Source organism: Actinoplanes sp. NPDC049802 (assembly GCF_040656595.1).
In the GTDB taxonomy this organism is placed as follows: Bacteria; Actinomycetota; Actinomycetes; order Mycobacteriales; family Micromonosporaceae; genus Actinoplanes.
In genome coordinates, this window is sequence record NZ_JBFAMR010000061.1 from 1 (window position 1) to 53,596 (window position 53,596).

The window sequence follows — 53,596 nt, forward strand, 5'->3', positions numbered from 1 at the left end:
GCGTAGGAACCTTGATGATCTTCTGAACCGGTCATGCCCGTCTTGCTGCCGCCAACCGAGGCGCTTCTACCTTGATCCACTCAAGTCGGACACCGCCATGACTTTGCCGGGGCCCTGCGTCTGCACCCGCGTGAGGTCGCCTGCCGTCCGTTTGCCGAGCACGCGGACCGTCGTACTCAACTTTGACGGGCAAGCCTTCCTCGCCCCTTCTCCGCACCACGAAGATCATCACTGCGGTACGGGTTTGCCGAGGCGCCCGACCACCAAAGTCGTGCCGGAAGCGCTCGTCCGATAGGGCCGGCGCGCGACAGAATGGCGCCGACATGATCGTTAGCGATCCGCATAGATCGGCGAAGCCGATGGCCGGAGGGTGGTGTGGTGCGCCCCCGTCTGGCTGAGGCGCCGCGGGAGGTCCGTGCCGTCGTGGAGAAAGCACTGGGCGAGTCGGTGCAGTTCGAACGGCCGGCTGCTGCGGGGTTCACTCCGTCGATCGCGTCCGCCGTGACCGGCGGATCCGGCCAGTCAGTGTTCGTCAAGGCTGCGCCGACTGGCGGTGATCTTGGTGAGGCCGTGCGCACCGGCGTGCAGTTGGCGCCGCTCATCGGGGACTTGTCGCCACGGTTGCTCACGGCGGAAGAAGCCGAGGGCTGGGTCGTAGCCGTCTATGAGCACGTGCCGGGATCCACTGTCGCGCAGTGGGACGAGTCAGCGGTCGCCGCGATGCTGGACGTCCTCGCCGTAATCCAGAAACGGCTGGCAGGCCCGCCTCTGCCGGGGGCGATCCGATATGCGGACGCGTTCGCTCCGATGCTGGGCGCTTGGCGGTCCCTGGCGCGCCGTCCGGGAGGTGACGCCTCCACGGTGACGCATCTGCGCGACATCGAACTGCCGGTGCCGATCGCGGTGGATCTGCTGGCCGAACTGGAGGGGCAGTGGTTTCCCGCGTTAGGTCCGGGCGACGCGATGCAGCACGGGGACCTCCGGCGGGACAACGTCATCAGGTATGCCGCTGACGGCGGGCTGCGGCTGTGGGTGGTGGACTGGACACATGTGTGGACCGGGCCGGGGTGGCTGGACCTGGTGCGCCTGGCTCCGGACATGGCCGTGAGCGGTCGTGATCCCGAGGATGTATTGCGCCGCTCGTGCTGGGTGGACGCCGACCCGGATGCGGTCAATGTGGCACTGGCAGGTCTGGCTGGGCGCGCCTGGCGGGACGGCCATCTGCCGGGCCCTCCCGCCTTGAGGAAGATGCAGCTCCGGCAAGCGGTCCCTACCCTCGTCTGGTTGGGTCGGCGCCTGGGTGTTCGCCGGTAGGCGACGGCCGCCCGGCACCGATTCCGACAAGTCACCAGGCCAGAGCGCCCTCGACCGCGAGAAGACCGTCAGCCGAGGCCGGCGGGTCCGGATTCGGCTTGTCTGCGGAGCCGATCGGCTTGCTCCTTCTTTCCCTCGATGTGCCGCAGGCTCTCCTCGATCGCGGCGACTTCGCCAAGCCATTGCAATCGATACGCCTCGTCGAGTCGCTCCCGGGTGCTGGTTTCGATCTGCAGCAGACACGGCACCTGAGCAAGATCCAATCGAAGGACCGGGCACCGTATGCGGGGCGTGCTCGTGCTGGCAGGGTGTTCCGTAGGGTCGTTCGCAGGTGCCGAGGGCGACCTTGCGAACCTGGAAGTGGTCGCGGAACTCGGTCCATTCGGCGTCGGCGGGTTCGCGGTCTTCATCGGGGGACGGCGGGCGCGTCCATGGTCAGATGTGCTGCGGCCGGTTCCCCCACTCCGGGGTGTACCGGGTCCAGCTCGTCTGCCTGAGCGCGTTCTCGGTGTCGATCCGGGTGATGAGGCCGTTCGTCACCGTGCAGGTGGTCCGCGCCGTGCCGCCCCCGGCATCGGTAGCCGTCTTGGCACGACCGAACTCGTCGTAGGTCGCGAGGGTCGCGGTGACGAAGGCGTCACCCTTGGCCGTCGCCTCGTTGGGCGGTGGCCCAAGGCCGGGCGATCTACCGGATCGCGACCCACGCCCCAACCGGCCGCCGATCATGAGGTAGGCGCTTACCGGCTCATCCTCGTCAGGACCACGGTCCTGGCGGGGATGACGCATTTCCGGACCGATCAGAGCATGCTGACGACCGGCATGACCGTGTCGCAGTCCGGGCATCGCGCCGGACAGAGCATCGCCGACATCGTCCTCGCGAGACCGGCCCGGCCCTTGATCGCGGCCATGGCCGCCACCAGGCACCAGATCGCGCCCGTGTCGGTGCCCACCGGCACGCCGGCCTCGGCCACCCGCTCCGCGGTGCCCAACAGCGTGTCCCACCCGGGGTCGTCGCCGAGGACCCGCTCGGCACGGGCCCGTCCGATGAGCTCGCGGACCCCGCGCCACTCGACGGGGTTGCCCGCTGCCGTGACGCCGGCCACGACACCGGGTTCCGGGAAGGAGCAGGGTGGCTCGACCGGGTCGCCGATGCCGTCGACGGTGAACTCCTCCTCACAGGAGGGACACGTCACGTCGAGATCGTCGCCCCACTCGTACGCGTTGCCGAAGATGTAGCCGACCCGGTGCCCGGACAGCGAGATGCAGCGCTCCACCTCGCTCTCGTCCCAGCCCGGTTCGAGAAACTCGGCGATCACCTCCGTCAGCACCCACCGTACCGCCGCGGCGAGGCCTTCCTGCAGCCCCGGAGCGGGCGGATCGGGGAACCGGCCGGCGCCGGCCAGCACCATCCGCCCGACGGCGAACCGTACCCCGGCCTGTTCCCGGCCGGACAACGCGGACCCGATCTCGACCAGGTGCGGGATCGCCGCCGACGTGACCGGATAGACGGTGTCGAGATTGACCAGAGACTCGGACAGGTCGTGCCACGAGTCACCGAGCACCCCGGCGCCGGCGATCTCACGGAGCCGGACGGCCACCGCGGGCCCACCGTCGAACCGCGACCATAGCGGGCTGTCCAGCGGCAAACTGTCAGGCACCGCACCACCCTATCGAAGATCGATCCCCAGTCGGGGTGTACGAGCACGAGAGGCCGGCGATCGCCCGTTCTGTGAGATGTCCGCCCGAAGTTCCGCCTGACGTAAGAATGATCGCCCCGGCGCTTGCCTGAGCCGTGTGCCGCGACGAGTTGCACGCACGGTTCTGAGGGGACCGGCGCAGCAATGCGTCGGGGCTACCCGACTGCGACCTGAAGAAGACTGTCGCCAAGCCTCACTATTCGTGTAGCGCTGAGCGACAAACGATCGGAGGCGACGCCCGTTGGCCTTGCGGAAGCACTTGGTCTTTATACTTGATCCATGCGCGAGGGATCAGTTCCGATGGGCTGGATTGGCGCCCCAAAGGGCCCACATAAAGACCCTACGAGCATTTACTTCAAATGCACTGGGGAAGTCTATACCTACGCGTATCGGCTATACCCTCCAGAGGATAGAAGCTATGAGCGGTGCATCAGCATGTCCTGGTGCTCGACATGCCACGAGTTCGCCGACAGCCTCGTTCACATCGGACGGGACACGGTGCTCTGGGATGCACTTGCAGGCCTGTCGGAGTACGAACGTGAACAAGTCGAACGGAGTACGAGGAAAATCCGCGACTATCTGGATGATCTCGTGCGACGCGGCCTTTGGCAGTCATCGGGCGCTGCGGTGCCGTCCACGAAATTGACACAGCGAACCCGACCCAAGCGCGCACCGCGCCGTCGTCGACCAGACCCGCCGATGCCTAGTGAAAGCGATTTTTGACCTCGCTCGTAGGACACATGGCCGATCTCTCAGGAGTTTTAGCACAGTACGTCACGCGACGACTCGTGCGCTCATCTGCCGCGGTTCGGGCACAGGTGCCCTTGCCGCCTGCCGGCCCGACCTGCACGAGGCGTTGCAGCACGGATTCCTCTGCGCGGCCTATATCCAGCCGGCACAGGTGGATCGCCGAGCCTATTGCCACCTGCACGCCGAGTTCCTCGTGCACCCCGCTAGTGTCCAGCGCCAGGAATTCAGCTACAAAATCGGGCACGTGATTCGAGGGCCTCCTCGACTGTCCTGGTCCAGATGAACGGGCGTGGGTTGGATTCCAGTCGGCGATCCATGCTCGGATGTCGGCCTCCAGAGCTTGGACGCTTCTGTGTGCACCGCGGCGGATCTTCTGGTCGGTGCGGAACCCGAACCAGCGCTCGACCTGGCTGATCAGGATGAGCCGGTCGGGGTGAAGTGCATGTGGAACCGGGGTGCCGGTCCAGCCGGGCCCGCACCGCCGGGGTCTTGTGGGTGCCGTAGTTGTCGCAGACCAGACGTACGTCCAGTTCAACCGGAACGGACGCGTCGATTGTGATCAGGAACTTCTTGAACTCGATCGCGCGGCGCTGGCGATGCAGTTCATTGATCACCGTACCGTCGGCGATGTCGAACGCGGCGAACAGGCTGGTGATGCCCTTGCGGTGATGGTCATGGGTACGCCGTTCGGGCATGCCGGGCAGCACCGGCTGGGACCGGTCGAGGGCCTGGATCTGCGACTTCTCGTCCACGCACAGCACCACCGCCCGTTGCGGCGGGTTGTGGTAGAGGCCGACCACGTCGACGGCCTTCTCGATGAACAACGGATTCCTGGACAGTTTGAACGTGTCTGCCCGGTGCGGCCGCAGACCGAAGTCACGCCAGATCCGCCCGATCGTGGACTTTGAGGGCGCGGAGGAGCGAGCGGATGCCATCGGGGTCGGCGAGGGCGTGGCGGGGAGCCCGCTGGCTCCCGCCAGCGCGATAGAACGGCCTGGTCTTGTCAGTTGCCGCGCTGCGGCGAGGCCGGCGGGGCCCGAGCAGAGTGGTCGCCGTTCGCGGTCCTTGTCCGGACCGGCGAGCATGTCACCTCACCGGCCACCGTCGCTTCGACGCGATTCTCAACGGCCGGGGCGGTGTTCGGCGATCCAGGCCTCGACGTCGTCGGCCAGCCAGATCTTTCCCGCTTCGAGAACGGCGACGGGCTTCGGAAAGTTGGCCCTGTTGGTGATCTGGTAAACGCGCTGACGGGAGAGGTTGCCGAGCCGAACTCGGATGTCGTGTGCATCCATCAATCGCAAGGTTCGACTTGTCATGAGACGAGTATAGGCATAAGGCACCGTGTCGCATGCTTGCGGCGAAGCGAATCAGCCTGATGTGTGACCCCCCGTTCCCTGCATGCGCCGATCTGGGACTTGCGCGAAGAAGGCGCTCCAGGGCTTACCTGATTGAGCCATTTTCATCCTGCGCAGGTGGGGTTCTCGATGTGGTGCAGGGCGAGGATGGCCTGCACGGTCGCGGTCGCTCGTCGCGGACAGGGTGTTGATCCCGGACGGCGCGGCGACGGCGCCGCGGGTCTGCGACTGGGCTTGGACCCCGGTCCGCATGAGGCTCAGGCATGACCGGCCGGCTGGGCTCTGGCCCGTTGCACAATCAGCACCGGCGAGATCGCCTACAGCCGAAGATCACTTCGCGAGCCCGGCGGCGATGACGTCCATCGAAGCTTTGAATGTCTCGATTGCCTGCGCCCGGTACTGCGGCTTCTTGTCGCCCTTGACGTCCGTGGTGATGTAGTCGATCTTCGCGTTCACTGAGATGTTGCCCATAACAGCCTCGAACCGGAAGTTGTACTGGTATCCGTGGATGCCGTTTTTGCAGGGTTTGGCCGCGCACGGCACCTCGTCGCCCAACGGATCTGCTTGATCGAGGGTAAGTAGATCCTCTGCTGTCTCGGGCGTGTACCTCGGATAGCTGACCTTCCGGATATCTGCGTCGGTGTATCTGCCGTAGTTGAACGCGGCTCGGCCGAAGACGGGTGTCTTGGTTGCCACCTCGTAGTACTCGCCGCCGTCCGGTTCGATATCGCACATCGGCACATTGGTCGCAACATTCGTGTAGTTGAACTCGGCAGCGTATTGGACGGTCTCGCCGCCTGGCAGCGTTACCGTCCTTTCCAGCGCATCGCAGACCGCATTGAGGTCGGCCTCCGTGGCTTGCTGGGCAGTGGACGCTGCCGGGTATGCCGACGGGGGCGGCGACTGGACTGGCGGCTCTGAGTCGCCAATGACAGGGTCGGCTGACGAGTCGCAGCCCGCCAGCAGAAGCATGACGACGCCGGTCACCACTCGTCTCATCACCGGGTCTCCTCTGTCTCGTAGTCCGGCCCGCTCGACTGGTTGTCGCCGGGGATCGTGTCGTTGACGTAAGAGGGCGCACCTGGAATGGGCACCTGCCAGCCGCTGCGGTCGGTGTCTCCCGCCCAGTCACGAGCCTGGCTCGGAGCGGGGGGCTCGTCCCAGTCTTCCATCACGGATCTGAAGGCGGTGCCGGCGTCCGTATCCATCGCCGCGTAGGACTGCGCCGCCGCCTTGATCTGCTCGCCCGCGGTGTAGAGGCGTCCGCAGGTCGTCATCAGATACTCACCGTACTCCACGACCATGGCCTTGACCTTCGGGTCGGCGGCCCCTTCGGATCCGTCCGCAGTGGCCAGCGAAGCATCGGCCGCTTGGACTGCGGCGATTCTCGGAATGAGCTGATTCTCGTAGATCGCCGCGCATTCGAAGCAGGTGTCGGCGAGTTCCAGGACGCCGTCGATGTCGATGTGGAAATCCTCCCTCTTGCCGATATTGCCGGTGGCGGTGTTCTCGGCCAGGTCGTACAACTCCAGGTTGAAACTGTGGATCCCGAAGACGGTGTCGCGGAGGCTGTGGATGCCGTTGTTGTAGTCGTTCTCCCGGGCTAACAGGTCGTTGGCCTGCTCGTCGAGATGGCTCCACAGAGCGGTCATCACCGCCTCGACATCGTGGGCGTACACGGTGTTCTTGATCTTCGGTGCGAAATTCTGCCCGAGGATGCCGATGAGCTGGACACTCGCGCCGACAGCCCCCAAAGCTGGGTTCCAGCCCCCGGCGATGCTGAGCGCCGTGCCCATCCCCTGGAAGGTCTGCCACACCGGGTTGAGATCGGTGGTGACCTCTTTGGTCGCATCAAGTGCCTTGCCCGCGTCGCTGAGAATCTTCAGCGAGCCCGCACGCATCTCCTGGATGATGGTGCCCCGGGCGCTGTAGAGGTTGTGGATGCTCGCGGCGATCCCGGCCTGGTTGTGCAGAGTCGGAGCGATCGAGGCGAAGAACCCGCCTTTGAGCCTGTTGGCGGCCAGCCCGGTCCAGCCTACGTACCAGCCCCCGTTCTCGCCGTCTTCGCCGACGAGCTTGACGATCTTGTTTTTCAGGTCGGCGTTGCTCGCGGGTGTGAAGCCGGCATCAGAGCCGGCGGCGGACTCCAGACCCACGGCAGCGCCGATCGCGAGGAGCGCCTGCTGCGCGCTCTCGATCGCGCGCTGGTCATGTCTGTCGAACTGCGGCAGCTTGCCGAGAACCGCGCTGCCTTCGGAGTGTGCCCAGTACTCGACGTGCTGCATGATCGAATTCATGCCGCAAGGGATCTCGTTCGGTGTGGCCACTTCGGTGCCGTTGCGATCGAACACCGTCGGCGGCGGGTAGCCCATCTCCGGGCTGAAGGTGCGTCCCGGGCAGGAGGGCCGGAACCTGTCAAGTCAAATGAGACAGTTTGTTGATTTTGTTTAGCTTTGTGCTGCCGGAAGGCTGGTCGCTGCTGGGTCGGGGGCCGTCTGGAGGCCGTTGTCGTCGGGTTTGTTGATCCATGCCCGGTCCGGTAGCCGGGGCGGCTGCGGACGGCGGCGGCCGAACCGTTGTGGGTGGGCTGCCCAGGCCGTGTCGAGGGTGCGTTGTCGCTGTTCACGGATCTGGCCGGCGGTGCCGTGATGGACCGACGCCGGGGTGTGCAAGCCGATCCCGGAGTGCCGGTGCTCGTGGTTGTAGTAGGCGTAGAACGCCTCGCAGTGCTGCCGGGCGTGCTGGATCGACCCGAACGAGTCCGGGAAGCTCGGGTCGTACTTGAGTGTTTTGAAGCTGGCCTCGATGAACGGGTTGTCGTTGGACGTCTTCGGCCGGCTGTGACTACGGCCGATCTTCAGATCGGTCAGCAGCTGGGTGACGGTCTTGCTGGTCATCGCCGCACCCCGGTCGGCGTGCACGATCAACTGATCCGGGTTCACGCGTTCCCGGGCGGCCGCGTCAGCGATCAGCGCTTCGGCGAGCTGGCCGTCCTCGTAGGCGGCGACCAGGTGCCCGACGACGTAGCGGGACCAGATGTCGATCACCGTGTAGAGGTGGAACCAGACGCCCTTGACCGGGCCGCGCAGCTTCGTGATGTCCCACGACCACACCTGATTCGCCGCGTCGGCGACCAGTTCAGGCTTGACCCGGGCCGGATGCGTGGCCTGGGCCCGGCGTTCACCCGACTGGCCGGCGGCCCGCAGGATCCGGTACATCGTGGACTCCGAACACCACCAGCGGCCCTCGTCGAGCTCCCGGGCCCACACCTGCGCCGGCGCCAGATCCTGATATTCGGGCCGGTTCAGCAGCTGCAGCACCTGCTCGCGCTCGGCTTCGGTCAGCGCGGACGGCGGCGGCTTACGCGGCGCTCTCGGCCGGGAGACCAGCGGCGGAGTCTGGCGGCGATACAGCGTGGCCCTCGACAGGCCGGTCAGCCGGCACGCCGGCGCGATGCCCCACAACGGCGTCAGCGTCTCCTGCGCCTCGGCGAGGACGGGTTCGGCATCGGCGCGGAATCCGCGCTCTCGGAGAGCAACTCCAAGAGCGCGTGCGCTTTTCCCATGATCGAAAGCGCGGTCTGCGTCTTCGACAACTCGGTCTGCAGCCGGGCGTTTTCCCGCTGAAGACGGGAAAGTTCGGCGTTCTCGGCCTTCTTCGCCGCCCGCACAGCCGATTGCCGACGGTCCGTCAGGCCGGCCGCGGCTCCGGCATCGCGGGCCTTGCGCCAATCCAAAATGTGTGACCCGTACAGCCGTTCCCGGCGCAGAATCGCCCCGCGAGCCGCCGCGTCGGGCGCCGACTCGTACTCGTCCAGGATCCGCGCTTTGAACTCTGCGGTGAATGTCCGCCGCTGGGGCCGGGCGTCCGGATCCGGGTTCTCGTGGGGCTTCGACGTCATGCTGATGTGCTCTCCTCAGGGCCGTCCAGGAAGAGTATCCCCTGGTAGACGGGCTGTCTCACATCAGCGTGACAGGGAGGGGACGCTGGAGGAGGTGTCGATCGGTTCGGTCACCGACCGCAGCCCGACGCCCGCGACGGACAAGGAGTCGAGGACGGCTGTCAGTACGGTGAGGGAGCGGGCGAGACGGTCGACGCGGTAGACGAGCAGGATGTCGAAACCGTCTTCTTGCGCGGCGGTGAGCGCTTGCTGTAGGCCGGGCCGGTCGGTTCTGGCACCGGAGGACTCGTCGCAGTACTCAGGTCCGGCTACCCAGCCCGGTTGACTGCGGATATAGGCCGCCAGACGCTCACGCTGAGCGTCGAGGCTGTACGGCTGATGCGCTTCATCGGTGGAGATCCGAATGTATGTCGCCACCCGCACCGCGCCCGCTGGCGTGGGCCGCTCTGCCTCATCCCTCGGCTCGCCCACCGGTGCTGGCAGATCCGTACAGCGTGCTCCGGAACGTCCTCCGCCGCCACGAGCGGTCTCCGATGGCGAAGAAGACCTCATCGGACTACCCCTGATCTGCGGCATCGGTATCGCCGGCGACAGCACGCCGACTCCACCAGACAGCCATGATCTCCGAAAGCACCCGCTCGGCCTCCTCGCTGCGCTCGGCGGTCACTGGCACGTCGACAGGTGTGCTCAAACACATGCGTTCCCTGAGCAGCGATCCATGCCCGTGCATGGAATTCCTCTGCTTCTTCATGTTGTGACAACGACTCGCATTCGCTTGGGGCGTGGCCCGGCCACAAGATGGCACAGCATGCCTTCAGCCGGCGAAGCACTCCACCAGCGGCCTGCCCGCCGATTGCCGGACTACACCACCCTCGAAGGGCCGACCTGGGCCACGGTGCCGCCACTATCGCCCTCGAAGGAAGCGCCGACATCGAGGTCGCCTCCGAAAAGCGCGGCCACGCCATCATTACTCTGACCGGGTATGCTGACAGAGCGTAACCAGTGGCCTGCACCACGGAGCCGCCGAATGCATCCGCGTCAAGGCCAACGCGCTTCCTGAACCGGCAGCAGTCACAGTGCCACCCGTCCGGTGGTTCCGGAAGCCGACCCCGCCTCTCACACTGATGAGCCGGGAGGCCACACGATGTCGGGGAAATACCATCCGCTGACCGCTGCCCTGAGTGCGGCATCAGCACGAGGCCAGCAGGACGTCGAACTCGACTTCGACGCGATCGCGAACCTGGTTGCAGGCCTGCCATCCTCGGCCGACCTACGACAGTGGTGGGCGAACACCGACCACCCGCAGGCCCGCGCCTGGCATGCCGCGGGCTACCGGGTGCAGCAGGTGTCGGGGTACGCGTGAATGTGCCCAGCCACGTACGGATGAACGTGCCCAGGTCCGGGCGTTCAGGGGCTGCGAGCGGGTGAGACTTCGTCCTGTTTGAGGTGATTCAGGGATGGGGGCTGCGGTGTGGTGCTGGACGCGGAGCGGTGGCTGGAGCTGCGCCGGTTCCGGGCGCTGCGGGATGCGGGGTTGAGCATCTCGGAGATCGCCCGGGAGACCGGGCTGCATCGGCGGACCGTGCGCAAGTACCTGAACGCCGAGCTGGGGCAGGCCCCGCAGCGGGCCTCGCGACCGCGGCGGCCTCTGGCGGTGGATGCGTTCGCGCACGTGATCGACGCGTGGCTGCGGGCGGAGTTACTGCTCAAAGGCACTGTGATCCACGAACGCCTGGTCGAGCAGTACGGGTTCGCCGGCAACTACCAGCGGGTCAAGCTGTATCTGCAGGAGGCCCGTCCGCGGATCGCCGCCGAGCTCGGTATCGGTCCCGATCAACTGGCCGGGCTGCACCGCCGGTTCGAGGTCGTCCCGGGCGCGCAGGCTCAGGTGGACTGGGGCGACGAGGGCGGCATCCTGGCCCATGTCGGGATCGCGAAGGTCTACTCGTTCCACATGGTGCTGTCATACTCGCGGGATCCGTTCTGCTGCTTCACCACCAGCCAGGACCTGGTCGCGTTCTGGGACTGCCACCGGCGGGCGTTCGCGCACTTCGGTGGGGTGCCGGCCGCGATCGTCTACGACCGGACCAAGACCGTGGTCCGCCGGCACGTCGCTCCGGGTCTGGCGGTGCCGTTGCATCCGGAGGCGGTCGGGTTCGCCGGGCACTACGACTTCGACATCGACGTCCTGGCGGCTTACCGGCCGACCGGGAAAGGCCGCGTCGAGCGGCAGGTCACCATCGTGCGTGATCACGTGCTGGCCGGGCGTGGGTTCGCCTCGATCGAGGAGCTGGACGCCGCGTTCCTGGCGTGGGTACCGGACCGGCGTTCCCGCACGCACCGCACCCACGGCGAGGTCATCGGGGTCCGCGCGGCCCGCGACCACGCCGCGCTACGGCCGATCCCGAACCGGCCGTATATGGTCACCGACAGGCACCTGCGGCACGTCGGCAAGGACTGCCTGGTCGCCTACGCCGGCAACCTCTACTCGGTGCCGGCCCGCCGGGTCCGGCACCGGCAGCTGGTCGAGATCCGCGCGAGCGCCGCCACGATCACCATCCACGCCACCACACCCGAGCCGAGCGGGGACACGCTACTGGCCAGCCACCCCCGCGCGGTCGGCCGCGGCGCCCGCATCGTTGACGAAACGCACTGGGACGGCCTGCCCGACGGACACACCCGCGCGGTCACCACCGGCGACACCCCGCCACAACCACGCCGCCGGGACCGATCCGCAGCCAGCCCACTGCAGGCTCTACTTACCCGGGCCGCCGCCGCGCAGGTCACCGTCGCCGCCCGCCCGCTGTCGGTCTATGACCAGATCGCCGGCACCAGCCCGTTCACCCTGCCCGCACCCACCTGAAGGACGTCTCGCAGTGACTGAGCTGGTCACCAGCCGGATCCAGGCCAGCGCCACCAAGCTCGGCCTGCCGCACCTGTCGATCACCCTGCACGAGCTGGCCAAACGCGCCGACGCCGACGCGATGAGCTACCTCGACTTCCTCGATCTGGTCCTGCAGGAAGAACTCGCCGTCCGTGACGACCGTCGCTTCCGCGCCGGGCTGCGCCTGTCGAAGCTGCCGCACCACAAGACCCTCGACGACTACGACTTCAGCTTCCAACCCGAGCTGGACCCCCGCAAGATCCGCGAGTTGGCCACCCTCGCGTTCGTGCAGGCCCACGCGAACGTCGCCCTGCTCGGCCCACCCGTTATCAACGGTTTGATCTTGGAGGGCATCTGTTTGTGCAGGTGGGGTCGTCGTTGCGATAGCAACGACGACCCCACCTGTGCTGGTTACTGAACGCGGTGCTGCTCGAGCCAGTCTGTTTCGAGGATCAGGTAGCGCCAGCCCTCGGCGTCGGGGTTGTCCGGGTCGAGTTGGTCGTTGAACTCGCTGACTTCGACCTCGAAGATCTGTGCTCCCCTGGTCGTGGCGTTGATGGTCACGGCGCCGTCGTCGTCGGTCACGGTGAAACCCATGTCGTCGGGAAGCGCGACGAGGGCGATGTGCGTGGTCGTGAGCGGGTTGAACAGGACGTGACGGTCGCGGGCGACTTTCCAGTCGCAGCCGGGCCAGGTGCGACGTTCCGATGCTGAGAGCGGAACGAGGACCTTCGCATCGATAAGCCGGTCAGCGTCGCTGATGTCATGACCGCGGCGACGTCCGCCGAGCAGAAGCGGGCTTCCGCCGTGGGCTTCTCGCCATGCCGCGACGACGTACTCGGCGAGAAATGCGCGTACTGGGCCGAATGCCGAGCTGTCGATGTCCATGAATCCTCCCGTGGTTGGCTGTGAGGATTATGGAGTCGGGCACCGACAAAACCGGGTGGGTCAGGACGGCGCTGCGCCGCGCCGAGCGAGCTCTCGCCGCAGGTCGAGGTTCTCGCCGTGGGCTTGTTCGAGAGCGGCGCGGAGGGCCTGCATTTCCTGCCGATGCCGCGTCTTGAGTTGCTCGATCTGGGCGGTGAGTGCCAGCACAACGGTGTCGCTGCCGTTTGTGTCCGGCCTGGCGGCGGGCGTGGGCCGCGCCTGGCTGCGCAGGTACTCGATGCGGCGGCGTAGCTCCGGACTCTGGTATAGGAAGGCGTGCGAGACGCCGGCCTCGCGGCCGACCGCCTGGAACGTGATCGCTTCACCGCGTTTGACCAGGGCGCGGATGGCGCGTTCCGCGGCGGTGGTCTTGGCCTGTGACTTGGCCTTCGCCGCGGTGGCCAGGATGGCGGTGCGTCGGGTGCGGTCGTCGGTCATGGCTGGCCCCGTCGGCGGGTGTCGAGGGAGACCGGGACCGGTCCGGTCGGGGCAGTGCCGCAGCCGGCGCCTTGGACCGCGCCGCACTGGGGGTCGCCGAGCGTGGCGAGTAGCCGGGTCAGCGCGGCCTGTTCGGCGCGGCGCTGGACCAGCCAGACGTTGTCGTCGGGCATGGGCCGGCCGTGACGCTGCTGGAAGGCGGCGGTGCTGCGGGCGATGAGCTGTTCGGTGTCGGCGAGCTGGCGTTGCAGCGTGCTCTGGTGAGTGGCATCGGTGACGAACATCGAGCAGGTCAAGCAGGCGTTGCCTTTGTCGCAGGTCTGCAGCGGAGGCAGCAGGCACCAGCCGTGCGGCAGGAACCGGTCGGCGCGGTCGAGCAGGTGCAGGCTGTCGTGGTCGTCACGGGAGAACCGCACTTGGGTGCCGTCGGCCTTGATCTTGACGGTGGCGAGAAACGCCTGCTCGGCGTGTTCTTGCCGGTGGGCGATGTAGTGCATGGACATGGTCGGGGTGGCGTGGCCGGCGTAGCGCTGCAGGACGTGGATCGGGAGCCCGAGCTCGGCCAGCCGGGTCAGCCGGGTGTGGCGGAAGCGGTGGGTGTGGCTGAGCCGCACCGGCCGGCCTTGACTGTCGATGATCTGGACGATGTTGCTGAACTCGCGCAGGATCCAGGTGTAGGTGCCGGACGGGTAGGGCTTGTCGCCGCTGCGGTTGCCGGTGCGCTGCTGGAACAGGAAGCGTGGGGTGCGGCCCGGGAAGTGCTGGCGGATCCAGTCCTGCTGTTCGGCGATGACCTGGGTGACGTCGGTGCCGACGAGGATCGTGTCCGGAGCGACGTCGATCTTGCTTTGAGCGTAGCGGAACCGGGCGAGTTGCTCGCCCTCGGCGGCGTCGACGAGGCGGTCCGGGACGCTGGCGAGGCAGTCGAAGTCGCAGGTGCGGATCTCGCTGGCGCGTCGGCCGGTGAGGATCTGCAGCAGGATCATCCGTTGGACCTGCGGATCGCCGAGACCGGCGGCGCTCACCTGCTGGCCGTCGCCGCGACGCACCGGGATCTGCTGCTCGCGGTCAGTGCCGATGAGCGGCAGCGCAGCGGTGATCTGGGCCAAGGCAGAGTCATCGACGTAGTGTTCGTCGTTGATGTCGCGTCCGTGCGGGATGCGTTTGACCTGCCGGAACCAGCTGGCCGCGTGGGCTTGGGTGACGTGCTGCCAAGGGCTGTGGCCGAGCACGGTCCGGGCCTCGGCGGGGTTGTCTGCGATGAAGGCGAGCAGTTCGGCCACCGCCCGCAGGTCGTCGTTGATGAGCCGTTGGTGCACGGGCTTGCCGAGATGCCGGTCGTCTTCTTCGCGTAGTCGGCGGTTGCGCCCATCAGCGGTCCAGCGGGCGAACGCGGCGGCCTGGCCAGCGGCCGCCGCCGGATCGCCGAGCACCAGCAGTGGGTCACCGAGAGTGTCCAGCCAGACGTCGAAACGCCGTAGGCATTTGAGTCGTTCCTGGCTGACCGTGGTCCACCGCAGCGTCCCGGACGCCAGCATGGTCCCGAGATACCACTTGGCTGCCGCCCGTAGCCAGAGGCGGGTGATCGTGCTCAGCGAGCAGCCGTGGTTGGCCAGCGGCTCCCGCGCCGACAGCGGAATCCGGGGATCACAGCGGGGATGCCAGTCGTCCAGCTCCCACCACGCGCCGTCGTGGCAGGCGGCCAGCAGGGCGAGCCGGGCGAAGCGGAACACCACCCGCAGCCGGGCCCGGGCGCCGCTCGGCGGCAGCCGCTTCCAACGGGTGGCGTAGAACCAGCCTTGCAGCGCCTCGGCGACCGTCCAGTCCATCTGCCGGATCGAGCCAGGGAACGGATGCCCCTGAGCGATCGCCCGGCGCAGGATGTTGGCCAGCTGGTTGAAGGCCAGGATCGATGAGCGGGTGCCGTCGACGGCCTGCCAGTGCGCCATCCACGCGATCTCCGCCGCGATCACCTCGGGCAGCCCGACGAGATTCAACCGGCGTTCGTTGTTCTCGCTGATCGCCAGCCAGTTCTCGATGCCCTCGCCGATGACCGGGCCCCGCCATGGCTCGGGCAGCGCCCGCCAGAGCGGCCAGATCGGGTCCTCCGCCGCGGCCAGCCGCGGCCTGGTGTGCTCACCGCTCATCGCTGACCTGCCAGGAGTTCGCGTAGGACGTCCAGTTCGCCGCGGCCCGCAGCGCCTCGTCCTCCCGGACCCAGCCGTAAAGGTCGAGCGTGGTCTGCACGTGGGCGTGTCCCAACCGGCGGGCCACCACCCACTCGGCGGTGCCGGCCAGCAGCAGCGCGGTGGCGTGGCTGTGCCGGAACCAGTGCGGAGTCCACCCGGGCGGGCCGATTCCCTTGCGGCGCAACGCTTCGGTCTTGTCCCGCACGGTTCCCTCCCGCAGCGCGGCCAGCAGCGGCGGCCGGTCCAGGTTCACCCACAACGGATGCTCGGCGGTGACCGCGACACCAGCTTCGGCGGCCCGGCAGGCCAGGTGCGTCAGGTAGTCGCCGAACAGCTGTTCCAGGTCCACGCCGACATAGACCCGGCGCGGGCGCATCATCTTCACCCGGGCGCCGTTCGGGTTGTCCTCGCGCGGCACGACCTCGACAAAGGGGGTGCCGCCACGACCCATCACGAAGTCGCAGATCCGCATCCCGAGCAGCTCGCCCAGGCGCATCCCGGTCTCGGCCAGCACCGCGAACAGCAACCGATCACGCAGATTGCCCACCCAGCGTCCGGCCGTGGCGTCGTAAACCGCGCAGCCGTCCAGGACCGCCTGGATCTCGCCGGGCAGCAGCACCGGCGGCCGGTCACGGCTGCGTTGGCGCCGGACCCGCACCAACGACGACGGTGCTGGCGACGTCCGGGCGTCCAGGTGAGCCAGCAGCCCCCGCGCGGGTCGGCGTCGTGGCACTCCGCGCAGGAGCCGGCGGGCGACCGGCACGTCGCAGACCGCTTCCTGCCACCGATAGAACGAGATCAACGCGGCCAGCCGTGCCTCCAGCGTCTGCGCCGACGGCACGTCGTCGGCCGGGGCGATCGAGTGTTCGACTGTGCGGCCGTTGCGTAGCCAGGACAAGAACCCCGTCACCGCGGGGACACCGACGTCGCGCCACTGGTCGGCTTCGCCGCGCTGTTCCAGGAACGTCCACCACTGCGCCAACGCCGTCGCATAACCGCGGACCGTGTTCGGCGACCACAGATGCCGGTGCGCCTCCAGCCAGTCCTCCACCGGCAGCACCGTGCGGTAACCGCCGTCGACCACGGTCCACGTGCGCGCCCCGCCCGCCGGCGAAACCGCAAGACTGTATGCCACCGCTGACGTTCCATCCGTTGAAGACCACCCGCTGATAACGCGGAAACAACGAGTCGTCACGGCAGAAGGTCACCCTCGTTGTTGACGTAGAAGCGAGCTGCTCAAGCCCCGTGGATAACGCCCGGGGTCGGCAAGACCCACATCGCCGTCGCTCTCGCGGTCGCGGCCTGCCGAGCCGGGTTCACCGTCTACTTCACCACCCTCGACGACATGGTCCGCCACCTCAAAGCCGCCGACGCGATCGGGCGCCTGGCTCGCAAGCTGCAGACCTTGCGGGTGCCGAGAATGTCATCCGTGCTGGTCAGGCCGCATGTTCGTATTCGTGGAGCAGTCCGCCGAGTCGATCATGTCGGTGGATGCGCAGACGCGCGAGGGCTGCTGGTTCGGTGGTGGGGTCGGGTAGTGCTCGCAGGGGTCGGGCGTTCGCGATGCCTCGATGCGGTCGGTGCTGATTGTGGTGGCGTTCGTACTCGCGCAGGGCGTGCAGCAGATGCGCCTGATTCCAGATCAGGGTTTGGTTGAGTAGCTCGTGGCGGCAGGATTGGATCCATCGTTCCATGATCGAGTTCATCCGGGGCGTCCGTACCCCGGTGAGCACGACCCCGATACCAGCAGCCGCGAGGATGGCGTCGAACAGGGCCGGGTACTTGCCGTCGCGATCACGGATCAGATACTTGACCTGGCAGCCGGCGTCTTCGAGGTCCATGATCAGGTTCCGGGCGGCCTGCGTGACCCAGGCGGCGGTCGGATGGGGCGTGACGCCGAGGACCCGGACGCGGCGGGTGGCGTGTTCGATCACCGCGAGGACGTACAGGCGGGCGCCGGTCAGTGTCACGGTCTCGAAGAAGTCCGCGGCGATCAGGCCTCGTGCTTGGGAGCGCAGGAAGGTTGCCCAGGTGCTGTTCGTGCGTTCGGGTGCCGGGTCGATGCCGGCGTCGTGGAGGATGTCCCACACGGTGGACGCGGCGACCTTGACTCCGAGGACGAGTAGTTCGCCGTGGATGCGCCGGTATCCCCAGCCGCTGTTCTCTCGGGCCAGACGTAGTACCAGGGTGCGGATCGACCGGAGGGTTCGTGGCCGTCCGGCCCGGCGAGGCCGGGATCGTCGGGCGTGCCGTCGGGCGATCAGGTCACGGTGCCAGCGCAGCACGGTGTCCGGGCGCACGAGCAGCCGCAGCTGGTTCAGCACCGTTCGAGGTAGCGGGTGCAGCAGAGCCGCCAGCCACGCCCTGTCCGCGGGAGCGAACCGGACCCGTTCGCCACCGAGTTGCCGTTCGAGCACCATGATCTGGTGCCGCAAGGCCAGGATCTCAGCGTCCTTGTCACGGTCGCTCATCGGCAACAGCCGCAGTAGGGCCAGAGCGTTGGTCACACCGAGATACGCCAGTCGCAGCAACACAACCAGATCATCCTCGCGGAGCACTCTGCATCGAGCATCGCCGAGGTCTGGTCTCTGAATCCAGCCCGCGGGTCAGGCCCACGCGTCGGTGATCGAGATGGCTTTGCCCAGGGTGGATGAGGTTTTCGGCATCCGCAGCGTCGCATGCTCGACGCTCCAGGCTTGGCTGACGACGTCAGCCAAGAGGTGTGGGCGGCCGCGCTGCGTGGATTGCCGCGGCTGCTGCATCCCGAGCGGTTCGCGCCGTGGCTGTTGACTATCGCTCGGCGGGCGGTTCTTAACCGCCTGCGCGAGAAATACGACGCCCCTGAATCGGCAGAGCTCGACACCGACACGGTCAGCGCCGACGAATCCGCCGACGTTGTGGATCGTGTCGAGGTGGCGGCGGGCCTGGCGGCGCTACCGGTCCGCGAACGTGAGGTCCTGGTGCTGTTCTACCTACAAGACCTGGCCCTGCAGGAGTGCGGGGAGATTTTGGAGGTCCCGCCGGGCACCGTCAAGTCCCGGTTGTTCCGGGCTCGCCGGATGTTGCGTGAGCAGATGACAAGACAGGGGTACCGGTCATGACAGACCATCCCGGATTCACCGTGCGAGACCTCACTCGCGGGCTGTCGCTGGCCCGGCGGATCGGATACGCCGTCGCCGGCCTCGGTGGCTCCGCCGTCGCGATCCTCGTGACGCTGTTGTGGATCACCGAAGACGGGTCGCTGCCAGCGAGAACCCGGCTCGCCTTCACCGCGATCATCGCGGCCGGACTGCTCTGGGCCGGATGCGCCAGCTGGGCGCTGATGCGGCATCCACTGTTCGCCATCGACCGTGTCGTGACCGCCTGGCTGGCCATCGCCTTCAGCGCAGCAACATCAGCCGGCATGCTGGCCATCGCCGCCGCCCGTGAGGGCGTCACTGGAGTGGTGGCCGCGGCCGCGGCCGCGGCAGCGTTGCTCAGTGCCTCGGGCCTCGCCCTGCACCGGGCACGGAAGTACCGGGCGGTGCTGCTCGCCCGACACCGACAACTCGACGCGGCTCAGGGCTGAAACAGTTCATCGGCGTCAGCCGAAACTCACCACCGATCCAAGGAGTTCCCATGGCCGCACGCAAACCGCTACCCATCGGCCCACTCGCCCGGGTGCTGCGGCACCTACCGGATGGCTCAGCCCACCGCACCATCGTCGTGCTTGCATTGATCCTCGGCATGACTCTGCTGGCCGGCATCGGATTGCTACTGCACTGACAGTGCTCCTGGCCGCCACGTCCCGCAGGCGGCCCCGGTTGTGGACAGCGGCGCGGCTACGTTGCGCCGGCCGTGCCGACTTCGTCCGAGCCGTCGAGGGTCTTCATCCCCAAGGGCCCGGGCCACCTACGCGTTCTGCTTGCTGGCCTCCCGGACCAGCCGCACTCCCGTCCATGACGGCTGGCCGTCCTTTCTGCGTGTCTCCGTCAATCGCGGTCACATCCCTGAAGGTGATGTCTCCTCCACGCCACAGGGGAAGCGCAGTGTGCTCGATGAGGCTCCGGCCCGACTCGAATAGGTGGCTATTCAAGTTTTTCCGTCGAGAAGAACTTCGAGCTGCGCAACATCTCACTTGTCGATACGGTCGAGGCGCAGCGCGGATGGGACGGAAGGCCGAGGACTTGTCTGATCAGGTGTGGGTGAAGGGCTCCGGGCGGGCGGAGCTGAACCTTTCCAAGGGCTGGGTGCAGGGTGTCGCCCTGGTCATGGTCTTCGGGTTCTTCGTGATGGGCATGCTGGCCTTGCGGACCTATACCGACTCGATGCCGTTGCCCCAGCGGGTGACCGGTCCCGACGGCCAGATGGTCTACAGCGGGGCGGACGTGACCGCCGGGCAGCAAACGTTCCTACGCCGTGGGCTGCAGCAGTACGGCTCGGTGATGGGCCACGGCGGTTACCTCGGTCCTGACTACACCGCCGAGTATCTGCGTATCTCGGCTGAGGACATCAAGGGCGAGCTCGCCGGCACCGGGCAGCAGGAGCCTGCCGAGGCCGCCAAGCAGATGCTGCGGGAGAACCGGTACGACGAGGCGAGCGGCGAGCTGGTGTTCACCGCGGAGCAGGTCTCGGCGTTCGAGGCCGCCACCCGGCACTACGCCGACTTCTTCGGCACCGACAGCACGAAGTTCGGCCTCATCCCTCAGGTGATCACTGATCCTCGCGAGATCCACGAGCTGACCGCGTTCTTCTCGTGGACGGCGTGGGCGAGCGCTGCGGAACGGCCTGGCCACAGCTACTCCTACACCAATAACTGGCCGCCGGAACCGCGCGTCGACAACACCCCGACCGCTGACATCGTGGTCTGGTCCGGATTGTCGTTGACGGCCCTGCTGGTCGGCTTGGGTGCTCTGTTCGCGCTCTACGGGCGGTGGAGCCGCAACATCGGCTGGCATGCCGCGGAGCAGCCGTCGCTGGCGTTCCGCCAGCCGGGCGAGGTGCAGATCACCAAGGCGCAGAAGGTTACTTCGTGGTTCTTCTTCGTCGTGGCCGCGCTGTTCCTGGTGCAGGCGCTGCTGGGCGGCGCGATCGAGCACTACCGCGCCGACCTGAGCACGTTCTTCGGCATCGACCTCGCGCAGGTGCTGCCGTTCAATCTAGCCCGGACCTGGCACGTGCAGCTGTCGCTGTTCTGGACCGCGGCGGCATTCCTCGCGGCCGGTATCTTCCTCACGCCGATCATCGCGGGCCGCGAGCCCCGGCGGCAGCACTGGCTGGCCTGGGGTCTGCTCGGCGCGCTGGTGATCGTGGTCGTCGGCTCGCTGGCCGGCGAGGCGATCAGCATCTTCGGCGCCGACTGGGCGAAGGGGTCGATCTTCTTCGACCAGCAGTGGGAGTACCTGGACCTGCCGAGGTTCTGGCAGGCCCTGCTGATCGTGGGCTTGTTCCTGTGGATCGCGATCGTCTATCGCGGGATCCGGTCGCGACTGAAGACCGAGCACAAGCTCAACATGCCGTGGCTGTTCCTCTACGCAGGTCTGGCGATCCCGGCCTTCTACGCGGTCGGCATGCTCGCGTCAACCGGAAGCCATCTGACCGTCGCCGAGTTCTGGCGCTTCTGGGTCGTACACCTCTGGGTCGAGGACTTCCTGGAGCTGTTCACCACGGTGATGGTGGCCTACATCTTCGTGATGCTGGGCGTGGTCCGCCGCCGTATCGCCATCCACATCATCTTCCTTGACGTCATCCTGTACTCCGCCGGTGGTGTGATCGGGACGATGCACCACCTGTACTTCTCCGGCACGCCGGTGGAGCACATGGCGCTCGGGGCGTTCTTCTCGGCGCTCGAGGTGATCCCGCTGACGTTCCTGACCGTCGAGGCGTGGACGTTCCTGCAACTGGGATCGCGGCAGCAGACCCGCAGCAGCGCGCCGTTCCCGCACCGCTGGTCGGTGATGTTCCTAGTGGCCGTCGGTTTCTGGAACTTCGTCGGCGCCGGCGTCTTCGGCTTCCTGATCAACCTGCCGATCGTCTCCTACTATCAGATCGGCACCGCGCTGACCGCGAACCACGCACACGGCGCGATGATGGGCGTGTACGGCATGCTCGCCGTCGGTCTGGCGCTGTTCGCGCTGCGCTACATCGTCCCGGCAGCGAAATGGCCCGACAAACTCGCGAAGATCTCCTTCTGGTCACTGAACATCGGCCTGGCCTGGATGGTGTTCGTGACACTGCTGCCGCTGGGCATCCTGCAGCTGTGGCACTCCGTCAACGACGGATACTTCGAGGCACGCACGCTCAACTACATCACCGAACCAGGCAACGCCCTGCTGGAATGGATGCGGATGCCCGGTGACCTCATCCTGATCATCGGCGGTGTGCTGCCGTTCCTGTGGATCACCTACCTCGGTATCCGTCACGGCATCAAGCCGACAGCGACGCAGATGCCACCGGAGACGCTCTACGTCGAGGAAACCCCCGAGGCGGCGCACGACCGCACCGGCATCCCGGTCCGGGCCGGCGCTGCAGGCACGGCCGAGGAGCTGCCCCGGTCGCGCAGCCGCTACGCCTCCGACCGCCGCGACGAGGCAGACGAGCCGTGACCGGGTTCTCCACCTCCGCTGTCGCCGTGGAGACCTGGCTGGCAGCCGGCTACTGCCTGGCTCTGGTGGGGCTCGCGTACATCATCGACGCGCTGGCGCGCCGCGCGGCGTCGGTCTCTGAAGGCGGCCTATCCGGCGGCTTCGTCTACCACCAAGACCATGACGCATGGCAGTGCCCGCAGGACCAATGGCTGTGGCCGCAGTCCTTCGACGCACAGAACCGCGTCATGCGCTACCGCGGTACCCCGTCGGTCTGCAACGCCTGCCCGGTCAAGGCCACCTGCACGACGTCCGCCTCCGGGCGCGAGGTCCAGCGAGCGGTCGACTCATGGCCGGCCTCCGAAGCAGCACGGTTCCACCGCGGCATCGCCTGCGTGGTGGTCGTGCTGGGCCTGGTGTGGCCGATCGGCACCGCGCTCACCGGCCCGAGCCACGACTCGCTGCTCGTCCTGATCGTCGCCGTGGTGATGGCACTGCTGCTGAGCCTGCCGCTCTGGTCTCATCTGCGCCGGAACCCGGTGTTCATCCCCGAAGGGATGGCCCACCAATCGCTCGACGACGCGGTTGCCGAGCGGGAGGCTGCCGCGGCCGCGCTGTTCCGACGGCGCTCCGGCTACGCATCCGAGCGACGCGAACCCGGATCGGAGACAGCCCGATGATCATCGCGATCGTCGTCATCCTCATGCTGCTGGTGGTCGTGATGCTGTCTTCGCTGCGGGTGCTGAAAGAGTACGAACGCGGTGTGGCGTTCCGGCTGGGACGGCTGCGGGAGCCACTCGGTCCGGGCGTCCGGCTGCTGCTGCCCGGTTTCGACAAGCTGGTCAGGGTGGATCTGCGCGTCGTCACGCTCACCATCCCACCGCAGGAGGTGATCACCCGCGACAACGTCCCGGCCCGGGTCAACGCCGTCGTGCTGTTCCGCGTGGTCGACCCGGTGAAGTCCGTGATGTCGGTGGAAAACCACGCGGTCGCCACCTCACAGATCGCCCAGACCACCCTGCGGTCGGTCGTCGGCCGGGCCGATCTCGACACACTGCTCGCTCACCGGGCAGATCTCAACGAGGACCTCGCGAAGTCGATCGCGTCCATGACCGAGCCCTGGGGTGTCAAGGTCGACGTCGTGGAGATCAAGGACGTCGAGATCCCCGAGGCCATGCAGCGCGCCATGGCACGCGAAGCCGAAGCCGAGCGGGAGCGACGCGCCAAGGTGATCAACGCCCGGGGCGAGCTCCAGGCGTCGGCGGAACTGCGCGACGCCGCAAGAACCTTGAGCGAGAGCCCGGCCAGCCTGCAATTGCGCTACCTGCAGACCCTGCTCGAACTCGGTGCCGACCACAACTCCACCGTCGTCTTCCCTCTGCCGATGGACATCATCGGTCCGTTCCTCGACGCCATGCGTGGCAGGGTCGCGCCCGGCGTCAACGGGACGTCACCCGTGACCAATGCCGCGGAAAGGACACATGATGACCACTGAACTCGAAACCAACCCCGAGAAGGGCCGCCCGATCCGGCTGACCCCGGTCCCGCCGGGCGTCTGGCTGGTCATCATCGGCGCCGGGGTGACGGTCCTGGGGCCGCTGTTCGGTTTCCTGATCGGCACGATCCTCGGCACCGAGGCAAAGGCGCTCGGACTGAGTCCGATCTTCCTGTTCCTCTTCCTCGGGTTCCTCATCGGCGGCGTCGGGCTCGGCATCGTACTTCTTGGTATCCGCCGCATCCTCCGCAACCGGAAGACCACCGCCCACTGAGCAGGACGCATGCCTCTCTGAGGAGAGGCACGGAGCGGCGCGCGCAGTCCACGGCAGTTCGACATCTGCGCTGCCGAACTGCCGTGGCTATGACCAGTTCGCAGCACCTGTCGGCAGCTACGGTGTGCCACCGGATCGCTTGCCTCATCCAGCCTGCTACGCGTCAGCCCGCTGCCCGTCCGCGCCCGCTGAGCGGACCCAAGCGAGTGTTGGCCGCTTCTGCCATCACACGCCAGATGTCGCGTCCGACCTGACCACTGTGACCGCACCCTGTTGAATCGCCGATCCGAGATCAACCGTCAGGGCTGGCCGATCTTGGCGACGGTGAGCAGGATGACGCTGTCGTCGAGGGCTTCGAGGCTGTGCCGGGCGTCGGGGATGATCAGCAGGTCGCCGGTGGCTGCGCTGTGTTCATCAGCACCGGCGAGCAGTCGCACTTGTCCGTGGAGTACCTGCAGGGTGGCCTCTCCGGGGTTCTCGTGTTCGTCGAGTTTCTGACCGCCGACCAGGGCGATGAGGGTTTGCCGCAGTGTCTTGGTGTGTCCGCCGTACACGGTGTGGGCGCTGCGGCCGCTGTTGGCCTGTCGGGCGATGTCCAGGTGCTGCTGGGTGAGGTCGGCCAGCGACGTGATCTGCATGATGCGAGCTCCTCGGGGCGTCAGCGGGTGTTGCGGGATCGGCCGGTGGGCGCGGCGGGCCGATCCCAGCCGGGCCGGGTGGGGCGCAGGCCACCGCGGGTGTCGCGGTAGCGGTAGACGACGTACGGGCGGGTTAGATAGCCGACAGGGGCGCTGAACGCGTGCACGAGCCGGGTGAACGGCCAGAACGCGAAGAGCGCGAACGCGGCGATCACATGGAATTGGAAGGTGGTGGGCACGGCGGCCATCAGCTCGGGGTCGGGCTGGAAGTAGAACAGCGAGCGCAGCCAGGGTGAGACGGTTTCGCGGTAGTCGTAGCCGTCGCCGGAGACGTTGGCGCGCACGGTGGCCCAGAGACCGCAGAGGATCACTGCGGCGAGGACCACGTACATGGCCTTGTCGTTCTTGGTGGTGGCGGCGAACACCGGGCCGGTCAGCCGGCGGCGGGCGATGAGCAGGGCCATGCCGATCAGGGTGCACAGCCCGGCGACGGTACCGATGAACACCGCCATCAGGTGGTAGGCGTGTTCGGTGATGCCGACGGCCTCGGTCCACGACTTGGGGATGAGCAGGCCGATGACGTGGCCGATGAGCACGAACAGCACGCCGAAGTGGAACAGCGGGCTGCCCCAGCGCAGGATCGATGTTTCGTAGAGCTGGGAGGAGCGGGTGGTCCAGCCGAACTTGTCGTAGCGGTAGCGCCAGATGGTGCCGCCGATCAGGATCGCGATCGACAGGTATGGGTAGACGACCCAGAGCAGGATGTCGGTGGTGTTCATCTGCGTCCCCCGCTGATGGTGGAGAGTCCGAAGGGTTCGAGGCCCACCTGTTCGGCGGGCGGGCCGGAACGCGCCAGGTGGGCGGCGGCGGCCAGGTCGCGGGGGGAGGCCGACGGCAGCATGGCGCGGACCGCATCGACGGCGTGCCGGTACACCGAACCGTCCTTCTCGAGGGAGGCGGTCAGCAGGTCGAGGCCGATGCGGTTGTCGCGCAGCAGCTGCCAGCCGGAGTCGTGTTCGGCGGCGAGGTCGAGCACGGCCGGGAGGTAGTCGGGTAGTTCCCCGTCGACGAGTTCGAGGCCGGCGTGGCGGTAGGTGGCGGCGAAGTCGGCGAGGGCTTCGCCGCGTTTGCGGGTGTCGCCGCAGGTGTAGTACGTCAGGTGCAGGCTGGCGCGGCGCCGGAAGTCGAACAGCTCCACGTATTCGGTGCGCAGCGATCCGGCGTCGGTGGTGTCGCGGTGCCCGGCCACCACCGCCAGTGGCTCGGCGACCTCGCCGGGCAGCCCCGGGAGCGCGTCACCGATGACAGGCAGTGCAGCGAGCACCTCTTCGTCGGGGTAGCGCAGCAGCAGCGACGCAGCGCGGGCGGCGATCGGCCGCCAGAGCGCGGTCACGACCGGTCCTCGTCGATCACGCCGGGGCCGCCGGTGGCCCCGCCGCCGGCGCCGGGATCACGGCGGGGCGGGAACAGGCCCTCGGGGTTGCCCTTGCCGTCCCAGTTGAGCAGGTTGACCCGGCGGGGTTCGTCGCCCGGGTCGGTGAACCCGTCGGCGGTCTGCCGGTTGCGCAGCATGTGGAACGTCTCCACCTGTACCGGAACCGGTGTTCCGGAGGCTTCGCCGAACGGCCCGGTCTGGTACATGCCGGGTCCGCCGTCGTAGTCCAGGGAGCATTCGGTGCCGAGTTGTTCGAGGCGGTGGGCGTCCTCGGCGTGTGCGGCCGGGATGACGTAGCGCTGCTCGTACTTGGCGATGGCCAGCAGCCGGTACATGTCGTCCATCTCCTGCGGTGTCATGCCGACCGCCGCCGGGATCGAGGTGTCGGGCTTCTCGCCGAGGTTGATGCGCCGCTGGTAGGAGCGCATCGCCGCGAGCCGGTTCAGCACGGCCCGCACCGGTTCCGGGTCGCCGGCGGTGAACAGCGCGGCCAGGTACTCCAGGGGGATGCGCAGCGCGTCCACCGCGCCGAACAGGTTGTGCGGGTCCTCGCCGTCGTGGCCGGTGTCGCGCAGCACGTCGACGACCGGGGACAGCGGCGGGATGTACCAGACCATCGGCATGGTCCGGTACTCCGGGTGCAAGGGCAGCGCTACCTCGTACTTCATGATCAGGTCCCAGACCGGGGACCGTTTCGCGGCGTCGATCCAGTCCTCGGGGATGCCGGCGGCGAGCGCCGCCCGCGCGACGGCGGGGTCGTGCGGGTCGAGGAACACCGAGCGCTGCGCGTCGTACAGGTCGTGTTCGTCCTTGACCGCGGCGGCTTTTGCGACCCGGTCGGCGTCGTAGAGCATGACGCCGATGTAGCGCAGCCGGCCGACGCAGGTCTCGGAGCAGATGGTGGGCTGGCCGATCTCGATGCGCGGGAAGCAGAACGTGCACTTCTCCGCCTTGCCGGTGCGGTGGTTGAAGTACACCTTCTTGTACGGGCAGCCGGTCACACACATCCGCCAGCCCCGGCACCGGTCCTGGTCGACCAGCACGATCCCGTCCTCGGCCCGCTTGTAGATCGCCCCGGACGGGCAGGAGGCCGCGCAGGACGGGTTCAGGCAGTGCTCGCAGATGCGCGGGAGGAAGAACAGGAACGCCTTCTCATACTCCTGCCGCACCTGATCGGACACCTGCTGGAGTACGGGGTCGGCGGCGAGGACCTCGTTGCCGCCGCCGAGGGAGTCGTCCCAGTTCGCCGACCAGGTGACTTTCGTGTCCTGGCCGGTGAGCAGGCTCTTCGGGCGGGCGACCGGGAGGTCGGTGCCGGCCGGTGCGGTGAGCAGGTGCTCGTAGTCGTAGGTCCAGGGCTCGTAGTAGTCCTGCATGGCCGGCAGCTTGGGGTTGGCGAAGATGCTGAATAGCTTCTTCACCCGGCCGCCGGCGCGGGGTTTGAGCCGCCCGGTGGCGGTACGCACCCAGCCGCCCTGCCACCTGTCCTGATCCTGGTAGGTGCGCGGGTAGCCCTGCCCGGGCCGGGACTCGACGTTGTTGAACCACACGTACTCGACGCCGGAGCGGTTCGTCCAGGCCTGCTTGCAGGTGACCGAGCAGGTGTGGCAGCCGATGCACTTGTCCAGGTTCATGACCATCGCCACTTGGGCCATCACGCGCATGTCAGTACTCCACGTCCTGGGAACGGCGGCGGATGACGGTGACCTCGTCACGCTGGTTGCCGGTCGGGCCGAGGTAGTTGAACGCGAACGACAGCTGGGCGTACCCGCCGATGATGTGGGTGGGTTTGACCAGCAGCCGGGTCAGCGAGTTGTGGATGCCGCCGCGCCGGCCGTTGATCTCGGCTTTCGGCACGTCGATCACGCGTTCCTGGGCGTGGTAGAAGTACACCGTGCCCTCGGGCATCTTGTGGCTCAGGATGGCCCGGCAGACCACCACACCGTTACGGTTGACCGCCTCGATCCAGTCGTTGTCCCGTACCCCGATCTTCGCGGCGTCCTGCTCGCTCATCCACATCGTCGGCCCGCCCCGGGACAGCGTCAGCATGATCAGGTTGTCCTGGTACTCCGAGTGGATCGACCACTTCGAGTGCGGCGTCAGGTACCGGACGGTGATCTCCAGCTCGCCGTTGCGGCCGAGCTGCGGCTCACCGAACAGGCGGTGCATGTTCAGCGGCGGCCGGAAGATCGGCAGCGTCTCGCCGGCCTCGTGCATCCAGTCGTGGGCGACGTAGAAGTGCTGGCGGCCGGTCAGCGTGTGCCACGGCTTGAGCCGTTCCACGTTGATGGTGAACGGCGAGTAGCGACGGCCGCCGTGCTCACTGCCGGACCATTCCGGGCTGGTGATCACCGGAACCGGGCGGGCCTGGCAGTCGGCGAAGGTGATCTGCTTGCCCTCGTGCTCGGCGGCCAGATCGGCCAGCTTCACCCCGGTGCGTTTCTCGACATCCTTGAACCCGACCGTGGCGACCCGGCCGTTCGTGGTGCCGGACAACGCCAGAATCGCCTCACAGGCGTGCACGTCCTTGGCCAGTGACGGCCGGCCGTCGGCGATTCCGCCGCGGATCGCGCCGTTCTTGCGCCGCAGATACTCGATCTCCGGGTTCACGTCGACGGCGACGCCCTTGCCGATGGTGCCGAGCGTGTCGAGCAGCGGACCGAGCGCGGCCATCTTGTCGGCGATCGCACCGTAGTCGCGCTCCACCACCACGATCTTCGACATGGTTTTTCCGGGTACCGGCATCTCGCCCTCGGCCTGCCAGTCGCGGACCCGCCCGTGCGGGGTGGCCATCGCGTCCGGCGTGTCGTGCAGCAGTGGCGCCGCCACCAGGTCCTTGCGCACCCCCAGGTGCGTCTTCGCCAGGGCCGAGAACTCGCGGGCCAGGCCGTGGAAGATGTCGAAGTCGGTGCGCGTCTGCCACGGCGGGTTGATCGCCGGGGTGAACGCGTGCACGAACGGGTGCATGTCCGTGGTGTTCAGGTCGTGCTTCTCGTACCAGGTGGCGGCCGGCAGCACCACGTCGGACAGCAGGGTCGTGGAGGTCATCCGGAAGTCCAGGCTGACCATCATGTCCAGCTTGCCTTCGGGGGCCTGGTCGATCCACCGTACGTCCCGCGGCCGGTGCTCGGGGCCGGCGTCATCGGCGCGCAGGTTCGAGCGGGTGCCGAGCAGATGCTTCAGGAAGTACTCGTTGCCCTTGGCCGACGAGCCGAGGATGTTGGCCCGCCAGGCGATGAACACCCGGGGCCAGTTCTGCTCGTCGTCCGGATCGGTGCAGGCGAACCCGAGCCGCTTGTCGTGCAGAGCCTGCGCCACATAGCCGCCCGGGTCGTCGCCGGCCTCGTCGGCCAGATCCAGCGGATTGCGGTTGAAGGTCGGCATCGACGGCATCCAGCCCAGCCGTGCCGACTGGGCGAGCAGGTCCATGGTGTGCCTGCCGTGGAACAGGCCCGTGCCGGTGGGGGAGGACACCGTGTCGGCGGAGTAGGTGTCGTAACGCCACTGGTCGGTGTGGGTGTACCAGTACGCCGTACCGATCATCTGACGTGGCGGCCGGACCCAGTCCAGCGCGAACGCGAGCTGCTGCCAGCCGGTCACCGGCCGGCACTTCTCCTGGCCCACGTAGTGCGCCCACCCGCCACCGTTGACCCCTTGGCAGCCGGTCAGGGTGACCAGCGCCAGGATGCCGCGATAGGTGGCGTCGCCGTGGAACCACTGGTTGACGCCCGCGCCGAGCAGGATCATCGACCGGCCGCCGGAGCGTTCCGCGTTGTCGGCGAACTCCCGGGCCACCCGGGCCACCTGCGCGGCCGGCACCCCGGTGATCGGCTCCTGCCAGGCCGGGGTGTACGGGGTGGCCGCATCGTCGTAGCCGGCCGGCCACTGACCCGGCAGCGCGGGGCGGGCCACCCCGTACTGGGCGAGCAACAGGTCGAAGACCGTGGTCACCAGTTTGCCGCCGACCGTGCGGGTGGGCACGCCGCGGCGCAGCACTCCCGGGGTGTCGGTGTCGAAGCGCGGCAGTTCGACCTCGACCGACTCGCCGGTGTCGAGGCAGGTCAGGGCCGGCTCCAGGGCGCCCAGGTCGAGGTTCCACTCGCCCGGCTCACCGAAGCGGTGGCCGAGACTGCCGCGCGGCACAGCCGGGGCGCCGGTGACCGAGTCCCACAGCACCGTCTTGAACGCCGACGTGCCGCCCAGGTCCTCGTCGGTCAGGAACCGGTCCGGCCGGTACGCCCCGTCCGCCCCCGGCTCGAGGGTGATCAGGAAGGGCAGGTCGGTGTACTTGCGGACGTAGTCGACGAACCGCGGGGTGCGCCGGTCGACGAAGAACTCCTTCAGGATGACGTGCCCCATCGCCATCGCCAGCGCGCCGTCGGTGCCCGGCTGGGCGGGCATCCACTCGTCGGCGAACTTCACGTTGTCGGCGAAGTCCGGGCTGACCACGATCACCTTCTGGCCGCGGTACCGGGCCTCGGCCATCCAGTGCGCGTCCGGGGTCCGCGTGACCGGCACGTTGGAGCCCCACATCATCAGGTACGACGCGTCCCACCAGTCACCGGACTCGGGCACGTCGGTCTGGTCGCCGAACACCTGCGGCGACGCGACCGGCAGGTCCGCGTACCAGTCGTAGAACGACAGCATCGTCCCGCCGATCAGCGACATGAACCGGGCCCCGGCCGCGTGCGACACCATGCTCATCGCCGGGATCGGCGAGAACCCCGCGATCCGGTCCGGCCCGTACTCCCTGATCGCGTGCACGTGCGCCGCCGCGACCATCTCCAGAGCCTCGTCCCAGGTGACACGGACCAGACCGCCCTGGCCGCGCGCCTGCTGATAGGTGCGCCGCCGGACCGGATCGTCCTGGATGTCGGCCCACGCCGCGACCGGGTCACCCAGGCGCTTCTTCGCCTCCCGGAACATGTCCACCAGAATTCCGCGGGCGTACGGGTACCGCACACGGGTCGGCGAGTAGGTGTACCAGGAGAACGCCGCCCCGCGCGGGCAGCCGCGCGGCTCGTACTCCGGCTTGTCCGGGCCTGTGCTCGGGTAGTCGACCTGCTGCTGCTCCCACGTGATGATCCCGTCGCGGACGTACACCTTCCACGAACACGACCCGGTGCAGTTCACGCCATGCGTAGATCGCACGACCTTGTCGTAGGACCACCGATCCCGGTAGAACGCATCCGCCTCACGGCCGCCGATCTGATACAGCGCCCGCCCGTCCGGGGACACCTTCGCCCTGCGGACCAGTCCACCGAAGCCCAGTAGCGCCCGCCCGGCCGCATCGGCTGTGGCCGTCATCGCCTCACCCTCCCGGATCAGATGACCTTGACGCCTACCTTCGTCCGGTTACCTGGTCCCTGCAACCCGAACACGGCTTTAGCCTGATTACCGACGATCAAACCGCTGGTGACAGGCCAGTGAGCCGCACATCGGGCACTGAAGGGCATGCCCTGCGGATCTGTGGAGGCAGCCGGTGCAACCGAACTACGAGCCCGGGTGCGTTGCGGCAGGAAGCCGGCTGTGTGCGCAGCAGAGGAGATCGGCATGTGCCCTGAACCGGTGGGTACAAAGTCCCTACTGAACCAGGCCTGTGGTCGAAGAATCTGATCGGGACAGGTTCGTAGCGCCCAGCCGTTCCCGCCCGGTCGTGGCGGCAACGGCGCCGCCGGGATCGCCGGCCATGACACAGGGAGAGCCCGCATGAGCACCTCGTCGGCCCGCGCAGGGCGGGATCAGGCCACCACCGGCAGTCCCGGTCTGATGCTGACGCTGGCCACGATCGGGTTCGCGGTCAACTTCTGGGCGTGGGCGCTGCTGAGCCCTCTCGCCATCCGGTTCACCGCCGCCCTCGAACTCACCTCCTTCCAACAGGCGCTGCTGGTGGCGGTGCCGGTCGTGGTGGGCTCGGTCGGTCGGATCCCGGTCGGTGCGCTGACCGACAGGTTCGGCGGCCGGCTCATGTTCCCGCTGGTGTCGCTGACCACCATCGTCCCCGTGCTGTATCTCGGCCTGCTCGGGCACGACTCGCTTACCGCCCTGTTGATCGGGGGGTTCTTCCTCGGCATCGGCGGCACTGCCTTCGCCATCGGGGTCCCGTTCGTCAACGCCTGGTTCCCGCCGCACCGGCGCGGCTTCGCCGTCGGTGTCTTCGGTGCCGGCATGGGCGGCACCGCGATCAGCGCCCTCACCACCGTGAAGCTGGTCGACGCCGGCAGCACCGCCACCCCGTTCCTGCTCACCGCCGCGATGCTGGCCGTGTACGCAATCGCCGCCTGGCTTCTGATGCGCGACGCCCCGAACCGGCCGGTGCCCACCGCGCCGCTCGCTCAGCGCCTCGCCGCAACTCTCCGGTTGAAGATCACCTGGCAGGCCTCCGCGCTGTACGCGGTGGTGTTCGGCGGCTACGTCGCGTTCTCGGTCTACCTGCCCGCCTACCTCAAGACCGCCTACGGGTTGACCCAGGCCGACGCCGCCAACCGGATGGCCGGGTTCGTGCTCCTCGCGGTGATCATGCGGCCGGTCGGCGGTTGGATCTCCGACAAGATCGCACCGAGCCGGGTGCTGGCCGCCTCCCTGAGCGTGGTCATCGCCGGCGCGATCGTGCAGTCGTTCACCCCCGGCCTGGCACCGGTCGGCACCATCGCGTTCCTGGCCATGGCCGCCGCCCTCGGCGCCGGCAGCGGCGCCACCTTCGCCCTGGTCGCGCAGGTCGCCCCGGCGAACCAGGTCGGCTCGGTCACCGGTGTCGTGGGCGCGGCCGGTGGTCTTGGCGGATTCGTGCCGCCGCTGGTCATGGGATCCATCTACGGCCAGTTCGAGTCGTACGCCCTCGGCCTGGCCCTGCTCGCCGTGGTCGCGCTGGCGGCTCTGCTGCTCGATGTCCTGTCCGTCGCCCGCAACAACGCACGAGAAGGAAAGGCCGCCCATGTGTGAGTACTGCGGCTGCCAGGACGTCACCGCGATCGGTGACCTCACCCGCGAACACGACGAAGTCGTCGGCCTTATGAGCAAGGTCCGCAACGCGCACGCCACCGGCGACATCGACACCATGGCCGCCGTCGCCCGCCGGATCGCCGACATCCTCGCCCCGCACACCGCCGTCGAAGAAGAAGGCCTGTTCCCGCTGCTGGCCGACGACTTCCCCGACCAGATCGCCGTACTACGCGCCGAGCACCGCCACGTCGAGCACGTCCTGGCAGCGGCCGCCACCGGCACCCCGGCCGACCCCGGCTGGCCGACTGCCCTGCTCGACGTCCTGCAGGATTTGCGTACCCATATCCTCAAAGAGCAAGACGGAGTGTTCCCGGCCGCGCTGACCAGCCTCACCGGCAGCGACTGGGACGCCGTCGACGCCGTCCGGGACCGCGTCGGCATCCGCATCTCGCCCGCCGCGAGCCGGTGAGACAGAACGCGCAACCAACTGCAGCCGCCCGCATTCCGGGCGGCCGCAGTTCTTCCGGACGACTGCGGCCGCTCGAGGCCTGTCAGTCGGTGTCGGCCTGCCACAAATCAGGGCCGAACACCTCGTACTGAATGTCCCGTACGCCGACACCCCGCCCGAGCAGTGCCCCGCGCATTGCCTGCATGAACGGGATCGGCCCGCACAGGTAGTAGACCGCGTTGTCCGGTAGCTCGATCGCGGACAGGTCCATCATGCCGGCGTGGGCGCCGGTCACCGGTAGCTCGCTGCCGCTGCCGTCCTCGTACCACACGTGCAGCGCCGATTCGGGCAGCCGGGCCAGGTCGTCGGCCAGTTGCCGGCGCAGCGGGAACGACCTCTCGTTCGTGTCGGCGTGCAACAGCGTCACTCGCAGGTGCGAGCCGGCCGCAACCAGATGGGAGATCATCCCGGCCATTGGGGTCACCCCGATACCGGCACTGACGAACACCACCGGCCGGCCGCCGTCGTCGAGCACGACGTCGCCGTACGGCACGCTCATGGTGAGCTCGTCGCCCACCTGCACCCGATCGTGCAGGAACGTCGACACCTCACCGTCAGGTTTCCCACCGCCGTGCACCCGCTTGACCGCGAAGTACCGGTGCTCGCCGTCATCAGCGCGGGTCAGACTGAACTGGCGTGGCGAACCCCGTCGGGCATCGGTGCGTTCACAGTGATGTACTGACCCGGCAAGGACGTCTTGACCGGCCGGTCATCGACGCGCCGCATCACGAACTGCACCACGTCATCGGTCTCCTGGATCTTCTCCGAAACCGCCCACTGCCGCCACACCCGCTCAGCGGTCACCCCACGAGCGCTGTATAGGCCGCGTTCCTGATGGATCAACGCATAGGCCATCAGCCAGTACACCTCGTCCCAGGCCGCAGCCACATCCGTAGTGACCGCATCGCCGAGTACATCGCCGATCGCCCACATCAGGTTGTCCCGCACGATCTGGTACTGAGCCGGGCGGATTCCCAGCGACGCATGTTTGTGCGCGATCCTGGTCAGCAGCCGCTCCGGCAGCTGCGGATCCTTCACCAGCGCGGTGGCGAACACCGCCACCGAACCGGCCAAAGCCTTCGGCTGACTGCCCTCGGCCTGGTTGCCGCGGTTGAACACCCCATCCTGCAAGTCAGGATGCTCGGCGAACATGTGGGCGTAAAACCGGTTCGCGATCTCCTCGATGTGCTCACCGACGACCGGCAGCGTGGCCTCGACAATCGGCCGAGCCTTGTCCGACAGCACAGTGACCTCCCGAAGACGGTAGGCGCATCGCCAGACGAATGCGCGTAGGTGCAGATGCTCCGGACTGGAAATAGCGTCCGCAACGGCAGTCGTGCCGTCCTTGCGCCGGGCTCCGGAGGATGGGATGGATCTTCCCGACACTATCCCGGATACCCAGCCGCGCAGAGTGAAACCGTGCAGCTCACCAGTGCCGTCCCCCGCCACAAGACCGGAAAGCCGTTCGTTGAGGCTCAGGCGCAGCCGACTCGGTAAGCGCGGTGACGGCAAACAACAGGGCCGAGCCGTCGGTCATACGCGCGTAGAGGCCACGCCGACCAGGTACCACACCAGCCAAATTCCGCACCGCGGGCTTGGCCAGCAGTCGCATCCGGTGCTGGCGCATCCGCGACCCGTTGCGCCACGACGACATGGCCGCAGAGATTAGCCGGTATCCTAGTATGTGAGAATCAGGACTTGACAAGAGTAAGTCCATGCCAAAGCATAGTTAATCGGACCTTGGCATCGACTCTAAACATAGCTCTGAGCTCTTCTGATTGGGGCGCTGTCTAGTTGAGTCGGCCTGGAGCGCGGTGCCGCGTTGCCGCTGGTCCGTTTCTCCAGGCCGCTCGCCGAACCCGCCGTGCGCGTCTCCGCGCAACGGGCTCTCCACGGTTGCTGTCGTCAGGCGTTGTCGGGTGTGGGCCAGGGGTTGGGGATCGTGCGTTGCCGGTAGCGGGTCACCGGGGTGGCCGCGATCGGCTGGTGCGCGGTCCCGTCCGCGGTGATGGGCAGCCACCTGCCGGTCGGCGTGGTGAACTGTCTGCGGACGGCCTTCCAGTTCCAGCGGTGCCGGTGCATGAGCATCGTGATCAGCCGTTGCCAGGCGAACCGGTCCAGGGTGTGGAAGGTGTGCTTGGCGACGGCGTGCCGGAAGTAGTTGGCCCAGCCGTGCGTGACCTGGTTGAGCCTGGTCAGCACGGATTTCAGGTCCTGCTGTGATGTCCTGCGGGTCAGTGCTCGGATCTTCGCCTTCAACGACCGGATCGGCCGGGCGGCGATGAACGTATACACATGCCAGCGGTTCGAGCCTCGCTTGCGCTGCCACTGGATGTGGAAGCCGAGGAAGTCGAACCCGTCGCTGAGGTGCACGATCCGCGTCTTGGCCGGCGACAGGCGCAAGCCGAGCGGAGCGAGCACGGCGGCGACGTCCTCGCGCAGCGCGGCCGTGTGGTCCTGGGTTCCGTGGACGAGGACCACGAAGTCGTCGGCGTAACGGACCAGCCGCCACGTCGGCAACCCCCGGCTGCGCCGGTAGTTACGGCGTCCGCTGGTCGACATCGTCCCGCCCGGCTTCCACGGCGCCGTCAGATGCTCGTCGAGCACCGACAACGCGATGTTGGCCAGCAGCGGAGACAGGATGCCGCCCTGCGGCGTGCCGGTATGCGTGTTCCGCCGGTCACCGAGTTCGGTGAGGATCCCGGCTTTGAGGAACGCCTTCACCAGCGCCAGCACGCGTTTGTCGGTCACCCTGGCTCGGACGCGGTCCATCAACGCGGTGTGGTCGATGGAGTCGAAGCACGCTTCGATGTCCGCGTCGAGCACCCACCGGTACCCGTTGGTGCCGTATTGGTGGATGTCGGCGATCGCGTCCTGGGCGCGCCGCTTGGGCCGGAACCCGTAGGAGACCGGCTCGAAACCGGTTTCGAAGATCGGTTCCAGCACCAGCTTCAGCGCCGCCTGCACGACCCGGTCCGCCACGGTCGGAATACCGAGCTTGCGGGCCTTGCCCGACCCGCCGGGTTTCGGGATCTTGCGTTCCCGTACCGGCAGTGGCCGGAACGTGCCCGCCTTCAACCGGGCACGTAGGTCGGTCAGGAACCCCGGGACGCCCACATACTGCTCGACGTGGTCGACGGTCAGGCCGTCGACGCCGGGAGTGCGGGCTCCCCGGTTACCGGCGACCCGGTCGAACGCCATGATCAGCGTCGCCGGGTCGTGCACGAGGTTGAACAGGTCATCGAACCGGCGGCCGGGATCGGCCGCCGCCCAACGATGAAGTTTGGCCTGCATCTCCGCTACCCGATCAACCGGACTCACATCCGGCCGGGCGTCGCCGTTCGGCGGCGCGTCTTGCGGCATTACAGCATCCATCCCTTCGCGTAACCGCTGCCGCCCTTCCCCATGTGCCGGGCTTTCCCCGGCTCGGAGTACTACGGCGGCTCCGTCCCACCCGACCCGTATCGGCGGTCGGTGCGCCTATCCCGGACCGGCCCGCTGGATGCGGACGGCTCGGGAGTCGCGGCCGGGTGGTTCCCGTGTTCACTGCTGTTCGTTCGTCGAAGGAGGAGCCCGACTTTGTCCCTGACGGCCTTGCGGTGGGTACGCCGCAGACCTTCCCCACCGCCTCCCGGACCAGCGATCTGACCCAGCCCGAGAGTTCCCCGACCGCGTCTGCGCTCGGGGAATCACCGTCATCCGGCCCTGATCCACCAGGTTCGAGCCGGTAACCCATTAAGGGACGTAATAACGCCGGTTCCTCGCGTACTCCTCTTCGTCTCGCTCGCCGGACCCGCACCATCTGGCAGTGCTGGCACGCCCCGGCTTTGTCAGGGCCGCTTCCCACCCGCTCCGGCACCACCCGGACCAGGCTGCCCTCAGCTACGCCCACCTGCTGCGACAGGCAGACGGTGGCGGTCTCTCACCTCCACTCGAACAACATCGCCTCACGGCGCACCGGATCAGAAGGTTAGGGGTTCGAGTCCCTTCGGGCGCACAGATGATCAAGACCGTGACCTGCGGAAACAAGGGTCACGGCCTTCTTCTTTCCCATTTTCGGCCTCAAGGATCCCACTTTGTGGGAGCGTGGTGATCGGATGGTGATCGCGTGTCGCAGACGTGGTCCGTCCATAGTGGATTTTGATGCTGAGCAGGACTTTCCCAGGCGACTCGCAACCCGATCCGCAACCCCGTACTGATTACTGTGCGTGACTCCCGCGGCGGTGCTTGTCGTCCCGGTCAAGGCTGCCACCGGGCCGTGCATGCCGGGCCTGGCGCGAGGCCGGTGGCCGGCACAGGGCGAGCCGTCTGCGGGTGCCGGGGCAGCGCCGCGCTGCCGCAGTCCGGGTCTATCCGGTGGCGACGGCGGGCGCCGGCGAAAGGATACGAGGGAACCGGCGTGCCACTCGCGGTGTGGTGATGGCTGTGGACGGCGGGCAGCCCTTCCGGCAGTGCCGAATATCCGGTTCATGAGGCTGCCGCGCGAAAGCTTGCGCCGGGGCCCGAGTAGATCTTCAAAGAGTCAGGAGAGAAGACCGCCCATAGCTCTGGCTCCGCACCGTGCAGGGCCGGCGGGGGCTCCTGGCGCAACGGGAGCGCGGCAGACCCCAAGCCCGAAAGCTTTCTAGCGGTATATCACGATGGTGTCGGCCATCCGGTCGTGCAAAGTACGGTGCCGGTCACCGAAGACCATCAGCGCGTCGATCAGCGAGAAGATCCCGAGGGTCACAGCGCCGAAGACGTAGCTGCAGACGAACTTCAAGAAGAGTTCGCGGTACGCCATCCGGCTCCAGGCCACCGGCAGGCCGGTTCGGGCATCGGCGACCACATGGCCAAGGATCTGCCGGGCCGGAGTCTGACCGCGTTCAAAGATCCAGGATGCCCAGACAAGCCAGCCGATGCCGGCGGTCACGCCGATGAGTAAGCCATCTATGACTTGTGCGCCAAGTCGACCGGCGGGGCTTACTAGTCGCCGAGTCGTTTCGACCTGGGAGTGGGTCGCGTCGACCGTTGCCTGGCTCATCCGATTCCTTCCTTCGGGTATCGCATGCTGTCCTTCGGGTATCGCATGCTGTGTGCGTCGCGACCCTACTCGATCATGGTTGTGGGTCGGCTCGAACCACAACCAGCGGCGGCGGGATGCCTCAGCGGGCGTCGTCTGGACCACTCTGCTCGCCCGGTCAGTGTCGAGCTGGGTGTCTCATGCGGCCGCAGGCACCGCGCGTTGGTCTCGTTTCTGCCCGCGCCCGGTGCACGCACCAGCTGTCATCCGGTGAGTCGCTGCTGACGATGCGGCGGGCTCTCCGCGACCATGTGTTGGAGCCAGAGGTTGAGCAGGTGGTGGCTGCTGACCCGATCTGTTCGGAATGACGAGCTTCGCTGCGTATCGTGCGGTTGGGTCATCACGGATGCTACGCATTGCGTGGTGATGATCGGACCACGCTTCGGCCTGTCGGTGGAGCGTGCTTCAGCTCGCAGGTATCACTTCTCGCCGGTTGCGGCCATGGTGGTTGCGGCGAGTTTGTGGAGGAGTTCGCCGGCGCTGAACGGTTTTTCGATGAAGGCGATGTCGTCGGCGAGGACGTGGGTGGTGCCGAGGAGACCGTTGCTGTAGCCGGACATGTAGAGCACCGGTAGGTCGGGGTCGCGGTCGTGGAGTAGCTCGGTGAGCCGGGGTCCGGACATCTCGGGCATGATGACGTCGGTCAGCAGGATGTCGCAGCCGTGCTCGTCGTAGAGCGTCAGTGCTTGCGGACCGTTGGCGGCGGCGATGACGTGGTATCCGCCGTTGGTGAGGATCCGGGTGACGACGCGGGCCAGGGCCGGCTCGTCCTCGACGACGAGCACGGTGCGGCCGTCGCCGGGTGCTGGTGCCTGGTCGATGGTGGGGCGGGTTTCTGCCGCGGTGGGGGTTGTCATCAGTGGCAGGTAGATGCGGAAGGTGGTGCCGATGCCGGGTTCGGAGTAGACGTTGATGCTGCCGCCGGCTTCGGTGATGATGCCGTAGACGGTGGCCAGGCCGAGCCCGGTGCCTTTGCCCTGCGGTTTGGTGGTGTAGAAGGGCTCGAAGATCCGTGCGACGGTCTCGGCGGACATGCCTTCACCGGTGTCGCTGACCAGCAGCCGGGCATAGGTGCCGGCGGGCAGCGGTGGTTGCATGTCGACTTCGGTGCCGTCGAGGATTGCCGTGTTGGCTTCCAGCACCAGCGTGCCGCCGTCGGGCATGGCGTCGCGGGCGTTGATCGCGAGGTTGAGCAGGACCTGCTGGATCTGTCCGGGGTCGGCGTGCACCGTCAGCGGTTGCGCCGAGGGCCGGGTGATCAGGGTGATGTGCTCGCCGATGGTGCGCTGCAGCATCGCGCAGGCCTCGCCGATGGAGGCGTTCAGGTCGACGTCCTGGGGTTGGATGGCGTCGCCACGGGTGAAGGTCAGTAGTTGCCGCGTCAGGTTGGTGGCCCGGTCCAGCGCCGTGCGTGCCTGTTTCAGGTCCGCTTGCACGTGCGGGCGGTCGGTAGTCTCCTCGATGGCGAAGTCGGTGTAGTTCGCGACGATCGCCAGGATGTTGTTGAAGTCGTGCGCCACACCGCCGGCGAGTTTGCCGAGGCTCTCCATCCGCAACGCCTGGTTGGTGCGCTGTTCGATGGCGCGCTGCCGTTCGGCGGCTTCCTTGGCCGCGGTGATGTCGCGGGCGATCGCCGAGATGCCGATCACGGTGCCGCCCTGGTCCAGGATCGGGGTGATCGTCAGCGCCAGGTCCACCGGGACACCGCCTTTACGCAGCCGGCGTGCTTCGTAGGATTGCGCGCCGGCGCCGTGGCGGATCCGCGCGAGCACGTCCGCCTGGTGTTCGGCACCGGACTGGTCGGCCAGCACGGTGGCGGGTCGGCCCAGCATCTCCGCAGCCGTGTAGCCGAACAACCTCTCCGCGCCGTGGTTCCAGGCGGTGATCAACCCTTCCGGGGTCAGGCCGACGATCGCGTCGTCGCTGTGCTCGACCACGGTCGCGAGGGTGGCGCGTTGCGCCTCGGCCAAATCATGCGCGGCGCGTTCGCGGGCGGCGGCTTCGTCGAGGCGGTGCTGACCCAGGGGTCGACGTAGATGGCCCCTTCGCCCAGCAGTACCCGGTAACCCCGTCGTAGGCTCCAGTAGTAGATGCCCGCCGCGGCGGTGAGCACGTCCCACAGAGCCGACGTCCACGTCCAACCGACTGTTGCGCCCGGCATGTGATGCATCGTGGGGCCCTGGACGATGGTCAGGTATGCCATCACCGCGTGCAGCGCATGGCCTACCGCGCAACTGAAGAAGATCATGGAGGTGGCCACGGCCAGCTTGTTGGTGCGCAACTGCCCGGCCCGCGCAACCGGGACCACGATAGCCACCATAATCGAGGCGTACGCCACCGTGATCACCATGTTCGCCAGCAAGAAGACCTGTTCCGGCACGTCTGCTGAATCGGACGGCCAGTCCTCATTCTGAGGACTTCCTCGTGACACCCCACACCACCAGCATCACGTCGCTCGCCTGCTGTCGTGGTGATACACGATTGTCACTACTGTCCGAGTCGGCGAGGACGACGCGGGCCGCCGTTTCGAACTGTTGCGATAGCTGTTACAAACCGGATGTGACAGAACTCTTCGCCATCGGCCAGCGATGGGAGACCGGCGAGGACGGCCGCACGACGGTGATCCTGGTGTTGACCGGTGAGTTCGACATCGAGGCGGCAGAAGAACTCACCGGCGCTGTCGTCGGCGCCGTCGAGGACTCCCGAACTGACGCCGTGACCGTCGACCTCGCCGGTACCACCTTCATCGATTCGAAGGCTATCGGGGCAGTCCTGACGGGATACACGGCCGCGCGGTCTGCGGACATGACGTTTCGCCTGGTCAACGCGACAGGGGTCGTACGCCGGATGTTGGAGGTCATCGGGTTGCTCGATTCTCCCGGCCCGTACGACAACGACACTCACAGCCCGGCCGCCGCTGTCCGACCACTGCAGGAGCACCCAGACGCACCCGGTGCGGCGACCGAGCCGTGAGGTACCAACGCCATCGGCCCGGTGGAGAGGGGCCTCGAAGTCGCCAGGGGCGGGGAAGCCGCTGGCCGAGGGCGTCGGGCAACCCGGTCAATCCGTCACCCGGACGCAGTCGTCCGCGGGTTTGTCGACGCGCTGCCTGCCGTTAGCGCTTCCAGCCCGGTCAGGACCTGGTTGGCTGCGGCGGTGGCGGTGGACAGCTGGGTGGTGACCTCGGCGAGAACGGCCGCCTGTTGCTCCACTGATGAGGCGATGTTGAGTTGCAGCTGATGGATGTCGTCGACGGCACCGGTGGTGGCCGAGAACGTCTGCGCCACGTCGTCGGTCTCGGCGACGATGGTGGTGATCACCGCGTTGACACGCTCCACCGAAGTCGCGGTCTCTCTGGCCAGGTCCTTGACCTCACCGGCCACCACCGCGAAGCCCTTGCCGATCTCGCCGGCGCGGGCGGCCTCGATGGTGGCGTTGAGCGCGAGCAGGTTCGTCTGTTCCGCCAGGGAAGCGATCAGCGCGTTCACCGCGGAGATCTCCCCTACCGAACGTTCCAGTTGCTGCACCTTCGCACCAGCCGACGCGGCCGCGTCCTTACCGTTCGCGGCTGTCGTGGCGGCCCGCGCCGACCGCGCCGCGATGTCATTGACCGAGGCGGTCAAAGCGGCCAGCTCACGATCCACCGCGGCCACCGCGGAGATCGCCGCGTGCGCCTCCATGCTGATCGTCGCGATCTCAGCGGTGATCCGCCGCGCCTGCTCGGCGGTCTGCTCCGACCGCATCCGCAGTTCCTCGGCAGCGCGTTCTGCGGCTTGCCGCTCCGCCTGCTCCTGTTCCTGCCGGGCCTGATCTGCCTGCCGGGCCAGGGCCTCGTTCTCGTGTTCGGCCTGTTCGGCGAAACGCCAGAACACCACGATGCCGACCACTTCGAGAGTCACCAGGCCGGCGTGTACGGCGACTTCGACCAGCGCGTCCGCCGTGGGCATGTGGTGCGTGCCGAACACCCGGTCCGGGGCGATCAGACCGACCACAGCGTGATGGACGACGACCACCACGATCGCCGACACCAGCGGCGCCCACTGCTGGTAGAGCGCCACGAAGATCAGCACGGCGTAGAGGTGGATGTGCGCCGACATCGCACCCCCGGAGAGCTCGATCGCGATGAACGTACAGGCGATCAGTCCGACACTGGTGTGCGACGCCTTCGCCTTGGCGCTGCGAAGCAACGGCACCAGCCCAGCCCACACCGCCAGAGCGGCCACCAAACCCATGGTCTCCCACGCCGGGCGGGGTCCGAGGACCCCCAACACCAGGAAGGCCGGGGCGTGCAGCCACAGCAGCCGGCTGACGATCCGGTGCCGGGCCAGCCACGAAGCCTCGGACAACCGGGCACCGCGCGGAAGCGTGAAGGAAGACTCCATAACCCCTTGATCGGCCGGAACTCGGTCACCTTGATCCGCTAAGCGAACACCGGTTGAAAAGCCTCAAAAGCCCTACCAATACTCACGAAACGTCAGCAGAGCTGCTGCCGTCGTGACACCAGCAGTCTTGGGCCGCATAGCCAGCGATTCCCGTACGCGTGTACTCCGCGCCGGCCGGTCGTGCCGCAGCGAGGCTCATGCGCCGGCGACTCTCGGCGACGGGACCCGACGTGGCGATGCGGTCGAGCTATCTGCGATATTCCTCCTCGTCGGTCACCACGATCTGCTGCTGCTCGACGGCATCAGCGGCGTCTGCCTCCAACGAGGGTGCTGCCGGTGCCGGCTCCTCGCTTGTCTCGATCACCGGCATGACCTGCTCGACGGCATCCGCCTCGGCCGACTCCCTCGACAGGCCGCCCAGCCCGGGATCCACCGTGTCCACCGCAGTCCCCTCCTCGCGTCGATTCCTCTCTGGCGTTTTCCCATCCTGCGGGGGACATAACGCTTGTCACCGATCACAAGCGGAACAGGTCGCGCAACTGACGAGGAGATGATCACGGGCCCGTTGGGGCGGTTCACGTTGTTGGCTGGTGCGGCTGCGTCGTCGTGACGGTATCCGGCATCGGCCCTCGACGCCGACGACTTGTCGGACGCTGCGGCTGCCGAACCTGGAAGTACACGGGCACAGTTGCTGCGGACAGCCGAGATGGATAAGGATGAATCCCTACCGGCCGGGGCCTCGGCTGCTCTGTACCGCGGCCGGGGTCGGCTCGGATGCGGCTGTGATGGCGGTCTGGTCGGTGGTGGGCAGGGTGAAGTGGATGCGGGTACCGCCGCCGGGGTTGTCGGCGGCGGTGATGGTGCCGTGGTGTCGGTCGACGATGCGCTGGCAGATTGCCAGGCCCAGGCCGGTACCGGGGCGGTTGCCGTGGTTACCGGCGCGGCGGAACGAGGCGAAGACGTGGGGTTTCTCGTTGTCGGGGATACCAATGCCGCGGTCGGCGATGACGATGCGGTGGTGACTGTCGCCGGGCCTGCGGTGAGCGGAGATGTCGATGCGGGCGGGCTGGCCGGGCAGGGTGTATTTGAGGGCGTTGCCGATCAGGTTGTCCAGTAGCTGCCGGATCATCGCCGTATCGGCGTGCACGGTGGGCAGCGGGCCGGTGTAGATGTCGGGGAACAGCACCGGTCGCCCGTCGCTGCCGTGGGTGCGCAGGTGGGCGGTGCGTTCGGCGATCACGTCGGCGACGATGGCATTGAGGTCGACCGGCTGCAGGTTCAGAGCGGCGTCACGGGCGGTGGCGTAGGAGAGCAGGTCGTCGATGAGCCTGCGCATCCGGTCCACGCCGCCAGTGATGCGGGCCAGCATGGATCGCACTGTTGCGCTGGTGTCGGCGGGTAGTTCGTCGTCGAGGATCTCCGCGTAGCCGGCGACGGCGGCGAGGGGAGCTTTCAGGTCGTGGGCGGCGACGCCGGCGAATGCTTGCAGGTCGGCTTCGCGTTCGCGTAGCGCGGTGACGTTGTAGGAGGCGGCGACTGCCCCGATCAGCTGTCCGGTGGTATCGGTGAGTGGGCGGGCGTGCAGCAGTACCGCCTTGGTGCTGCCGTCGGGCAGAGCGATTTCGGCTTCCATGCCGTCGACGTGCTCGCCCCGCAACGCCCGCATCAGTGGCGTGTCCTCGACGGCCACAGGGACGCCGTCGGGATGCGTCAGACCGATCCGTGGGGTGGCGGTGGCGACGGTGTGCGCGTCCGGGCCGTCGGGCAGTGCGCCGCGGGCGGTGCGGTTGGCGTGCACGATCGTGCCGCTGGTGTCGCAAGTGATCACGGTGACGTCGATGGCGTCGAGAACCTGGGTCAGGTACGCCTGCTGGGCCTGCAACGCGTCGTGGGCTTGCCGTAGCTCGTCGCGGTGGCGGCGTTCGGTGGTGATGTCGTGCAGGAGCAGCACGGCGCGCACGCCGCCGTGTTGGTCGTCCAGGCGGGTGCCGGTCGCCGTCACGATCTGGCCGTCGGGTACGTCCGGGTTGCGTATCAGCATCTCGTGCACGGCGTGGCCCTCGCCGGCGATGATTCGGGCGTAGGCGCTCTCGTGGTCGGCCATCGGACTGCCGTCGGGGTGGAATAGGCCGTAGAAGCCGGTGTCGGTGAGCTGATCGCCGGGGCCGGTACGGCCGCCGAGCATCCGTGCTGCGGCCTCGTTACGCAGCAGCACGTGCCCCTCGGCGTCGATCACCGCGAGACCGTCGGCCATCGAGTCGATGATCGCCCGGTTGAGGGCGGCGCTCTGCGCGGCCTCCTCCTTCTCAGCGACCAGCTGAGCCATCAGTGTCCGGCGTTCGTCACGCCCCAGGGCCAGGGCGAGGCCGATCACGGCCACCATGCCGACGAACACCTGCGCGACCAAGGCCCGGGTCGCGTGGTCGCCGATCGCGGCGAACGTGCCGGAGCCGTACAGCGTGAACAGCACCGCGACGGCGCCGACGACCAGGTCGTGGCAGACCACGAAGGTGGTCGGCATTCGCAGCCCTGCCCACACGGTGACCGCGATCAGTAGGAACGCCACTGGCAGGCCCTGCACCACGGCGAACGCCAGCCAGTACGCCAGCGCCGAGCACCCGATTAGCGCCGTGTATTCGGCAACGCGCAACCCGCTGCTCGCCCGCAACGCCGTGCGTGCCCACCGGCCCGCATCGTGCCAGGCCCAGCGCGTGGGACGGTTGTGCCAGGCATAACTGATACGCAGACCGACCGCGCCGATCAGCAGGACACTGGCGGTGTTGCGAGCCAGCCACACCGCACCGGACGACCAGGCGAAGTGCCCGTTGATCAGCCACAGGCCGGTGGTGCCGATAGCGGCGCCGACGCCGGTGCTGGCCGTGGCCGCGCCCAGCAGCAGCCACAGGTCCCGCAGCCGGGTCAGCTCCTGGCGGCCGTCGGCGATCCACAGCGCTGGCTGCCAGCAGCGGAACAACCACAGGAACAGTCCGATCTGGGCGAGGTTGGCCAACAGGAACACCACCGTGAGCCGGCCGCTGGCACCGGTTGCGAGATTCACCGTCACGGTGATCGCGACGAGCGCGGCGACATCCGCCCAACGGGCTCGGGCATGGCGCTGGGCACAGAACCACACCACCAGGACGCCGGCCGCCGGCCACACCATGCTCAGGTTCGTGCCGTCCATCACCGTCTGCCGCCCGGCGACGGTAGCCAGTACATACGCGAGCGCGAACAGGCCCGTACGCATCAACGATCTACCGACCGTCACCTCGCACCTCCGACGCGCCTGTCCAAGCGTGACTCCGTCGACCCTGATCGGCACGTGAACGGATCAAATGAGCCCTGGCAGGTGCCGAGCCCACAGACAACCCCACGAGGTCTGGCACGATTGCCGTCACCGAAGATCTGCCGCCCACGGCCACGACCGGCTCTGCGTCCAACCTCCACCGCTACACCGACCCCGCCCGAGCACATCACCGCTGACTACGTCGATAACCTGGAGAAGACGCGGGCCGACCCCCGCTTGCCACGAAACGCTCGGCGCCCCGGCGTGCATGTCCGCTAGTCAGCTCGTTGATGGCCGGTCACGTAAGAGTTCCTCTACGCGATCAATCAGTTCGCCGCGGCGGAAAGGCTTCACCAGAATGGCACTGGCTTGAGCGTCGAACGGCCGCCGATCGCCGGGCAGGAGGCTTCCGCTGACGAGTAGCACAGGAAGACTGGCGGTCCGCGGATCGGACCGCAGGACCCGGCACAAGTCCAGGCCGGACATCACCGGCATGTCGATATCACTAACGACGAGATGCGGTACACGTGTGAGGACCGCCTGAAGGCCCGCAGCGCCGTCCGGGGCTTCCACAACCGTGTGGCCGGCCCGGCGCAGCATCTGTGCAGTGATGGCTCGGATGTCGTCATCGTCTTCCACCAGCACGATCTCGCCCATCAAGCCCTCGTACTCAGCTCAGGGGCAAGAAAGTATGCCGCCAAGCACTGTTACGGGCACAGCCGCCATGCCTGCCTCCGGGGAGTACCCATGGGCCGGCTGCTGGCCGGAACGGCGATAGGGTTCTGATCGGTGGCTGGCGCTGCCGCGAACTTGCCGGTGATGACGTCGCGCATTTCGGCCACCAGCCGCCGCGGCGTGACAGGCTTCGGCAGGTACCGGTCGGCACCGACTCTGAGCCCCGCCTCCATATCATGCTGATGGACGTTGGCGGACACCATGAGAATCGCGGTACGACTGTCGCCGGTCTTGCGTACCAGACGGCACAGCTCGATGCCGTTCATGTCCGGCATCAGCACATCGGTGATCAAGGCAACCGGCCGGGCGGTATGCAAGATCCGCAGGGCGGTCCGCCCGTCGCGCGCGCCCACCGTCCGATAACCGGCTGACTCCAGCGAGAAGGACAGCAGCTCACGCACATCGCGGTCATCTTCGGCGATCAAGACGAGATTCTGATTCATCAAGGCACCTCCTGTGCGCCGTTCCGGTTCATCGGCCACACCGTCGGCGAGACAACGACGACGCCGGTTGCATCAGCGAAGCAATCACCGCGACAAAGCCAGAGCGCCACCTACCCGATACGGTCAGGCCGTTACATCCAGGACGTGTCCGGGCCGTAGCTGGCGAACGCGGGCCTGGTTGTCCTGAACAGCAGCCCAATCCGCAGCAATGACCCGCTGATCGGCCCCGCTAGCGATATCGGCGGCCAACCGCCGCTGGCTTCCGCTCAACCGCGTCCAAGCCGCATAGGAGGTCCAGCTGGATCCGGCCGACGTACCGAGACTCAGCAACATGACTTACCTCCATCGGATTGTCGTGATTAGCTGCTGATCGACCTATCGGCGAGAACCGCGAGTCGATGAAGCCACCGCCAGGAGCAGAACAGTTGCACCCCGGCCACCGTGGGCTCTCGACGCTTCGACTTCGTTCGTCGGCAGTCCTCCGGGCGGGCCTTATATCAATCAACTGGGGTGTTTGGTCGAGAAACGATGAACGGGCATTCAGAAGTCCAACACGTCATCCGGGTCCAGGGCAGCAGCCCTCGCGGTGCGGCGGTATAGAGCAGATCGGTATCGGTCCTTACCAGGACTTCTCATCCGGAGTAGTCGGGCTGAGAGCCTGTACCGTGCCAAAACCCTGTACATGGCCGTGAGCTGGCACTCTGAATATCGTTTCAGGCTGCCCGGTGGTATTCGTTGATCACGCCGCCGAGACGTTGTCGGCGGCGTACCGGAGCGTCCATGGCGATCACGATGGCCGGGTCGTGGTTGGGCGGCAGCTGTTGCCGGCCTTGATGCGGGCGGTGATTGCTGAAGTGGTCCACGTACTCGCTGATCACCGCGAGGGCGTGTCGTTCGTGGTAGATCAGCAGCCGGTCGGTGCACTCTGCACGCAGGCTGCGGCCCCAGCGTTCGATGTAGCAGTTCGCCCGCGGCGTCCGCGGCGGGATCTTGACCACGGTGATGCCCTCGGCAGCGAAGACCTCGTCGAACGCGGCGCTGTACTTGCCGTCCCGATCTCGGATCAGGAACCGGAACCGACCGGCACGGTCGCCGAGGTCCATGGCGAGGTTGCGGGCCTGCTGGACGACCCAGCTGTGATCCGGGTTAGCGGTGACCCCGAGCAGGTGGACGCGACGGGTGGCCACCTCCATCACCACCAGTACGTACAAACGTCGCAGCAGAATCGTGTCGACGTGGAAAAAATCGATCGCCAGCAGACCGTGCGCTTGCGCGCGCAGGAACGTCTGCCAGCTGGTGTCCACTTCACGGGGTGCCGGGCCGAGGCGCCGGGTGGCGAGGATGCGGCGGATCGTGCCCGCGCCGATATGGTGGCCCAGCCGTAGCAGCTCACCCTGAATGCGCCGATGTCCCCACCGTGGGTTCTCTCGGGCGAGACGCCGGACCAGGTCACGGATCTCGTCGCTGATCCGAGGCCGACTTGCCTTACGCGGATGAGTCCAGCGCCGGCGCAGCAGCCACCGGTGCCAGCCGAGCAGCGTGGCAGGGGTGACCAGCCGGTGAGCCCGAACAGCGGCAGGCAGGAGCCGGCCCAGCGCGGACAGGATGGCGCGGTCCGGCCAGGACAGCCGGGGCCGACCCTTCAACTGTCGGCGGAGTACCGCCACCTCATGACGTAGGACGAGAACCTCTGCGACCACCGCGGTCTCGCTACGAACCAGCAACCCGAGAGCACCGACCAGCCGGATCATCATCAAGTACACCAGCCGAACCAACATACTGATGATCCTCGACGTAAAACGAGAAATCCCAGCTTACCGGGTGTGCGACGACTTCTGGCACGGTACAGGGATTCAGGACTGCCGAGAGGATGGTGATTGCTGGTGAGAAGTCAGCGGATGACATTCATCGCGCTGGGTATCGTGATCGCCGCAGTGATCTTCGGTATCCTTATTAGTGAGTTCATCTAGTCCGCTAGCGTTGATTTCATGTGCAGATGAGCGGGACCGAACCCCTACCGCCAAGCCGCCGACGGGCCCGCAACTTCGCCTACGACCGGCTTAACCGGCAGGTAAACCGCTACGACGCCCAGTGGTGTATGGCTATGCGGCAGGGCTGGTCAACGGTGACCTCACCAAGTTCGGCAAACGCTGGTACGACCCCAAAACCGGCCGCTTCACCCAGCAAGACAACCTCAACATCATCGGCGGTGCCGGGACGACGACCCGGGCCGCAGCGGCGATGACCGGAATCGCCCGGTCCAGCGCCGACCGGGCCCGGCACCGGCCGAGCCCTTCGACGCGGTCTCGGACCGTGCCGGCCAACGCGCTCACCACGGCCGAACGCGAGCAGGTCCTGCGGCTGCTGGACAGCCCGCAGTTCGTCGATGCTGCTCCGGCGCAGGTCTACGCCGCCCTGCTCGACCAGGGCGTCTACGTCGGCTCGATCGCCACGATGTACCGGATCCTGCGTGAGCACCGGCAGGTCCGTGAGCGTCGCCGGCTGGCCCGGCATCCGGCCCGCACCCGGCCGGAGCTGGTCGCTACAGGGCCACGGCAGGTGTTCAGCTGGGACATCACGAAACTGGCCGGCCCGGCGAAGGGCTCGTACTTCGATGCCTACGTGATGATCGACGTCTACTCGAGGTACATCGTCGGTGTCCGCGTGCACGCCCGCGAGTCGGGGCCGCTGGCCGCGTCGATGATGCGGGAGATCTTCGATGTCCACGGCGTTCCGCACGTGGTCCACGCTGACCGGGGCACGTCGATGACCTCGAAATCGGTGGCTGACCTGCTTGAAGACCTGACCGTGACCCGGTCGCACTCACGGCCGAAGGTGTCCAACGACAATCCGTACAGCGAGGCCTGGTTCAAGACGTTGAAGTACGCGCCGGTCTTCCCGGACCGGTTCGCGTCCCTCGCGGCCGCCCGGGCGTTCATGACCGACTTCGTGACCTGGTACAACAACTGTCACCGGCACTCCGGGATCGGTCTGCACACCCCGGCCGAGGTCCACCACGGCCGCCACCTCACGGTCCGGGCCGCCCGGGAGGACACCCTCGCAGCGGCCCGCGCAGCGAATCCGGAACGGTTCAGCACCGACCGGCTCCTACCGAAGATCCTCGAACTGCCCGAACAGGTCTGGATCAACAAACCCGAGCCGGAACCTCAGGCCGCATAACTCCCGTTGGCCTCAAATCCTTGACACGTTCCGCCGCACCGACGAACGCTGTACCGGAGCCGCGTCGACAGCCAGCATGCCGATCGTGCCGGGGTTCGGATGACCGTCTGATCTACCGTGATCAACCATGCAGCGACGGTCCCTTGCTCTCGGCGCCCTGTTCCTCCTGGCCGGCTGCTCCGCGCCCGCCGAACCCACTCCCGCCGTGCCCACTCTTGCCGAGCCAACACCCGAGCCAGCCGTGTGTACGTCGGGACAGACGACGTTCGGGACCGTGTCAAGAAGCCCGCTGTTGACCGGCATAACGCCGGTGCTCGATGCAGTCACCAAAGGCATGACGCTCGACGAGCCGTATACCCAGCTCAACACCCGGACGGCCACGGTGCAGGCCGGCCCGCCGGTGCCGGCGGAGGAAATCTACCGCCAGATGGTGGCCACATACGCAGAGGAACGGCGGCCGCTGGTCGCTTACGGCACCGTGCACCGCCCTGCTACAGGCGACTCCTCGACCTTCTTCTGGACCGGGCGCTTCGTGGGGTACGTATGGATCCGAGCCGTCGACGTACCGTTTCGCTACAGCTGCGACGGCGTAACGAACGAAGGCACGGTGATCTCGTGGGAATCGGTCGGTAGGGGTGGCGTCCTGAACTGCGCTAGGCAGGACATCAAAGCCAGCGCCCATGAGACCGAGATGATGCGCCAGGTTCGCGAACTACGCTGCGGCGAAAGCTGAACCTCGGCTGCGTCGCAGGCACTGACACCATGAGCCCTATTCAGAACGTCGTCAGGCGCGTGTCCGGTAGATCTCAAGATTCGTGACGGTGCGTAGCACGTCGGGGAACTCGGAGATCCGGCCGCGGTAGCCGAGGTCGAGGATCTTCCAGTTGACCAGGTGCGAGATGGCGCGTTCCACGGCAGCACGCAGGCTGTTCAACGCTCGGTTGCAGCTCTTGCGGACCTCGGTCAACGGACGGCCGGGCGGCTTGCGGTACGGCGTCGTGGCTCGCAGCCGAGGTAGCCCTTGTCGGCGAGCATGCCCGGCCCGCCGTCGGCGAGGTGAGCGGCCCACCGTTCAGGCAGCCCAGATGCGGTGAATGCGACGCTGTCGTGCCGTGCGCCGCCGATCGGCGTTCCGGTGTCGACGAGCCGGCCGTCCAGGTCGGCGATGACCTGCACGTTCATGCCGGACAGGCGATGCTTGCCGGAGAACAGGTCCGTCCGGTCAGTGCGTTCGCCGGTCGGCGCGACGAACCCGTCGAGCAGCACCGCACCCAGCCGGGCCCGCTGCACCGCCTGCGCGGCGACTGCGGCCGTGGCCTGCTCCAGCAGCGGCCTGATCATGCGGAACACCCGCGAGACCGTCGGCTGTGAACACCCGAACAGCTCACCCGCGACGTCCTGGACGTTGTCGTGCCGCAGCAGGAACAAGGTCAGCACCACCGCCCGGTGCAGGTCCAGGATCTTGCGACGGCCCTTCTTCGGCTGCCAGTCACCCACAAGGGTGGACACCGTCAGAATCAGGGCTGCGAGTTGGTCCGGGCGCAGCCCGGTCATACGCTCACTACGCGGCGGTCGTCCACCGAGGTACTCCTGAGTCCACACAACCCAGGCGAACCCTCACCGGACGACCGCCGTTACGCATCGTCACCCTCACGCGGGACCGCGCCACTGCCTCCAGCCCTGTTCTGAATAGGGCTCCATGCTCAAAGCCAGGTGCACTCATCTGGCCGGTCGTGGCCATCGCGACCATCGGTCGACCGAGGCGTCTTCTCGTGCCGGAAAGATTGCACCGATGGAGCCACGGCGAGCGGTGTCACGAGCGCAAACCGCTGGCGCGGCAGCATTCGGCCTGAAATGGACGTTGATGGAGCCTCCGCCGCAGCGCCGCTCATCGCCGCAGAATGGCCACGGTCGGGTGGTACCAACGGCTGATGTCAGTTACGGCCGCCGGGGTCATGTGCTCCGACCGGTCCTACAATCATTCGGGTCTTCGCGGCAGTATGCCCGTCTTGCGGATGCAGGCTCAACTCGCTGCGCGGAGCCGTTCGGGACGCCAGCGCGTTCGGTCGTACCGCGATCGGTTCCGGGCGTGATCAAGTCAGAAGGCCGTCCGCGTCGACTTTCTGTCTTGGGCGTGCCGATCAGGCAGCCGGGCCGAGGGCCTGAGGCCCGCCGGGCGTCCGCCGGGGCCGCCAGGTCACTGTCGAAGGTTGAAGGCATCGGCGAGTAGGCGGTACGCGCTGACGCGTTCCCCGATCTCCGGCAGCAACATGTTGATCATTACCTCGTCGACGTCGTGGATGGCGGCCATGGTGGTGATGGTCTCGCGCACCTGGCGGGGGTCGCCGACCACGATCGCTCGGCTGTTGCGGGTGGCACGGGTGCGTTCGGCGGCCGTCCAGTGGTGCCGGTCGGCCTCGCCGGCGGGCGGCAGCGGCTCGTCGGCACCGAGGTCCTTGCGGCTGCGCCACAGCAGGTAGTCGGCGGCCTGGGCCTCGGCGGCGGACACCGTCGCGGCGACGAAGACCCGGACCGCCAGCATCCGGGGTGCGCCCGCGGCGGCGGACCGGAACATGTCCAGGCTGGTGCGGCTGCCGTCAGGGTTGAGGAAGTGGCCGTAACAGTAGCCGAGCAGCTGCCGGGCGGCGATCTCGGCGGCCGTCGTGCCGCTTCCGAGCAGCCACACGTCCGGTCCGGCGCCGGCCGTGCGGGTGTGGCGCAGCCGGGCCAGGGGCTTCAGCGCACCGGCCGGGATCGGGGTCGTCGAGATCTTCCTCGCCGTCACACTGGTCGGCGGCTGGCTGCTGTACACCCTGGTGGAACGGCCGATGATGCGCCGCTGGAGCCGGCCGAGGACGCCGATCCCGCCAGCGGCGAAGTCGCTGCCCTTGGCCTACGCGATCCTGGACGGCGCGCTGATCCCGATCGACCGGGTCGCCGACCAGAAGCCGTACTACTCCGGCAAGCGCAAACGCCACGGCGTGACCTGGAAGATCCTGGCCAAGCTTCGCTGCTGCCCGCGCCGCGCCACCGCGATCGTGCAGGCCATCCTCGTTCTGCACCACGTCGAGGCCGACCGCTACGCAGGATGAATAAGCCTCAGTGAGCTGATCTCAGCAACGCGAATGTGTTGATTGGTGCGACACGGGCGAAGGCGGCGAGATCGGGCGATGCTGGAAGAGGACGCGGAGCCCTCGG

At 67.4% G+C, this 53,596-nt stretch carries 50 protein-coding genes and 3 pseudogenes; 18 read left to right on the forward strand and 35 right to left on the reverse strand.

All coding sequences use genetic code 11. From position 1 onward, the window contains the following. Positions 1-423: 423 nt before the first annotated feature. Entirely contained in the window at positions 424-1,314 is an 891-nt protein-coding gene (locus tag AB0I88_RS31085; RefSeq protein WP_361032611.1) for an aminoglycoside phosphotransferase, read from the forward strand. Positions 1,315-1,382: 68 nt separating this feature from the next. Here AB0I88_RS31085 and AB0I88_RS31090 read toward each other — a convergent pair whose 3' ends face one another. The 10 genes from AB0I88_RS31090 to AB0I88_RS31135 form a co-directional block, all read right to left on the reverse strand. Beyond that, complete coding sequence (locus tag AB0I88_RS31090; protein ID WP_361032614.1) at positions 1,383-1,562, reverse strand: hypothetical protein; 180 nt, start codon at positions 1,560-1,562, stop codon at positions 1,383-1,385. A 187-nt stretch (positions 1,563-1,749) separates the two neighbouring features. Beyond that, entirely contained in the window at positions 1,750-2,100 is a 351-nt protein-coding gene (locus AB0I88_RS31095; RefSeq protein WP_361032617.1) for a hypothetical protein, read from the reverse strand. Between the two features lie 11 nt (positions 2,101-2,111). Then, a complete protein-coding gene (locus tag AB0I88_RS31100; protein ID WP_361032620.1) occupies positions 2,112-2,972 on the reverse strand; it encodes a hypothetical protein in 861 nt (286 codons plus the stop codon). A gap of 1,013 nt (positions 2,973-3,985) precedes the next feature. Beyond that, positions 3,986-4,846, reverse strand: coding sequence for an IS630 family transposase (locus AB0I88_RS31105; protein ID WP_361032623.1), 861 nt, complete (start codon positions 4,844-4,846; stop codon positions 3,986-3,988). Positions 4,847-4,882: 36 nt separating this feature from the next. Next, on the reverse strand, positions 4,883-5,077 hold the full coding sequence (locus AB0I88_RS31110) for an AlpA family phage regulatory protein (protein ID WP_361032626.1): 195 nt from the start codon (positions 5,075-5,077) through the stop codon (positions 4,883-4,885). A 369-nt stretch (positions 5,078-5,446) separates the two neighbouring features. Further along, on the reverse strand, positions 5,447-6,115 hold the full coding sequence (locus tag AB0I88_RS31115; protein WP_361032629.1) for a hypothetical protein: 669 nt from the start codon (positions 6,113-6,115) through the stop codon (positions 5,447-5,449). Next, a complete protein-coding gene (locus tag AB0I88_RS31120; protein WP_361032632.1) occupies positions 6,115-7,488 on the reverse strand; it encodes a hypothetical protein in 1,374 nt (457 codons plus the stop codon). The genes AB0I88_RS31115 and AB0I88_RS31120 overlap by 1 nt, the downstream gene beginning before the upstream one ends. Before the next feature lie 75 nt (positions 7,489-7,563). Further along, positions 7,564-8,580: an IS3 family transposase gene (locus AB0I88_RS31125; RefSeq protein ID WP_361032635.1), complete on the reverse strand. Its 1,017-nt coding sequence runs from the start codon at positions 8,578-8,580 to the stop codon at positions 7,564-7,566. Between the two features lie 5 nt (positions 8,581-8,585). Continuing rightward, complete coding sequence (locus tag AB0I88_RS31130; RefSeq protein ID WP_361032638.1) at positions 8,586-9,017, reverse strand: hypothetical protein; 432 nt, start codon at positions 9,015-9,017, stop codon at positions 8,586-8,588. A gap of 63 nt (positions 9,018-9,080) precedes the next feature. Next, positions 9,081-9,434: a recombinase family protein gene (locus tag AB0I88_RS31135; protein ID WP_361032641.1), complete on the reverse strand. Its 354-nt coding sequence runs from the start codon at positions 9,432-9,434 to the stop codon at positions 9,081-9,083. Positions 9,435-10,161: 727 nt separating this feature from the next. On the opposite strand from AB0I88_RS31135, the gene AB0I88_RS31140 reads away from it, so the two are divergent. The 3 genes from AB0I88_RS31140 to AB0I88_RS31150 all read left to right on the forward strand — a co-directional run bounded on the left by AB0I88_RS31140 (position 10,162) and on the right by AB0I88_RS31150 (position 12,319). Next, the gene (locus AB0I88_RS31140) at positions 10,162-10,380 is read left to right on the forward strand and encodes a hypothetical protein (protein ID WP_361032644.1); all 219 of its coding nucleotides are present in this window, start codon (positions 10,162-10,164) and stop codon (positions 10,378-10,380) included. A gap of 108 nt (positions 10,381-10,488) precedes the next feature. Further along, positions 10,489-11,880, forward strand: a complete 1,392-nt coding sequence (gene istA / locus AB0I88_RS31145) for an IS21 family transposase (RefSeq protein ID WP_361032647.1) — start codon at positions 10,489-10,491, stop codon at positions 11,878-11,880. Positions 11,881-11,893: 13 nt separating this feature from the next. Next, complete coding sequence (locus AB0I88_RS31150) at positions 11,894-12,319, forward strand: ATP-binding protein (RefSeq protein ID WP_361032650.1); 426 nt, start codon at positions 11,894-11,896, stop codon at positions 12,317-12,319. On the opposite strand, the gene AB0I88_RS31155 is transcribed toward AB0I88_RS31150, so the two are convergent. From AB0I88_RS31155 to AB0I88_RS31170, 4 genes are read right to left on the reverse strand one after another with little or no spacing between them, the layout of a single operon-like run. Next, the gene (locus tag AB0I88_RS31155; RefSeq protein ID WP_361032653.1) at positions 12,313-12,789 is read right to left on the reverse strand and encodes a hypothetical protein; all 477 of its coding nucleotides are present in this window, start codon (positions 12,787-12,789) and stop codon (positions 12,313-12,315) included. The genes AB0I88_RS31150 and AB0I88_RS31155 overlap by 7 nt on opposite strands. Positions 12,790-12,849: 60 nt before the next feature. Then, positions 12,850-13,266, reverse strand: coding sequence for a DUF6262 family protein (locus AB0I88_RS31160; RefSeq protein ID WP_361032656.1), 417 nt, complete (start codon positions 13,264-13,266; stop codon positions 12,850-12,852). Next, positions 13,263-15,413, reverse strand: coding sequence for a tyrosine-type recombinase/integrase (locus AB0I88_RS31165; RefSeq protein WP_361032660.1), 2,151 nt, complete (start codon positions 15,411-15,413; stop codon positions 13,263-13,265). Before AB0I88_RS31165 ends, AB0I88_RS31160 begins: the two co-directional genes overlap by 4 nt. Next, positions 15,403-16,590, reverse strand: coding sequence for a tyrosine-type recombinase/integrase (locus AB0I88_RS31170; RefSeq protein ID WP_361032662.1), 1,188 nt, complete (start codon positions 16,588-16,590; stop codon positions 15,403-15,405). Before AB0I88_RS31170 ends, AB0I88_RS31165 begins: the two co-directional genes overlap by 11 nt. 114 nt (positions 16,591-16,704) lie before the next feature. On the opposite strand from AB0I88_RS31170, the pseudogene AB0I88_RS31175 reads away from it, so the two are divergent. Then, positions 16,705-16,860: pseudogene (locus tag AB0I88_RS31175) on the forward strand (ATP-binding protein); the annotation flags it as partial. A 31-nt stretch (positions 16,861-16,891) separates the two neighbouring features. Here the strand turns inward: AB0I88_RS31175 and AB0I88_RS31180 are convergent. Continuing rightward, positions 16,892-17,989, reverse strand: a complete 1,098-nt coding sequence (locus tag AB0I88_RS31180) for an integrase core domain-containing protein (protein WP_361032665.1) — start codon at positions 17,987-17,989, stop codon at positions 16,892-16,894. Positions 17,990-18,133: 144 nt separating this feature from the next. Between AB0I88_RS31180 and AB0I88_RS31185 the strand changes: the two genes are divergently transcribed. The 7 genes from AB0I88_RS31185 (at position 18,134) to AB0I88_RS31215 (ending at position 23,787) form a co-directional block, all read left to right on the forward strand. After that, positions 18,134-18,556 carry a sigma-70 family RNA polymerase sigma factor gene (locus tag AB0I88_RS31185; RefSeq protein ID WP_361032668.1) on the forward strand — a complete coding sequence of 141 codons (423 nt, stop codon included), beginning with the start codon at positions 18,134-18,136 and terminating at the stop codon, positions 18,554-18,556. Further along, the gene (locus AB0I88_RS31190; protein WP_361032671.1) at positions 18,553-19,023 is read left to right on the forward strand and encodes a hypothetical protein; all 471 of its coding nucleotides are present in this window, start codon (positions 18,553-18,555) and stop codon (positions 19,021-19,023) included. Before AB0I88_RS31185 ends, AB0I88_RS31190 begins: the two co-directional genes overlap by 4 nt. Positions 19,024-19,073: 50 nt before the next feature. Next, positions 19,074-19,220 (forward strand): hypothetical protein, encoded by a 147-nt coding sequence (locus tag AB0I88_RS31195; protein ID WP_361032674.1) that lies wholly within the window; start codon positions 19,074-19,076, stop codon positions 19,218-19,220. 272 nt (positions 19,221-19,492) lie between these two features. Continuing rightward, positions 19,493-22,039 carry a cbb3-type cytochrome c oxidase subunit I gene (locus AB0I88_RS31200; RefSeq protein ID WP_361032677.1) on the forward strand — a complete coding sequence of 849 codons (2,547 nt, stop codon included), beginning with the start codon at positions 19,493-19,495 and terminating at the stop codon, positions 22,037-22,039. 26 nt (positions 22,040-22,065) lie between these two features. Continuing rightward, positions 22,066-22,698 (forward strand): hypothetical protein, encoded by a 633-nt coding sequence (locus AB0I88_RS31205; RefSeq protein ID WP_361032680.1) that lies wholly within the window; start codon positions 22,066-22,068, stop codon positions 22,696-22,698. Beyond that, positions 22,695-23,513 (forward strand): slipin family protein, encoded by an 819-nt coding sequence (locus AB0I88_RS31210; RefSeq protein WP_361032683.1) that lies wholly within the window; start codon positions 22,695-22,697, stop codon positions 23,511-23,513. The genes AB0I88_RS31205 and AB0I88_RS31210 overlap by 4 nt, the downstream gene beginning before the upstream one ends. Next, positions 23,503-23,787, forward strand: coding sequence for a hypothetical protein (locus AB0I88_RS31215; RefSeq protein WP_361032686.1), 285 nt, complete (start codon positions 23,503-23,505; stop codon positions 23,785-23,787). Before AB0I88_RS31210 ends, AB0I88_RS31215 begins: the two co-directional genes overlap by 11 nt. Positions 23,788-24,086: 299 nt before the next feature. Here the strand turns inward: AB0I88_RS31215 and AB0I88_RS31220 are convergent, their stop codons facing one another. Genes AB0I88_RS31220 through AB0I88_RS31240 form a run of 5 tightly spaced genes read right to left on the reverse strand, consistent with a single transcriptional unit; the run spans position 24,087 to position 31,167 of the window. Then, complete coding sequence (locus tag AB0I88_RS31220) at positions 24,087-24,425, reverse strand: cupin domain-containing protein (protein WP_361032689.1); 339 nt, start codon at positions 24,423-24,425, stop codon at positions 24,087-24,089. Positions 24,426-24,445: 20 nt separating this feature from the next. After that, positions 24,446-25,204: a respiratory nitrate reductase subunit gamma gene (narI, locus tag AB0I88_RS31225; protein ID WP_361032692.1), complete on the reverse strand. Its 759-nt coding sequence runs from the start codon at positions 25,202-25,204 to the stop codon at positions 24,446-24,448. Further along, entirely contained in the window at positions 25,201-25,818 is a 618-nt protein-coding gene (gene narJ, locus AB0I88_RS31230; RefSeq protein ID WP_361032695.1) for a nitrate reductase molybdenum cofactor assembly chaperone, read from the reverse strand. The genes narI and narJ overlap by 4 nt, the downstream gene beginning before the upstream one ends. After that, positions 25,815-27,524, reverse strand: coding sequence for a nitrate reductase subunit beta (narH, locus tag AB0I88_RS31235; protein ID WP_361032698.1), 1,710 nt, complete (start codon positions 27,522-27,524; stop codon positions 25,815-25,817). The genes narJ and narH overlap by 4 nt, the downstream gene beginning before the upstream one ends. 1 nt (position 27,525) lies before the next feature. Next, positions 27,526-31,167 (reverse strand): nitrate reductase subunit alpha, encoded by a 3,642-nt coding sequence (locus AB0I88_RS31240; RefSeq protein ID WP_361032701.1) that lies wholly within the window; start codon positions 31,165-31,167, stop codon positions 27,526-27,528. A 402-nt stretch (positions 31,168-31,569) separates the two neighbouring features. Between AB0I88_RS31240 and AB0I88_RS31245 the strand changes: the two genes are divergently transcribed. Then, complete coding sequence (locus AB0I88_RS31245) at positions 31,570-32,802, forward strand: MFS transporter (protein WP_361032704.1); 1,233 nt, start codon at positions 31,570-31,572, stop codon at positions 32,800-32,802. Further along, on the forward strand, positions 32,795-33,271 hold the full coding sequence (locus AB0I88_RS31250; RefSeq protein ID WP_361032707.1) for a hemerythrin domain-containing protein: 477 nt from the start codon (positions 32,795-32,797) through the stop codon (positions 33,269-33,271). The genes AB0I88_RS31245 and AB0I88_RS31250 overlap by 8 nt, the downstream gene beginning before the upstream one ends. An 82-nt stretch (positions 33,272-33,353) precedes the next feature. On the opposite strand, the gene AB0I88_RS31255 is transcribed toward AB0I88_RS31250, so the two are convergent. From AB0I88_RS31255 to AB0I88_RS31280, 6 genes are all read right to left on the reverse strand, one after another. Next, entirely contained in the window at positions 33,354-33,857 is a 504-nt protein-coding gene (locus AB0I88_RS31255) for a hypothetical protein (protein WP_361032710.1), read from the reverse strand. Positions 33,858-33,931: 74 nt separating this feature from the next. Further along, the gene (locus AB0I88_RS31260) at positions 33,932-34,555 is read right to left on the reverse strand and encodes a globin domain-containing protein (protein WP_361032713.1); all 624 of its coding nucleotides are present in this window, start codon (positions 34,553-34,555) and stop codon (positions 33,932-33,934) included. A 660-nt stretch (positions 34,556-35,215) separates the two neighbouring features. Further along, positions 35,216-36,604 (reverse strand): group II intron reverse transcriptase/maturase, encoded by a 1,389-nt coding sequence (gene ltrA, locus AB0I88_RS31265; RefSeq protein WP_361032716.1) that lies wholly within the window; start codon positions 36,602-36,604, stop codon positions 35,216-35,218. 1,330 nt (positions 36,605-37,934) lie between these two features. Beyond that, a complete protein-coding gene (locus tag AB0I88_RS31270) occupies positions 37,935-38,333 on the reverse strand; it encodes an RDD family protein (protein WP_361032719.1) in 399 nt (132 codons plus the stop codon). A 458-nt stretch (positions 38,334-38,791) separates the two neighbouring features. Continuing rightward, the gene (locus tag AB0I88_RS31275; RefSeq protein WP_361032722.1) at positions 38,792-40,309 is read right to left on the reverse strand and encodes an ATP-binding protein; all 1,518 of its coding nucleotides are present in this window, start codon (positions 40,307-40,309) and stop codon (positions 38,792-38,794) included. Further along, on the reverse strand, positions 40,273-40,752 hold the full coding sequence (locus AB0I88_RS31280; protein WP_361032725.1) for a hypothetical protein: 480 nt from the start codon (positions 40,750-40,752) through the stop codon (positions 40,273-40,275). Before AB0I88_RS31280 ends, AB0I88_RS31275 begins: the two co-directional genes overlap by 37 nt. Before the next feature lie 44 nt (positions 40,753-40,796). Between AB0I88_RS31280 and AB0I88_RS31285 the strand changes: the two genes are divergently transcribed. Then, on the forward strand, positions 40,797-41,345 hold the full coding sequence (locus AB0I88_RS31285) for an STAS domain-containing protein (RefSeq protein ID WP_361032728.1): 549 nt from the start codon (positions 40,797-40,799) through the stop codon (positions 41,343-41,345). Between the two features lie 95 nt (positions 41,346-41,440). Here AB0I88_RS31285 and AB0I88_RS31290 read toward each other — a convergent pair whose 3' ends face one another. The 6 genes from AB0I88_RS31290 to AB0I88_RS31315 form a co-directional block, all read right to left on the reverse strand. Beyond that, positions 41,441-42,718 (reverse strand): methyl-accepting chemotaxis protein, encoded by a 1,278-nt coding sequence (locus AB0I88_RS31290; protein WP_361032731.1) that lies wholly within the window; start codon positions 42,716-42,718, stop codon positions 41,441-41,443. A gap of 283 nt (positions 42,719-43,001) precedes the next feature. Further along, a complete protein-coding gene (locus AB0I88_RS31295; protein ID WP_361032734.1) occupies positions 43,002-43,196 on the reverse strand; it encodes a hypothetical protein in 195 nt (64 codons plus the stop codon). Positions 43,197-43,478: 282 nt separating this feature from the next. Then, complete coding sequence (locus AB0I88_RS31300; RefSeq protein ID WP_361032737.1) at positions 43,479-46,022, reverse strand: ATP-binding protein; 2,544 nt, start codon at positions 46,020-46,022, stop codon at positions 43,479-43,481. Between the two features lie 297 nt (positions 46,023-46,319). Further along, positions 46,320-46,697 carry a response regulator gene (locus tag AB0I88_RS31305; protein ID WP_361032740.1) on the reverse strand — a complete coding sequence of 126 codons (378 nt, stop codon included), beginning with the start codon at positions 46,695-46,697 and terminating at the stop codon, positions 46,320-46,322. Positions 46,698-46,747: 50 nt separating this feature from the next. Continuing rightward, the gene (locus tag AB0I88_RS31310; RefSeq protein ID WP_361032743.1) at positions 46,748-47,218 is read right to left on the reverse strand and encodes a response regulator; all 471 of its coding nucleotides are present in this window, start codon (positions 47,216-47,218) and stop codon (positions 46,748-46,750) included. A 713-nt stretch (positions 47,219-47,931) separates the two neighbouring features. Next, complete coding sequence (locus AB0I88_RS31315) at positions 47,932-48,996, reverse strand: integrase core domain-containing protein (RefSeq protein ID WP_361032746.1); 1,065 nt, start codon at positions 48,994-48,996, stop codon at positions 47,932-47,934. 448 nt (positions 48,997-49,444) lie between these two features. Here AB0I88_RS31315 and AB0I88_RS31320 point away from each other — a divergent pair. Further along, positions 49,445-50,398 (forward strand): annotated as a pseudogene (locus AB0I88_RS31320) (DDE-type integrase/transposase/recombinase); the annotation flags it as partial. A 292-nt stretch (positions 50,399-50,690) separates the two neighbouring features. Further along, on the forward strand, positions 50,691-51,131 hold the full coding sequence (locus tag AB0I88_RS31325; RefSeq protein ID WP_361032749.1) for a hypothetical protein: 441 nt from the start codon (positions 50,691-50,693) through the stop codon (positions 51,129-51,131). 51 nt (positions 51,132-51,182) lie between these two features. Here the strand turns inward: AB0I88_RS31325 and AB0I88_RS31330 are convergent, their stop codons facing one another. The 3 genes from AB0I88_RS31330 to AB0I88_RS31340 form a co-directional block, all read right to left on the reverse strand. Then, positions 51,183-51,311 (reverse strand): hypothetical protein, encoded by a 129-nt coding sequence (locus tag AB0I88_RS31330; RefSeq protein WP_361032752.1) that lies wholly within the window; start codon positions 51,309-51,311, stop codon positions 51,183-51,185. 50 nt (positions 51,312-51,361) lie between these two features. After that, positions 51,362-51,907 (reverse strand): transposase family protein, encoded by a 546-nt coding sequence (locus AB0I88_RS31335; protein WP_361032755.1) that lies wholly within the window; start codon positions 51,905-51,907, stop codon positions 51,362-51,364. Positions 51,908-52,595: 688 nt separating this feature from the next. Beyond that, entirely contained in the window at positions 52,596-53,084 is a 489-nt protein-coding gene (locus tag AB0I88_RS31340; protein ID WP_361032758.1) for an LLM class flavin-dependent oxidoreductase, read from the reverse strand. A 202-nt stretch (positions 53,085-53,286) separates the two neighbouring features. Between AB0I88_RS31340 and AB0I88_RS31345 the strand changes: the two are divergent. After that, a pseudogene (locus tag AB0I88_RS31345) lies at positions 53,287-53,490 on the forward strand (hypothetical protein); the annotation flags it as partial. Positions 53,491-53,596 lie beyond the last annotated feature (106 nt).

Coding starts and splice junctions, on each gene's coding strand:
- AB0I88_RS31155 (WP_361032653.1), bottom strand. CDS start 12,789: ATGGACATCGACAGCTCGGCATTCGGCCCAGTACGCGCATTTCTCGCC.
- AB0I88_RS31095 (WP_361032617.1), bottom strand. CDS start 2,100: ATGCGTCATCCCCGCCAGGACCGTGGTCCTGACGAGGATGAGCCGGTA.
- AB0I88_RS31160 (WP_361032656.1), bottom strand. CDS start 13,266: ATGACCGACGACCGCACCCGACGCACCGCCATCCTGGCCACCGCGGCG.
- AB0I88_RS31305 (WP_361032740.1), bottom strand. CDS start 46,697: ATGGGCGAGATCGTGCTGGTGGAAGACGATGACGACATCCGAGCCATC.
- AB0I88_RS31110 (WP_361032626.1), bottom strand. CDS start 5,077: ATGACAAGTCGAACCTTGCGATTGATGGATGCACACGACATCCGAGTT.
- AB0I88_RS31105 (WP_361032623.1), bottom strand. CDS start 4,846: ATGCTCGCCGGTCCGGACAAGGACCGCGAACGGCGACCACTCTGCTCG.
- AB0I88_RS31250 (WP_361032707.1), top strand. CDS start 32,795: ATGTGTGAGTACTGCGGCTGCCAGGACGTCACCGCGATCGGTGACCTC.
- AB0I88_RS31270 (WP_361032719.1), bottom strand. CDS start 38,333: ATGAGCCAGGCAACGGTCGACGCGACCCACTCCCAGGTCGAAACGACT.
- AB0I88_RS31190 (WP_361032671.1), top strand. CDS start 18,553: ATGACAGACCATCCCGGATTCACCGTGCGAGACCTCACTCGCGGGCTG.
- AB0I88_RS31130 (WP_361032638.1), bottom strand. CDS start 9,017: ATGACGTCGAAGCCCCACGAGAACCCGGATCCGGACGCCCGGCCCCAG.
- narH (WP_361032698.1), bottom strand. CDS start 27,524: ATGCGCGTGATGGCCCAAGTGGCGATGGTCATGAACCTGGACAAGTGC.
- AB0I88_RS31120 (WP_361032632.1), bottom strand. CDS start 7,488: ATGGGCTACCCGCCGCCGACGGTGTTCGATCGCAACGGCACCGAAGTG.
- AB0I88_RS31215 (WP_361032686.1), top strand. CDS start 23,503: ATGACCACTGAACTCGAAACCAACCCCGAGAAGGGCCGCCCGATCCGG.
- AB0I88_RS31210 (WP_361032683.1), top strand. CDS start 22,695: ATGATCATCGCGATCGTCGTCATCCTCATGCTGCTGGTGGTCGTGATG.
- AB0I88_RS31315 (WP_361032746.1), bottom strand. CDS start 48,996: ATGTTGGTTCGGCTGGTGTACTTGATGATGATCCGGCTGGTCGGTGCT.
- narI (WP_361032692.1), bottom strand. CDS start 25,204: ATGAACACCACCGACATCCTGCTCTGGGTCGTCTACCCATACCTGTCG.
- AB0I88_RS31115 (WP_361032629.1), bottom strand. CDS start 6,115: ATGAGACGAGTGGTGACCGGCGTCGTCATGCTTCTGCTGGCGGGCTGC.
- AB0I88_RS31310 (WP_361032743.1), bottom strand. CDS start 47,218: ATGAATCAGAATCTCGTCTTGATCGCCGAAGATGACCGCGATGTGCGT.
- AB0I88_RS31185 (WP_361032668.1), top strand. CDS start 18,134: ATGCTCGACGCTCCAGGCTTGGCTGACGACGTCAGCCAAGAGGTGTGG.
- AB0I88_RS31245 (WP_361032704.1), top strand. CDS start 31,570: ATGAGCACCTCGTCGGCCCGCGCAGGGCGGGATCAGGCCACCACCGGC.
- AB0I88_RS31195 (WP_361032674.1), top strand. CDS start 19,074: ATGGCCGCACGCAAACCGCTACCCATCGGCCCACTCGCCCGGGTGCTG.
- AB0I88_RS31220 (WP_361032689.1), bottom strand. CDS start 24,425: ATGCAGATCACGTCGCTGGCCGACCTCACCCAGCAGCACCTGGACATC.
- AB0I88_RS31140 (WP_361032644.1), top strand. CDS start 10,162: ATGTCGGGGAAATACCATCCGCTGACCGCTGCCCTGAGTGCGGCATCA.
- ltrA (WP_361032716.1), bottom strand. CDS start 36,604: ATGCAGGCCAAACTTCATCGTTGGGCGGCGGCCGATCCCGGCCGCCGG.
- AB0I88_RS31165 (WP_361032660.1), bottom strand. CDS start 15,413: ATGAGCGGTGAGCACACCAGGCCGCGGCTGGCCGCGGCGGAGGACCCG.
- AB0I88_RS31240 (WP_361032701.1), bottom strand. CDS start 31,167: ATGACGGCCACAGCCGATGCGGCCGGGCGGGCGCTACTGGGCTTCGGT.
- AB0I88_RS31200 (WP_361032677.1), top strand. CDS start 19,493: ATGAGGCTCCGGCCCGACTCGAATAGGTGGCTATTCAAGTTTTTCCGT.